A 57,671-nucleotide genomic window follows, 5' to 3' on the forward strand; every position below is an offset into this window, starting at 1 on the left:
TAATTCGAATGAAGGTAAAACTGGACTCCTGCTTTTCCGGAAATTTGCGGATGGTCATCGCCGGACCTTTCAAGGCAACGGGCGGCAGAACAATATTGACGCGGGAACCATCCTTAAGTCTTGCATCCACAATCGGAGAAGAATCATTGACTACCCGGTTCACGCCGGAAACGATGGTCTGGATAATATCCTCCAGTCTGCTACCGGATTCAAAAGCCAGCGGCAGGCGGCGGATAACCCCCTCTTCTTCAATAAAAATATCATTGTGGCTATTGATCATAATCTCCGTAATCGCCGGATTATCAACCAGGGGCTGAAGTACATCCAGACCGCGGAAGGAATCGAACAGCCGCTTTACCAGCTCATGCTTTTCCTACGCCGTTAAGTAGCGAAGACTCTCCCGCTCCAGAATGGTTTGTTCAATATAGGCTGTAAGCTCACGGTTTCCAACAGATGAAGTAACATCCAGTCCAGCCCGGATATCACCGCGCAGTGCCCTGAACATCTCCTCATTCACAACCAGTGTTCCCAGTAAAGACCTCCGGCTAAGAAGGCTCTACGATAACCCGGCACAGTTCCAGAACCGCTTGCTGGAATTGGGGAGAATTGAGATACAGTTCCTCACGGTGGCGCAATGTCCAAGACGGAACATAAGGAAGCACTCCATCCATGCTCAGCCCTTCCGGCAGTCCTCCTACTTCAAGATCGTCTGACCCGAAGTTCATGACGAACCGGCTCTTCTCAAGAATGCCCGGCGGCAGACCGGAATGAGGTGCACTGCAATGCGACAGCCATCTAGTTGTCTTATGTATGCTCAGATCATCATTGCGCATCACCCATAGCAGAATACTGCAACGCTGCAGCACCGCATTGGCCCGCTCCTCTTCTATGCTCCCGGTATCGATAATGACAACATCATAGCTGGAAGTAGCCGTGAGCAGTTCCAGCAAGTCGAGTGTATCCTGTGAAGTCATCTGGAGCATTTCTTTAAGATTGCTCACGGGTCTGAACGCATCGCTCTGCAGCTCCTCATGTCGAATGACATAACGTCTCAGTTCAGGTGTCCCAGCCTCTTCATTGTTCCGGCCAGCCTGTAGATCATAGAGCAGCCTTTCCAGCCCGGGGACATTTCCTTGCGGAGGGCGAAGAATGATACCGCTGCTATCCACACTTTCCAAATTGAGATAAAAGACTGACAAACCCTGTTCGCCCAGCGCTTTCGCCATATTCAGGGCAATCGTCGTTTTTCCGCTGCTGCCACTACAGGAGACTACACCGAGTAGCAAAGTTTCTTCTTTGGCCGACAACGACATGTCTGAACGTCTGACATCGCATAATTGCAGTATTGATTCCAGCAAGGAAGGTAACGACTGGTACTTGGCAATGACTTCCCCGCCAGCCAAACTCTTGTTACTGGTCCCATGGTAGCTGCCAGGTCCTCCATTTTCACTCAGAACCGCCCACCGCACAGTGCTTCGTCCGCTGACCAGCCAGGTTTCTTCATGGGATTACTTCAAAATTTTGGAGGGTTATTTTATGTAAACACTAAACTACATATTACTCAGCAAATATATCTATGAGTGCAATCGTATAATATATTCTAATTATTCTGCATATTAGACAAATAGTTTTATATTTACATTTTAAAGATATAATGATATATTAAACAATGTAATTACATATTATATCTTAGGAGGCAAATTATGAAAAAAGTAGTCGCTTTTTTGATGTCTGCAGTTATGTTGTTTTCTATTTCTTCAGTCAGTTTTGCATCTGAATCAAATGAAAATCTACTTTCCTCAGAGGACAAAGCTAAGATCAGTAGATTTGCGGATGATTTAGGGTTATCAAACGAAGTTAAAGAAACTCTTATTAAAAAAATTGAATCCGGCGAACTTCCGGACTCCGACAATCCAGAGAAAAAAGATACTGGGGTTACATACGAATTTGTCAATTCAGAAAACCTTAAAATAAAAAGAACTGTCTTCCCTGATGGATCTGTTATTCAGTCAGTTCTCGATACTACCGATGCTAATGAACAAATAGTTACTCCAATGATTGTAGATAATAGTACAGGCTGGGTTGAAAGCGGCAGTGGTTACAAGAAATACTACAATGCAACAGTAAAAGAAGAAACTGTTATGGTTAAAGCAAAGTTCTTTGCTGATTATGTCTTGGTTAATGGCGGATATCCCTATATTTCAAAAGTATTTGATGGTTATGTTGAAGCCGCCGGTGGTTACGTAAACAATGAAACGCCACCAACTATTGATAATCAGTCTCAGACAAGCACCGCCCCCGCTAAAGCAACTTATTCCTTTACTTTTGTAAAAATTAACGGCAGTTTCAGTTCCACTTACAAATTACATCTTTATATCTTTAACACTACAGCTAGTTCTCAACTCGATACTTACTAAAAACTGCATAAAAAAAGCCCACTTGCGGGGCTTTTTTTTATGCTCTAATAAAATGAATTAAATTAACCAAAATCAAAATAATAAAAATCAATAAAAGCAACGTTATAATCGTCCATACAATCTTCTTTAGTAATATACTACCATCTTGTCTCTTACGCATAACATCTCCTCCTATAAATAATATTTCCCCGTGTTTTAAAAGCACTTTTCGTTGTATTTTATAGACTTTTTATTCTACCACCATATATTAACATGTTTCCAAATAAAAATATTCTTTTTTTGTATATTATCCCAAAAATGTTTTTGATATCGTTATTATCTATGCTGACTGCGCTACATAATCATTTTCCCAGATAACACTGCGCCAGTACCCAATCCACTAATACCCCCGTTATCTTTACAATATTATATTCAGAATTATCGCATCTCCTTTCTCCCCTACAGACTTACTTTCCGATCTCCGCCGATAGCATCTCATAGATTGGTGAAATTGATACCAATCTTTCTAACGTCATCGTTATGTCCATTAATGTTTCACAAAGATGAAATTTCCAATGATGCAAAGCAAAAAATATCCAGTACAATATAATGCAAAAAATAAAAAAGCGCTAACCACTTGTAGATGTAATAATGATCCATTTAATATTTCGAAAATGACTATATATTTAATAGATTAAGTTTAGCACAATTAGATTTTATCTTTGCAGCGCTATTCTCAGAATAATTTTTCGACATTACCATTTCATATTCAGGGATCACAAAAAAATATCAAGAATTCCTTTAACTTCATTATACGCCAGTTCAAATGTTCCCTTTGCTGATAGACCGGCCAAACCTCCAGTCCACAACCTAAGCGTTAGATCGAACTCTGTAATTTTGTATGGCACAACACCAATCACTAATCCGAATACCAAACCAATTAAAAGTAATAAGTTTTTAGGCGCATTCTGTCGCTTTTACTAGCTGTACTTTTGCCAAAACAAATACGGCGATCAATGAGACGAATGACAAAACACTAGCTAGGTTTTGATTGTCTATTAATTATTTATCCTCCTTCGCAAATAGCCCCATATTGTACCACATTTGAATCAAACATCTCCTCATTCATAATCGGTGTTTCCAGTAAAGACCTGCGGCAGAGAAGGCTCTACGATCCCCCGGCACAGTTCCAGAACCGCTTGCTGGAATTGGGGAGAATTGAGATACAGTTCCTCACGGTGGCGCAATGTCCAAGACGGAACATAAGGAAGCACTCCATCCATGCTCAGCCCTTCCGGCAGTCCTCGTACTTCTAGATCGTCTGACCCGAAGTTCATGACAAACCGGCTCTTCTCAAGAATACCCGGCGGCAGACCGGAATGAGGTGCACTGCAATGCGATAGCCATCTAGCTGTCTTATGCATACTCAGATCATCATTTCGCATCACCCATAGCAGAATACTGCAACGCTGCAGCACCGCATTGGCCCGCTCCTCTTCTATGCTCCCGGTATCGATGATGACAACATCATAGCTGGAAGTAGCCGTGAGCAGTTCCAGCAAGTCGAGTGTATCCTGTGAAGTCATCTGAAGCATTTCTTTGAGATTACCCACGGGTCTGAACGCATCGCTCTGCAGCTCCTCATGCCGAATGACATAACGTCTCAGTTCAGGTGTCCCAGCCTCATCATTGTTCCTACCAGCCTGAAGATCATAGAGCAGCCTTTCGAGCCCTGGGACATTCCCATGCGACGGGCGAAGAATGATACCGCTGCTATCTACACTTTCCAGATTGAGATAAAAGACCGACAAGCCCTGATCGCCCAAAGCTTTCGCCGTATTCAGGGCAATCGTTGTCTTGCCGCTGCTACCGCTGCAGGAGACCACGCCGAGCAGCAAAGTTTCTTGTTTGGCTGATAACGGTATGCCTGAACGCCTGACATCGCATAATTGCAGTATTGATTCCAGTAAGGAAGGTAACGACTGGTATTTGGCAATGACTTCCCCGCCAGCTAAACTCTTATTACTGGTTCCATGATAGCTTCCAGGGCCTCCATCTTCACTCAGAACCGCCCACCGCACAGTGCTTCGTCCGCTGACCAGCCAGGCTTCAATGAAGGCCGCGTCCCCGACAACAGCATCTGGCACCTCATCGCCCTGTATAAATTCTGCAAAAGCCTCAATCCGGCTGAACGCCGTAATCCGCAGCAGCTCGCTATACCGGCTATGATGAAGATAATGCAGCAACGGTTCGATGTATTGACTCTCCCGCACGGCCAGCACAATCCTTGCCGCCATGCCATCACTCTCTTTTCTCTAAAAAAAGACAGCAAAAAAGCACCGCCAAAAACCGTGAAATACGGTTAATGAACGGTGCTTCCGTTACTATCCTTTAATTTACAGCTATATCATCCTTCAGAGCTTTATCTCCCCCCGAATGGCTACAACGAATTGCTTGCGTGTATCCGGCCAGTCCGTCAGACGCCCTAATTCAGAGGAGGTTCCATCGATATTAGCTATGCCGTAAGTGACCAGACCACCCCAGATACTGGTGTAAAAATAAACATACTCCTCGGATTGTGCAGGCCGCTTGCCATATTCCTTGTAGATCGGATGTCCAAACACAGATGTAATATCCTTGTTCGTCGCCTCTTTGGTATTGTCCAGACTGGCTTCCCAGACCGCTTGGCGAATACTATCCTTAATCTCGAAATAAGTCACGAAATGCCCGTTCAGCAAGTAGTAGCCGTCTGATTTCCCCTTAGCAAAGTAATAACTTTCCGAGAAAACTTCAGCATCACCTGCAGTACTCTCTTCTATTAACCGGGAAGGCGTGCTCCCATCCACTGGAATATGCAGTGCTGCTATCCGTGAAGCCGCCAAATCGCTGTTGTTATAATTCTTCAGAATCGCCGCGCTGGCCCGCTCCTGAACCCAGACCGTATTGCTAACAGCATCTACAGTGATCCTGGCGCCCAGTGCCTCAGCAATAAATCTCAGCGGGACCGTAACTCTTCCGTCCACAATCTTGGCAGCAACCTCCAGCTGTACCGGATTAGCGTTGATATAAGCAGTTCTATCACCGACAGTAAGCTGAATAACCGTAGAATCGCGTTTAATCGTTGCTTTCTTTGTCTGAGCCTCCCACTGCATGGAGAGATTGCCAAAGCGTTCAAAAGCCTTCAGCGGAACCATCGTATGCCCGGATTCGGTTACAACTCCCGCCACGCTTGAATTATTCACCTCAACCTGAAGCTTGGGGGCCGCAGACACCGTACCCGTTATCCATAAAGAAACTAACATGAAGACCAGCATTTGAATCCCCGCTTTTCGAGCCATCGCTCCATCCCACCCTGTAATTTATAGATAACAGATCAATATAATAAAATGATACAATTTGCAAAAGCATTAGCCAAGCGCATGAAGCACACTTTTTGCCCCTACAGAAATCTCTTTCGAATCTCCGGCGTCGGGAGCAGACACTGCTCATCACGTCCGAACCAGCGGTAGCGATTGCGTGCCACATAACGATAAAGGATATCGCGCAGAGGTCTCGGCACCAGGGTGAACACGTAGGCTAGCGGCCATGGAAAACGAAGCCCACGAGCAATCCGTAGCGCCGCAGCTGACTCTGTATAGTACCTCCCGTTCTCCACGAGCACGACAGTATCCAATTGCTTCGGATCAAGGCCTCCATCATGGAGCAGCTGAGCAGCGATTTCACTTTGCAGGGGAGCGAATACAAATCTCGATTTCGGATCACGAGGAATAATAAAGCGGACCAGTCCCTGGCAGAGATGGCATACACCATCCATAAGTACCACCGATTTATCGTTCAGCCTTGCATCAGTCAACTTTGTCGCAGGCCGACCTACAGAATTCTCTTGCTCACCCATAATCCACGCACCTCTCCCCCATTTTTTCCAATAAATTCTGTTAAAAAGCAAACAAAAACGCGGAAAAAAGCTTCCGCGCCATCTAAGTTCCGTTCATTTAATTATTCAGCAATGGCCTTCTCAATCCACTGATTATCGCCAATCATTTGCTCTTCGAAATCAGCAGTAAATGCATCCATACATTTGCAGATGAAATCTTTGCGACAAATTGGACATGGCGTTTTCAACAGGCGGCTGATGTTCGTCATTTTCCATTCCGGAAACCGATGATAAAACGCGCGGCACTCCGTTCCGTCAGCAAGCTTGATAATGAACTCGTACAATCCTTCCTTATCATTGCTGCTGGCCTTGGTCACATTCGTAATATTCGGTCTGTAAGACATCTTCATCACCCATTATTTAAATTTTTGTTGGTTATTTGCACACGCGACATATTCAGATACTTAGACATATTAAAGAATTTTAAGGGGGATGTCAACCAAAGTACGCACCGCTGGATCTCTTTCACTGTCCATAATCCCTATTTAGATAGGATTGCCATAAAAATCGCCCTTCACCCTCATCTTTTAAAATAGTAAAAAAGACCCGCTGTACAAGCCGGGCCTTACCTGTACATAAGCTATAATCATGACGCTGCGCTCTATGTTTTATACCACATTTAGCTCCACTTCAATATTGCCTCTGGTAGCTTTGGAGTACGGACAGAAGTCATGAGCTTTCTTCGCCAGATCCTCCGCCTGAGCCTTATCAATCCCGGGGATTTTCACATCCAGACGTACAGCCAGTTTGAAGCCGCCGTCACTATCATCCTTGCCAATCATTACATTGGAGGTCACTTCCACCTCTTGGAGCTTGACGCCTTCCTTCCGGGCGATATTCGCCAACGCACTTTCGTAACAGGCGCCGTAGCCTGCCGCGAATAATTGCTCCGGATTGGTGCCCGAGCCGCCGGGACCACCTAATTCTTTTGGCATACTCAAATTGTGTTTCAGCGCGCCGTCAGAGGATTCGAACGAGCCTTCCCGGCCACCATGTACTGTTGCTGTTGCTGTATACAATGCTTTCATCACTCATCTTCTCCTTTAACCGCTGTATTTGTTGCAACCTTACACCCTAACTTTAAACCATGGGCATAATTTGAAACCAATTGTCACAGATCGCTTACCATCAACATTTGACTCTGAATATAAATAGTGTACAATTAAATTGACATAAATATTTATAGGTTTAAAATTAGGAGGCGTTATCCATGAGCATTTATGATTTTGAAGCCCAAACCCTGCGCGGAGAAGAAGAATCTCTCTCCAAGTACAAAGGCAAGGTACTGCTCGTCGTGAATACAGCCAGCAAGTGCGGATTTACCCCCCAGTTTAAAGGTCTCCAGGAAGTGTATGAAAAATACAAGGATCATGGATTTGAGATACTCGGTTTCCCAAGCAACCAGTTTGCAGGTCAAGAGCCGGGCGAGAGTGATGAAATTGCAGAGTTCTGTGAAATCAATTATGGTGTGACCTTCCCGATGTATGAGAAAGTGGATGTAAAGGGCGATGAAGCCCATCCGTTGTTCAAATATTTGTCCGCAGAAGCACCGGGAGTGCTCGGCTCGAAGAGCATTAAGTGGAATTTCACCAAGTTTCTTGTTGACCAGGATGGCCGCGTCCTGAAACGGTTTGCCCCGAAGACAACACCGGACCAGATCGAAGCAGAAATCAAGCAATTGCTCAAATAATACTTTTTCCAGATAGCAAAAAAGGATACTCACCCCACTGCAGCTTTACACTGCGATGGAGGAGTATCCTTTTTTAGATGAAGCCCATTCTCTAAATCTAAATTACCACTGGAACAGAACAGCTATGATCCCGAGCAATGCCGGCAATGCCTGCACGTACAGAATCGTTTTCTTGGCTGTAAGGCTGCCGACAATCCCGGCAATTAACACACACGCCAGGAAGAACAATTGAATATGACGTCCTACCTCATCCCCTGGATACAACAGACCCCAGATCAAACCGGCGGCTAGAAACCCGTTGTAGAAGCCCTGGTTGAACGCCAGAGATTTCGTAGCTTTGGCATCCTGCTCTGTCAGGCCGAAAGTCTTCATCCCCTTGGGCGTAGCCCACAGGAAACATTCCAGATACAAAATATAAATATGTATAACCGCAACCAGACCCACCAGAATCGTACTTATGATCACAACTTTCCACCTCCAAATTTATGCTACCTGATATTAACAAAAAAAAGCCTTGCTGCGCAAGGCTTTCTTCATCTTACAATATATGCGGTAGAGAGGACTCGAACCTCCACGGGTATACACCCACTACCCCCTCAAGATAGCGTGTCTGCCATTCCACCACTACCGCGCGGTGTGTACAACGTAATGCATTGTTCTGAGGTCAACATTCAATATTATAATCTCTTTATCCTCAAATGTAAAGATGTTCACTCAAGAATTTTCTTCCGCTGCTTTGCGTCTCCGATATTCGGTAAAAGCAAGGTATTCCTTGATGAATATTTTCTCATCCGGCAGCAATTCAGTGTGGCAATTCAATTGCCGTATTTGCTCAAAAAAATAATCCTCGCTGCTCTCACGCACCATTTCCGGTGCAGCTTTGCCAAGAATCAGCCAATCCAGACTTACTTGAAAGTATGCCCCAATCTCGATAAGTTTATGAGTGCCAGGGGTAGACTTGCCGCGCTTCCAGTCGCCCATATTCCCAGTGCTGATCCCCAGTTCCTCGCAAAACGACTTCTTCGTCATCCCTTTTTGTTTGATCAAGTACTCAATACGCTCGTATATGGACTGCATTTGCTGACCGCCTTCCACCTTGATAAATAATCACTTATTTAAGTTATTTTTATTGAAAATGACGTAAAAAAGTATATAATTAACTATTATTATGTCTTATTCCATTATATCATACAGCTGGAATATCGATAAAGAGGTGAGATAGATGAACAACAAGCATCCCATAACGCCTTATGGGTGGACGATCAAGCAGCGTCTGACGGAACTCAGACTTGATCAGAAGGACTTCTGTCGAATCAATGACATCCCTCCCTACCGCCTATCCAATTTGATCCACGGAACACGCAGGGCCGAGCGGTACCGGCGCCAGATTGAGAAGCTGCTGGACCTGCCGCCATCCTAGCAACGGACCCATTTGGGATCACAAGGAGCGAAAACCTTTGTCACAAAGCCTATCCCCTTCAGCTACACAATCCATCGACACTGTCCCCCACAATGCGCTGGTCATTGACCGGCATGGCACCATCCTGTCACTCAATAACCGCTGGCGCGCCTGCTGCAAGGAATACAGTCTCCCTTCACAGCTTGCAAAGGTGGGAAGCAATTATTTGGAGCTGCTACCAGAATGGGTTGTGGAGCCGACTCTTTTGCATAGCGTCTTAAAATCCACACTAGACAGCGAACGTCTTGTAGCCAGTTCCGATTGTACTATACTATGTATCCCCAAAGGCAGACGGGTGTTCCGGTTTGAGGCGTTCCCCCTCCTGCCAGCTCCTTCTCCCGAGAAAGCAATGTGGGTCGTCGCTAACCAGGATGCCGGGCCGGTTGTCGAAGGACGCCATATCCAGCCTTTGACCGCTCACCTTTCTACAATGAAGCAAACCTTCAAGTTCATCCCCATCTGCGCGTCCTGCAAGTCCATTCGCAATAATCAGGAGGAGTGGCTAACCATAGAACGTTTTTTGCAGATGCAGCTCCATGTACAATTCACACACGATATCTGCCCAGAGTGCATTAGGCAGCTGTATCCCCAATACGCCGGTGCTTTTAAAGAAACCTCAGGACAACCATAAATTCAAAAAAGGTAAGAATTTCTCTGCGAAAGCAAAGAAGTTCTTACCTTTTATCTATGCGGTAGAGAGGACTCGAACCTCCACGGGTATACACCCACTACCCCCTCAAGATAGCGTGTCTGCCATTCCACCACTACCGCATATTGGTGACCCGTAGGGGATTCGAACCCCTGTTACCTCCGTGAAAGGGAGGTGTCTTAACCCCTTGACCAACGGGCCATGCTGTTCAGTTATGTTCTTTTCACAACAAAAATGAGTATATCAGACTCTAGCGATTTTGACAAGCTATTTTTCAAAAAAAGTGTAAGAGACGTTTTGCGACCGCCAAAAGAGCTCTCCTCTAATGCCTTTCCTCGCGGAAAATACAGTCAAGTATCCTCTTTCTTCCTCTGCAGAGACATACAATCAAGCATCCGATTGATCAACTCAACCTTCGCCTTCAGTACAAAAAAGAAGAGTCCCGAAGGACTCCTCTATATGTTCATTATGTATGTTCGCTTCGTGAGCCACAATATGTGGCGGAGAGAGAGGGATTCGAACCCTCGCACCGCTTACGCAGTCTAACCCCTTAGCAGAGGGTCCCCTTATAGCCACTTGGGTATCTCTCCATGAAAATGGCTCCCCGAACAGGACTCGAACCTGTGACAACTCGATTAACAGTCGAGTGCTCTACCAACTGAGCTATCAGGGAACATTAAAAGGTGTGAACAAGATATAATTTATCATGATTTTAAGGTTCAGTCAAGCGTTGATTTAAATTTTTTGTGATCGGTTTCATGTGAGGCGAAGACAGTGGTTTCTTTGCTTAGGCGCTACTGGTTCGGGGGGTGTTATGATCAATAAAGCTGCTAGCGACTGGATGTCCTAGAACAAGCCGCTACGAATTCGGAGGGTTCTTGCGATCGCTGTTAAAAACCGATTTTTTTAGTGTAGAAAGAGTTAGAGGTTGAACTCGGTCTTTTAAGGCGAACACTATCGTTTTTCCAGAATCCTCCTTCCTTTTCGCTCTACTGCTGCGCAAGAAAACACTGGTTTTAATATTCTTTTATATAGAACACATTAAAATAACAAATAAAATCCGGAATTCGTTTCCAAAGTGTAATTAACGGCATTTTTGTACCTTAAATATTCTGCAGCTAAGAATAGATGGCAATTAAGTGCAATATTGTACGTTAATTTTTCCAAAATAGGCTTTTCAACGCACTTTCCCCGAAAATAAGATACAAAAATGACGTTATTTCCCTCTTTTTTCTCTTTTCGATAAATTTAAGGTACAAAAATGCTGTTAATTGGGGGCAGAGCCGTTTTTCATAGTTAAAAAGACTGGTACAGGGGATAGGAAGTTTGTAACTTAGTGACTTGAAGCCCTAACTTGACCAGAACAACGTCTGCTCTTTTGTTTGGATCTTAATTTACTTAAAATAGATTGATAGATTGGATATTAAATGCCGCTCTCGTATAGTGGAGCGACTAGTAACACGTTTGAACCATCCTGCTCCACATTCCAGATTTCAATCCATGCTCCCACGTGGGAGCAACTGCGACCGCTATAAAAAGGACTCGCTGAGTGCAAATTTCAATCCTTGCTCCCACACAAGGAGCGACCAAATGCAATGCGGCGATCGAGGAGGGGATCGCTTATTTCAATCCATGCTCCCGCATAGGGAGCGACTTTTATGTCTTCTACAGTCAGCTGCTTTACAGGATTTCAATCCACACTTCCTTCGCAGGGGAGCGACACAATATTAAAGTCCAAATCCTCGACAGCATCAAATTTCAATCCACGCTCCCACGTAGGAGCGACAGCTACGCCACAGAGCCCTTGTTGCACAAGGTCTCTGTGGCGTGAAAGTGCGAACCTTCTTCTTCTCTCTCCATTCGAAAACTTCGACAATTGGGATCAATAAGCGGAAAAAGCCTATGGCAGCAAGGGGTGTGGATCTCCCCGCGATTTCATGTGAGCTCGGAGTTAGCATCTTTAGCACTTTTTGCAACTATTGAGCTTTTAGCGCCTATTAAGCCTTTTGAGCCTTTTGCACCCATTGCCCCTTTCGCCATATGGCGAGGATCTAGGAATTACTGCCCGAACCATTCTCCGTCCTGCGGAATCGCCACTCTATTAAGCAGTCCCTCTTCCTCCAATCTGGCTTGCAGCTTCTCACGGGTAACCAAACAGTGATTGATCGCATCCATGTGTACGGCAACAACCGAAGTCTGTGGTGCATACGCACATAGATCGACTACATCCTGATCATCCATTGTGATATGGCCACCGTTCAGGAAGCGAGCGCCCCCAGCATTGACAACGGTCCAGTCAGGCGTATACGTATCAAGGGCTTGGCGGACATCATCACACCAGATGGTATCTCCAGCGATGTACAGCGTCGGCTCCCCTTCTGCCTGAAAAATAAAACCGGACACCCTCCCCATCAACTCCCCAATATCTCCGGTGCCGTGCTGGCCGCTGGTACGGGTAAGGGTTACACCTCGAAACGTAAGGGAAGGCTCGATTACTGTCACCTGTTCAAAACCTTGTGCAGATATGGTATCCTGATTTCCATCCTGACATAATACATGTATACTATGCGGGAGCAGCGACACCGCAGCCTCATCCCAATGATCGGGGTGAAGATGCGTTACAAGAATAGCATCTGGCTGAAGCCACTGCTGAACGTTACCCGGCAACGGCACGAGCGGGTTTTTGCGGTCATTTTCCGTGTTGAAGATCGGAGGATTCACGCCTTGTTCACTAAGCATCGGGTCGACCAGAAAGGTCACGCCGCCGTATTCAATCCATAGAGTCGCATTGCGGATTAGTTGTATTTTCATCCAAAACACCTCTTCTTTACGATATCTTTTGCTACAATTTAATTATAAATAAACACCCTAAAAGAATACATTTGATGCAGAAAGAGATTGCCCCGATCTACTTTCATGCTGAAAGGATTACACAATAATGTCGCAACATTTGATAGATGACGTAGATTACCGCATTCTCCAGCAATTAATCCAAGACTCCACACTCAGCCATAAAGAGATCGGACAACAGGTCCATATGACCGGGCAAGCCGTTGGCGCACGTATCCGCCGAATGCGTGAGCTGGAGATTATTGAAGGCTATACCGTACGCTGGAATCCGGGGAAAATCGGACAGAACGTCCATGCGTTTGTGACGGTTTTTCTGGCTTCCAATGCGGCACATCCGGTGTTCCTGGCCTTTGCTAAAGAGGACCGCCGGGTCGAAGAGATTCATAAAGTTACCGGTGAGGGCTGCTACTGGATGCGTGTGCGTGCGACCAGTCAGGAGGAACTAAGTACCTTTCTGGATGAACTGTTGGGGTATGGCAACTATAAGATCAGTCTGGTACTTTCACAGATTAAATAGACCGTTTATATAAAATAAAGCCGCCGAGAAGGAAGAGTACCCTCCTTTTCGGCGGCTTTTGCTTTAAAAGACTCAGTTATTCAGCAGTCCAGCCGCTCCCAGCACACGTGTCAGGATAACCGCTGCTTCAGCACGGCTCGTATTTCTGCCAGGTGCAAAGCTGTCTGCGGTTTGCCCCTTCATAATGCCGGTAGCAGTGAGAAGATCTACCGCTTCTGTAGCCCAGGAGGAGATACTATCTGCATCCTTAAAGGAAGCAGCACCCTTGCCTGTACCCTCAGCTACATTCAGCAGCTTAAGGGCTCTTGCGGCCATCACAGCCATTTGCTCCCGCGTAATGGAAGCATTCGGACGGAAGCTGCCGTCCTCATAGCCTTGAACAATTCCAAGCTGCGCCGCAATGTTAGCAGACTCTGCGTACCAGGCTGCAGCCGGCACGTCGCTGAACGAGGCTCCTGCTGCTTTACCCGGCTGGAGATCCAGCGAGCGAACCAGCATAGCCGCGAACTCAGCACGACTAACAGACCCGTTTGGCACAAATTGTCCAGCAGACTGTCCGTTGACGATCAGTCTACTAGCCAAGCGCTCAATCTCAGCCTTTGCCCAGTGTCCTGTCACATCCGTGAAGGTAACCGGGTGCAGGGCAATTGCGATAATTCCGTTCGCACTGCTGCTCTTCACGGTAACCTTCGTGACTCCATTCTCTACAGTGAATACCGCCGGTACATAACTGAAGTTACCTTTCACAGGATCGTAGAGCAAGGCTACGGCTGTCTGTGGATTAAGCACCTCTTTGACGATGAGCGTGCGGTCCACATGAGTTGTACCGAATCCAGACACCGGCACAGAAGTTTTGCCATCCGATACACTAAGACCAAAGTTTGCCGGAGTGCCCTTCACGGTAAAGCCTTGTTGCTTCGCTTTGGCGAGTAATTGTTCAAGTGTGGTACCGCTTTGCGGCTCCAGCTTGAACTCCAGTGTGCCGTCCGGATGTCCGGCACCCTTCAGCACATCTGCCACCAGGCTGAGCGGGAGGCGATATTCCAAGCCGCTGTTCTGCATCACAAGCACGGCATTAGGACTTGCCGTCGCTGCATTACGCAGGGCTTCTGCGCTGAAGCGGGCTGTGCCGTCAGCATTGGCTGGAATCTCGATCACTGCCAGCCCTGCAGCCGTCTTGGCTTTGAGCTGCGCATCATTATTGGCAGCAGTTGGAGTCACAACCGGAACCGATGGGTTGCTTGAACCCGGGTTCGTTCCTGGGTTGGTGCCAGGAGTGGTACCCCCATCCGGATCAATATAGCTGTTATCCATACCATCATCGCCATCAGAAGAACCGTCATCCGGTTTGCCTCCAACAGGCTTAACAATAACTGAATACTCTCTTTGCACATTTCCTGCTGCCACGGTGAAGAGAGCTGTTCCTTCACTAAGAGCTTTCAGCTTATGACCGTCAAAGGAAGCCACTTTATTGTCTGCTTTGACGAAGGTTAGAGTTGCTGAATCTGTCAGATCACTTCCGTCTTTGCCTTTGACCGTAAGTTCGGCGGAATCACCGACAGTCAGTACCACAGGTCCGTTCTGTCCATCTGCAAGTGAAATTGCGAACGGCTTGATCGCAGTGGCTACGCCCTGATTCAGCTCATTGATGATAAAGCCAGAGGTCGGATTCGATACCAATGTCATCCGCTCCCCGCGGATAATCACATTGTCTGCCAGGAGTGAACCTTGCAGATCCGGCGTCACATCAATGCCGTTCGTTCCAGCACCGTCAATGACATGATTGATAATGCTGACACCGTTCATTTTCATGCTACCGTGAACGATTAACCCGGAATACGTGCTGTCCAGTGCAATATTGTTCTCAATCTTAATATCCCCTTTAATATCACTCTCCCCGGCATATAGCCACAAGGCTCCCAGGTTCACGCCGTAACCAGAATCATAACTGCCGGTACGGATCATGGTGTTGCGCTCTACAACAGTTGTGCCTTCAAAAGGCTCTGCCGAGAAACGAGTGGATACCGCAATACCGGCACCGTTAGTAACGGTGTCCTTAACGACGTTATCCTGAATTTTGTTATCCTTGCCGCCGAACACTACAATGTTGTCCGCCAGCCAAGGCAGTGTTACCGTATTGAAGCGTGCGGTGTTGTTCACGCTTGGTGTCCGCTCTGCCCCGTTCACATCCTTGAGCTTCTCATCTGTGAACGACCACATCGCGATACCGTCATCGCCTGGATAGCGAATGTCGGTCTGCTCCATCATGCTGTTTCCGGTGCCAACAGCGAAGTTGATACCGTCTGCCATCAGATTGCGGATGCGCAGGCCAACCATGTGCAGGCCGTTTGTGCGTGCTTTTTCACCGGATACCTGTGTCAGCCACAGCCCAGCCTTCGTATGCTCAATCCATACATTCTGGATGACCGAGCCTTGCCCGAAAGCACCATGGAATGCATTGGTTATGGCTTCATCATCCCGCTCATTGATGCCGCCCTCGATCAACAGATCATAGACGCCGATCTTGCCGCCATGACCCACGAATTTAGCACCATTCAGCGTTGTATACCACATGCCGGCACCGCGGATTTGTATGGAATCCAAATCCAACAGTCCATCGCCGACCTCAAATTCGCCGGCCGGGAACCAGACGCCCACGCCTTTGCTCTTGGCTGCTGCAAGTGCTGCCTTGAACGCAGCGGTGTCGTCCTTGCCGTCATTTGGCACAGCTCCATACTCCGTTACCGACAGGAATCCGGCCGGCTGACGGAGAGCCGGGGCTACCTGCTCCATATCCGCAAGGTCGATGATATAAGAAGATGCGCGATCGTCCTTGTCTTTTTTCAGCGTAATCTTCGCTCCAGCCGGAAGGTCTCCCGTCAGTGCATGAATCTCGTCAAAGAAGCGGTGTGCGCTGCCTTGAGCGGGATCGTTAGACCACGGATAGCTTCCGTACTCCCAAGCATACTTGGAAGTCAGCTTCAACTGCTGTTTGAAAGTACCGTTCACATACATGGACAAGGTCTCTTCGGCTCCCTTGCCGTCTGGACTGTCCGGAATAGAGTAGCGCAGCACAATAGAATTAGCTGGCTTCGCTAATGTGAACTCAACATAATCACCGGTGTTATTCAGACTTACCGCCTCACGTCCGGAGGCTTCCGAAGCAACATTACGGTACTTACGGGAAGGCCCGATAAGCGTACCGTTCGTCACACCATCTTCCGCTTCGTAAGTAATGTATGGCAGCGTTGCTCCGCGATAGGTTTTGTTCACACTGTTATGAACAGTTAGACTGTCCACTTCAATACCGCCCCAGGATGTGCTGTCACTACTTAGAGCAACGGTATTAATGCCCGCGCGCAGCTTCATCTTCACCTGCACCTTCCGCCATGTGGAAGAAGCATTGAAGGACGGAGAACCTTGCTTAATCCCATTCACATCCAGCTGCGTGGCAACTGCATTGTCACTATTGTTCTTGTAGCGAAGTGTAGCAATATATTCGCCTGCTGTAGCCGCATTAACAGCAAAACGAATCACTTGATCGCCATGGAAGGCATCTTTGCCCGAGTACACAACATCAGAAGATACGGGAGTAAAGCTCCATTGCGCCGCATCATCTTTTGCCGCCCCAAGAATGACTTCACTCGAACTATGCGCAAGCACTTTGCCATTTTTGGAATTAACCAGCAAGTTATAGCCCAGCTTCTCCTCAAGGGTCCATTGGGCGGACACTGAAGCAACATTAGCCGTTAATATAATCTGATCATTGTCATCGATGGAAAGGTACTTCTTCGACGCTTGATTCAAGACCAGCTTCCGCCCGTTGAAATCCTGTACTAGCCATTTCGAGTGTGCTGCTGAATCTGCAGGTTCTGCGTATACGACTGCCCCGTCTTTTTCTGCGAGTACCTTGCCATTCACTCCCTTAGGAGCAATTGTAATCGTGTTGGTATCGCTTAGAATCGGTGTAGCCGTATCTTGATTACGCGGTTCGCCCGCAGGGGTGTTGAACTCAGCTGTTGCTGTTTCCAGTGCCCAATGTACAGATTCGGAGGATTCCAGCAAAAGTCCGCGTTCTGCGTAGCCCGTTCGATTCTCCACATTAACGAACTCATCGTCATGCTCTCCGAACAAACTCCGGATGGTATAGTTAACCCCATCGGAAGAGAGCTTCACAGCCCAACCGGAGGCTCCACCGGAGGCTGGTTCCACACCCGTGCTCTCCAGGAACGAATATTCTTCGCTCAGAGTCAAATAGTGTCCGGTTGCCCGGTTCACAATGTACTGCTTGCCATCTTTGGCTGAGATGATCCAGTGTGAATAACCGTTATCCGCTGCCGGCTGCCCATACAGTACTACGCCGTGTTCATTCTCATAGAGATAATCCCCGCTACCCGCATTCTTAAAGCGAACCGGATAAGACGGAACTGGCGGTTCAGGGATGATTACCGGTTCAGCAGTGAATTGCGAGTTATCCCGTGTCGCTGCATCTGCGGCTTTGCTGATTTTGATTACCGCATGCCCATCCTGATCAGACGCACCGTAAAGGTAATGACCTGCCCAAGCACTCTTGATAGTGGCTGCTCCGGAGGACTTGATATCGACCACCCACTTAATGCTGGCCCATACGTCATAAACCGTCTTTAACGTCTGAACCGCCTCGGCCGGTTCATCTTGCTCAATAACACCGCCTAAATGCTCGAGGGAAAGATAGCGGCCAGTGCCTCTGTTCTTGATTTTTACCGCACCATTGGCGCCAGGAATTTCTTGCAGCTGCCAGATAAATGAATCATCGCCAGATACAAGCGTACCGTAGGTAGCCTGACCAACCGTCATATCGTCTGCAAGTGCCGTAGCCGATTTCGCGGAAGGTGATGGCTCTGGAGCATCCTTCACATCATTCTCAGGGGTAACTGCATTGTCGCTTTCCGGATCATAAGTGGTCTCTGTAACAGTCGCTTTCACCGCTGCCAGATCCAGTGCGGGTTCAGGCAATGGCCCGTCTTGCAAATACTGATCTTCTCCGTTCACATTGTTCAGTTTGAAGCGGAACACATCATGCTTCTTCTCTGTCACAGGAACAAAACGCCATTGCGGGCTGCCCCAAGTCGGGTTAATGACACCATATTCGGCATATTTGGTCAGGTTCTGAAGCGAAATATATTTGGTTGGACGCTCATTTGGATGCTTGTCAGCAACATTGGAGACAACGTAGATGTTATCGCCTGTATTTTTCCCAGTCCATATAAAACCAGGATCAACATTGGCTTTATCGGCCAAAGCAGAGACCCGGATATGTCCTTCCGGCATGCTTGCAATATTGATGTAATGGCCGGTCTTGCGGTTCTTGAACAGCTTGCGACCATTGTATTTCTCCACCAGCCATTGATCGGACTGATCCTCCTGCATATTGCCGTATTTCAGCAGCCCGTCGCTGCTCTCATACCAGTAGAAGGATTTCCAGCCGTTCTGGATGCGGATATAATGCTCCGACCCATCAATCGGCGCCGCCGGATCCAGCAGCTGCCACTGGGCTTGCAAGGAAGCCGGATCTGAGGAAGAGCCAGCGTTGCCTCCATTCTCTATTGCTAAGAACACATTGGTATTGCTCACATTCCCAATCGTCTGATAATCATCCACATCATCGGATTCCTTGAAAATCCATTGGTCAGACAGCCCGCTCTCCGCGATCTGTACAGCCCTAACCGTACCGTCACCATACATCAGATAGTGATTCGTTGCGGCATTACGAATTCGCTTGTTACCGTTAAAATCCTCAACATACCACAAATAATCCGCTCCACCGCTCGCCGCGTCCGGAGCAATGGTTCCATGCTTAAGCTGGCCGTCAGCTGCTTCATACAAGAAGTCAGTTGCAGCCTGAGCGTCTGTGTACGTTGCCAGTCGGATCGGCTGCAGCTCAGAGACAGGAACTATTCTCCACTGGGCGCTATGTGTCGCCGCGCTTCCCGGCCAGTTGTTAGAACGAACGTCATTGTCGCCGGGGAACTGCGAGTTCAGCCATTGCGGAGCGCCGTTATCAGTCATCCCGAAGTTGCGGAGGGTTATGTAGCCTGCTCCATCTCCTGAAGGTGCATCCTCCTGTACCCATTGGCTTAATTTCACATTGTCCGGGTCAATGTCCGCCGAAAATACGCCCAACCAAAACTCTACATTTTGTTTGATATAGTGTCCGGTTGCACGGTTACGAAGCATTAGTATACCGCCTTCACTCCCCGGCTCCAGATACCACTGCGCTGTTTCATCCTTGGCATCTTTCTCACCGTGCAGCACCTTACCGTCACTCTCATACATGACATGGCCTGGATGTTCCCGGCTTTCCAGCCGGACAGGTGCAGAGTTCAGATCGACAAAAGCCCACTGCGGACTCTCGAATGTAACATTGATATCTGCACTAACCTGAGCATAGCCAAGCTGATTCTCCTGGTGGATGACCAGTTTGGCATCCGGTGCGGTCGCACTGCGAATGACCATATAACCGGCACGGTTCGAAGTATCGATCAGCCATTTGTCTGCTGTCGTTCCTCCGCCGGAGATGTTACCTGTCTTGAGCGAATCCTCCTTCCCGGCGTTACCTGCAAGTGTAATATAGTGACCGGTCTTCACATTCTTGATCTGTGAGAGACCGTTCTCCGTCACGACCAGCCAATGCGATGATGTATCTGCCGGATTGGTCATTCCGTAACGAACGATGCCGTTTGCGGTCTCGTACAAAAAATTGTTCTTCCATTTGTTCTTGATCAGTACCGGACCTGCTGGAATTTGTGATGCCCCGGTCCCTCCGGTCCCGGTGGAACCACCATCGGCCGCGTAAGCAGGGAAGCTGGAGAGAATCAGCAGCATTGCCAGCAGACCTGCCATAGCGGACCTGAATCGCTTCATATCGTGTACCCCCTCTAACAAAAATGGACTTCCTCTCCATCTTAGGTTGGTAACGCTTACAAAACGATGTGCGATTTTATCCATAAAAAGGTGTATTTGTACGCATCTCCCGGACCTGCCCCACCTGTCCTTAAAAACAGAAGGTACCTCCTAAAATATTGTTCACCCGTTAGACAAAAACCGTCTGGCGTTATATAACCACGACAGACGGTACGGTTCTAAAGAAAATTATCCCTGACATTGTTGAGGATGTCCTGAAGTTGTAGAATGGCCTGCGCCCGCGCAACAGCCCCAAGCTTGTAGTACAAATTGCTAATATAATCGCGGGATGCATCTGATAACATCCATTGTTACTCCAGAGCGAACAGCTTAAGCTTACCCGCACATTTTCCACAGCGGTAACGCTTGGGATCTGCCTTTCGTTTACGCGGATATTCCGTGGCACAGGCGGTGCAGACCAGCTTGTATCGATAAGGAAGCGGCTTGCGGGCCTTCGTGCCCGGCAAGGTCTGACAAAAGCGACTGCCACCCACTTGCTTTAAGAGCGCTTTGAAATCCGCGTCACGGTGCATGTATCCCCTTTTGGCCAGATGCAGATGGTAGTGGCACAGTTCATGCTTGATAATTCGCTCCGTCTCTTCGCGCCCGAAGGTCTCCAGCTGACGGGGATTAATCTCTATATTATGGCTTTTGATAAAATATCGTCCGCCCGTAGATGATAACCTACTATTAAAAGAAGCTTTGTGCCGGAACGGTAGTCCAAAACTTTCCCGCGACACCTGCTCGATCCACTGCTGCAGCTCTTCATTGCTCATACTTTCCATAGTGTTCTCTCCCAAGTCCTTTCCACGGGGATTAATATCTCTACTTGAATTGTAACTTGTGCATAGGCTAAACTGTCAAGAAGGAAGACAAGTACGGAGGGAGAATGATTATGCCGAAAATGCGGTATGTAATTTTGCAGCAACATCAAGAGCTTCAATTCGTGGAAATGCCAGAGGAATATGCATATCAGCTCAGTGCGCTGAATTTGCGTCTCAACAAGGAGATCGACAAGCTGACTGCCGACAATGTGCCGGACCTGCCGAAGGCGATTGCGGAATGCGATTCCCTGGAACTGCTGCGCGAGGATTACTCGCTGCAATCCGGGCTTGATTATATCAATGTACTGGAAAGCGCTTTTGCTTCGGTTCAGGAGAAGAAAGATTACCCGCTGATCTCCCTGCTGACCGAGATTCGGGCGCTGCAAGCGCAATTGGAGCAGTGGTACGAAGAGGAAGAAGAAGGCGTACATTAAGGGGATTCTTTTGTAAAAAAACGACATCATTTGGCTTATAACGGTCACCTTTGGGCCCTTTCCCCCATATGCTAACCTACGAAGCATGCCAGGGGAGGGATTACCGTGCCGCAGTGGCTCTGTCATCAGATGATGAAAGCTTTTTACAAAAAAGACCGCCGTCAGATCAAACTGCTGAACGAATGCTGGTTCTTTTACCGCAACGCCGATGAATTTCCGGGTGAAGCCCGTTACTAGCTATTGTTCTACTATTCAATGAAGCCTGTAGGTGCTGATATCACCAAAAAAGCGGTCGCCCGATATCCTTACGGATTATCGGGGGCCGCTTTTTTGCATGCAGACAGATTAACCTTGCTGTATTAGCTGACGAGTGATATCAAATGTATTAATGATAGAGATTCAACTCCCTGATCGACCACCAGTTCGAAGCCGTACCCGTCTGTACCACCTTAATGTAGCGTGCCGTCTGGGCCGCCGCGAAGTTCACGGTAATCACCGGACCGCTACCGGTACCGCTGGCAACGGAACTGCCCCAGCTTGCGCCGTCAGCCGACACGTACACTTCATAGCCGCGGGCATAGTCGTCGTTACTGCCTGTAGAATCCATGACTAACTTACTGAAGATCCTAGGCGACTTCATGTCCACGGTCAGGAACTGGCCTGGTACCATCGCCGTACCGGCACTCCAGCGTGTAGCCATGCTGTCATCCAGCAGGTTGGCAGCAATGTCTCCGCTGGAAGGTTCAGAGCTCGCCGTCCAGCCGGTCCGGTCCAGCGCCGCGCCGGTTTCTCCGCCACTGCCGCTGCCTGAGAATTCCGATACGGTCTGCCGCATCGCTTCTGCTGGGGAGTTGGCATAGACTGTACCCCCAGTGTTATTCACCACATGGGTAATTTCACTTCCAGGTACACCAGCCAGCCAAATGGAAGTGGCGTGGTGGATTTTTACACCCTGTACATCAGGAACTTCAATGCTGCTGTTCAGCTTCACTGCCGCATCCCTGAAGAAAGAATACACCCCAAGACCCCAAGCTTCGTGATTGGTCACCGAGTCTGCTACCTTGTACGAAGCGAATCCGTTGATTGCGCCGCCAGAGCTCATCCACTCGGATTGGCTAGGAACATCATAAGGAATCTCGGATTGATAGAAATAAGTACGGCCATTATTGCCATTCCACAGTGTCTGATATTCATTGTGATGCTCGTTAAACAAGCCATACAGTGTGACATCATTACCGTTCACAATGAGTCCATTCTTCGAAACATTCGTGTTCCAATCAGCACCCGCCCCGTGGTCTGCACGCCAGATCCAGAAGTGGTCGCCAATGACATGGTTGCTATTAATCTTCATGCTGACATCGTTGCTGCCGACCGTTGCCCCACCCGTACGGATGGTGATGTCATGCAGCGAGGTCGGGTTGGCGGCATGGTTCGCCGTGCTGCCCCCAGGCCCAATCTCCATGAGCATCGGCGAATTCACCGGACCAGCATCAATGGTGAGCCCTGCGATTTTCACACCGTCTACATCAGCAACCGAAATCGCTGCTTTTCCCGTATCCGGTACCAGCGTAGGAATACCAATACCCAGAACCACCGTGTTCGCATTGGCAATATGAATCGTGTCGTTCAAGTGATAGATCCCAGGGGTAAAGATCAGATGCTTACCTTGAGTCAAAGCCTCATTAATGCTAGCTGCTGTCGAAGTCTCGGGACGTGCGATGTAGAATTGATCAATGGAGATGGATTGACCCGGTGTAGAACCGTTCAGCCAGCTAGCTCCCTGGGTATTGGTCTGTAGAGCAGGCACGAAAACCTGGTACTGTCCGGCCCCGTTAATATAGAGATAAGGCTTCTCGCGGATGACCGGTGTCTTCTCCACAACTGTATAAGGCGGTTCCGGGAATTCACCAACAGGCGGATTGTTAGTCCCGACAAAAACCATGTTCCATACACCGTTAGTCCAGTTGGACCACTGACTATTCCGGGAGAACCACTGCTGCTGCGATGCGGGAACAACCTGGCTATCCACTACTGAATCTGCGAGGAACCCGCCACTTGCCCAACCGGCATTCCAGCTACTATCAAAATCAAACAGACTGAGCTGTCCCTTCACGTGCAGCCGTCTAAGCGGTGCAGCCTGGGAGACAGCAATCTTCGTCTCACCGCTCGAAGGAGCAATTGTCAAATTCTCAATCGTACGCCAAAAATTCAGCGTCGCATTGCCGTTATGCCAAGCCGCATCCACATTAAGTCCCCCATTGATGCTCACATCACCGGGATTCTGCCCGAGCCCCGCCACATGCGTATAGAAACCTACTTGGAAATTAACATTATATGAACCTGGTTTGAAAAGAAAAGCGTCTCTTTCGCTGCCAAATTGATTACTTTCCTGACGGCTGAATACGGAGGAAGTAATGCCTTGAATATCGGAGGTCGACATGGTTGGGTCAAACACGTAGACATTCGGACCAAAGATCGTATTATTCGCCTCACTGATCGGTGCCGCCGCTGTAACGCCGGGATTAACTGTACATAGACCTGCGACAATAGCCACCATGGAAATCGCGGATATCATTCGTTTTAACATTATTGTCCCTCCCTTGATTGGACAGCATGGATCTCCCCTTGAACGCTCTCACTCATCTTGGGTGAATGTACAAGCCTATCCTCTCCTACTTGCGTTGTGTTCCTCTTTGTATGATGGACAATGTTGAATGAATTTGATTACGTTTTGTTTGGCTGTATTCCGTTTTTTGTAAGCGTTTTCTCTTTTCTCTAGCGACTCCTTTCCTTCGTGATGGGTCTGTACCCGAACAAATTTGATTCGATATAAGGGAAGTTATACCAAAGTTGTGATTTTAATGTATTATATTTCTTGCTCGATTGTACTGTAGCAAAGTTGAGATAAAGCGTGGTATTTTTTAGAATGGTGTAAAAAAGGTGTACCCTATGTTCTATCATACAAAGAGGAGCTACTACTGAACTACTCGAAATCTCCGCGAAGCCATATTCCTCCAAAAGAAAAAGACGTACCAAACTGAGGTCAGTTCGTACGCCTTTTGTGGTTCGTTGTAATTTCACCTGTATAATTTAGAAGGCTTATTCCAAATACAAAATTGCTTTCTAATTCTACAATGATTAAAAACTGCGCTGTGCGGGCCAAGAACCCTGAAGCTTACGAAGCAACACAATCTGCCCGGTATGATACGCATCATGCAGAATGAGGCTCATCACCTCTTCGCCGGGAGCATGCCCCGAGCCGCCCCAATCATAAGCACCCTCTTCCAGCGCTTCAATCACTTCGCGTAGCTGGGCATGTACGCTTTTCAACTGCTCCACAGCCTTCTGCCAAGCCTCTTCCCCCGACTCCGTAACCGTGAAGGTATCATCGTTGCTCTCCAGCTCAGGCTGTTTCGGCAGCCCTTTCAGCTTGCGCAGCAAGCGATCCTTATAATACGTCAAATGGTTGACCGTCTCCCAGATCGAATTCCCCGCTGCACCTTGCGGTTTCCAGCTCGCTTGCGTGCTGTTGACCCCATCCAGCGCATCGCTGAGCGGCGGAGACCAGTCTTCCACATCCATGGCATAATCCCAATTTTGCAGCAAAACATCACTGATTTTATTCTGCATGTTCTACCTCCAAATCGTAATATGTAACGACTTAAATCATAAAATAAAAGTTACTGAAAAACTTTAGCATATTCCTATATTCTATTCAAGTAACTAGTAAAAGCGATTTTTAATTGTTACAATATGAACAATGCTATGAACGGAAAAGAGGAATGAATCGTGTTATGGGAGGATCTCATCAATAGCTACTGGCGGGATTGGCGGACCGGAGACCGCAGCAAGGATCGGGACATGCTGGAGGATTCGGAATGGGTCTCAGCATGGGTGCAGCAACATCGTCTAGAGACCGATACTCTGCCAGACCAAGCCGAGACGGAACAATTAAAGCAGCTTCGCTCCCACCTCTGGGCCGCTGTGCAAAATATTGTGCAAGAACAACCACGAGACCCAGCGCTACTGGAGCAGTTGAACTACTACATGGCGCCCGGGCCTGTAACCAGAGAAGTTGCTTGGAGTGCAGAACATCAACGTTATGAGATGAACTTATTGCCACGTTACAACCACTGGGATCAGGTGATGGCGGAGATTGCAGCTTCTTTTGCCACGGCGTTATTCGAAAAAGAAACCTCCCGCTTCCGTATCTGCGAGAACGATGACTGCCTCTGGGTCTACTATGATGATACCCGCAACCGCTCCAAACGATACTGCGACGACAAAGCCTGCGGCAACCTTATGAAAGTGCGCCGCTTTCGTGCGCGGAAGAAGGCGGAGATGGAGGGGCAGGGTTCTGAGTAGGATTCTAAGTAGGGTGTAGTAGGATAATGCTTAAGAGAAAGTGCAAGGTTGGAGAAAGCTAGAACAGCGTCGACTAACTAGGGCTGTTACTAGTATCAAAGGACTATTTGCTTAGCCGGGCAACCGTCACAACATAGCCTACTTTTGAATTTATAAGCGGTCTGTTGGAGTAAAGTAACTATCTTCAGAAATTAACGGGATTTTCTCCAGTTATTTGTACGGATTTATTATCATTCGCAAAAATAAAGGGATTTTCTCCTGTTAAAATTCTGTTGCAGGCTGTTCAAAGGCAAAATTCTCAGAAATAACGGGTTTTTTTTCAGTTATTTCTGAGAATCAGCACTTTTGAGGATATTTAACAGGCGTTTCTTCCTTTATTTTTCTAGTGGTCTCATAGAATTTTGATTCACGCTCCCGCGTAGGGAGCGACATAATCCGGATTCATTTTGTACTTATTTTCAGTATATTTCAATCCACGCTCCCGCGTAGGGAGCGACGAAACACTTTTGGCCCGGTGCCAGACCTTGTTGAACATTTCAATCCACGCTCCCGCGTAGGGAGCGACCACGAAAGCAATTGGCCCGTGAAGTGAGCCGGATTATTTCAATCCACGCTCCCGCGTAGGGAGCGACGACCTCTTGTCACTACATAGGTTCTCGACAAATTCAATTTCAATCCACGCTCCCGCGTAGGGAGCGACGATCGGCGAGGATGTTGCTACGCTTACGGACATTGTTTCAATCCACGCTCCCGCGTAGGGAGCGACAAAGGCCAATTCTTTACACCGTACTCTGTGTGTATTTCAATCCACGCTCCCGCGTAGGGAGCGACGAGGTTATGCCGTAGCTTTTCGAGATAACGCTATGATTTCAATCCACGCTCCCGCGTAGGGAGCGACAATCTAAGCCGAAGGAGATTGAATGAGATATGAATTTCAATCCACGCTCCCGCGTAGGGAGCGACGCCGCTGCCAGAGGGTTGTCAGGTCATCGTCTATTTCAATCCACGCTCCCGCGTAGGGAGCGACCGTTTTATGGGGCCAAATTGATGCGATTTTTTTTGATTTCAATCCACGCTCCCGCGTAGGGAGCGACGCCTAGAAAGCGATTACCAGAGCACTTAAAACGAATTTCAATCCACGCTCCCGCGTAGGGAGCGACTAAATAGCACAGTTGCAAATCCAAAAAGCGCAATATTTCAATCCACACTCCCGCGTAGGGAGCGACCATGTCCTTCACCAGCAAAGCCAATATTTAATGAATTTCAATCCACGCTCCCGCGTAGGGAGCGACGGCTGCCGTTGTTTTGTTAACAAAAAACATTCCTATTTCAATCCACGCTCCCGCGTAGGGAGCGACGTGCCACTGTTCCAGCCTATAATACTTCTGGAAATTTCAATCCACGCTCCCGCGTAGGGAGCGACGATTTCCTCTACATGGTCAGGAGCGTCTTTGCTATTTCAATCCACGCTCCCGCGTAGGGAGCGACGCATTATTGGAAGCAACTCGGAAAGCATTGCGAATTTCAATCCACGCTCCCGCGTAGGGAGCGACGTTCAAAACCTTCAGGGGATGGTTGCTTCATCGATTTCAATCCACGCTCCCGCGTAGGGAGCGACAACGGAGACCGGAGCTATGCATGTGATCCGATAAATTTCAATCCACGCTCCCGCGTAGGGAGCGACGATTAGCATCGCCTTGCGCCCGCCCTGGATGGATTTCAATCCACGCTCCCGCGTAGGGAGCGACTCAATACACCTTTCAATTGCTCTGCATCCTCACTAATTTCAATCCACGCTCCCGCGTAGGGAGCGACAGCGATTTTTAACCATAAAAAGGATAAAAAAACTTTTTACACATCTTTACGCACCTAAATCGCACCTAATCACTTCAATAAACACTCTCATACCAGCATCTCAGTAAGTCATTATACAAATATTGTAAAAATATTGGTGCGAAGGACCCGGGCTTTTCATGGGAGCTATACATTCGCACTCAGATTTTCCCCACTGGATAACAGGAATTATTTCCTTAATACTATTTCTTTTTCCATCTATAGTTTTCCTCTTCCTACCTAAAAAGTAAAATTGCGCTTCCCCAGAACAACGCCCAACGCAAAAACAGCCCCCCACTCTCGTGGGGGGCTGCCTTCATCACATCACTTGCTCCTAACTCGCAAGCTATTTATTTCACCGATCCCGTCATGCCCGCTACGAAATGCTTCTGCATCACGAAGAATACGATGGCTGTTGGCAAGGTGGCGATGACGATTGCCACCATGATCAGGCCGTAGTCCGGCGCATAGCCTGATCCCAGAGTGGAGATCAGCAGCGGAATGGTCTTTTGGTTCGGTGATTGCAAGACAATCAACGGCCACAGGTAGCTGTTCCAGCTCGACATGAAGGTGATAATACCTGCTGCTGCATAGGTTGTTTTCATGGTAGGCATGAAGATTTTGAAGAAGATACCCAGCTCCGTCAGACCATCAATACGTCCGGCCTCCAGCATGTCCTTAGGGAACATCTTGGAGTTCTGGCGGAAGAAGAAGATCAGGAATGCCGTCGTAATGGTCGGGAGCATCACAGACGCCACAGTATCGATACCAATCCCGGGGATGGTATTAGAGATGCCCGCGAACATCTGATACAGTGGAATCATCAGGGCGGCAAATGGAATCATCATCGACAGCAGCAAGATGTTAAATACAACATCCTTCGCTTTACTACGGAACATCTCGAAGCCGTAACCTGCAAGTGAGGCGATGATAATCGACAGGACTGTAGTCAGGACAGAGATTCTAGCCGAGTTCCAGAGCGCTGTCCATAGATCGGTCGTTTCGATCAGCTTCGTTAAGTTCTCGAATAGATAGTTGCCCGGCAGAAGTCTGCCTTTGGTCACATCTACGGATTTATTCGTTGCACTGATTATCATCCACAGGAACGGAAATACCGAAATGAAGGTAGCAATGCTCAGGAACACATAGGTGAATATACGTTTTGGATTTCTCATTTCTTATCACCTGCCACTTTAAATTGAAGGAACGACAGCAGAACAATAAGAATGACGATCACATAGGATACTGTCGCCGCATATCCAAAGTCAGCCGTGTATTTAAACGACAGGTTATAGATATAGTTCGAGATGGACATTGTGGAGTTCCCCGGTCCGCCTTTAGTAATATTCACGATCTCATCGAAAATTTGCAGTGTACCAATCGTGGATGTAACAGAAGTGAACAGGATCACCGGTTTGAGAAGCGGCACTGTAATTTGGGTGAATTGTTTAAAGGCAGAAGCACCGTCAATACGTGCAGCTTCATAAATGGAGCCATCGATATTTTGCAGGGCAGACAAATAGAAAATCATGTTATATCCGGTCCAGCGCCATGTAATGGCGATAATAATCGTAATTTTGGCCCAGAACGGGTCAGTAATCCACTCCACGGGAGCAGAAATAATCGACAGCTTCAACAGCATCGCATTAATCAGGCCATCGGATCCAAACAAATATTTGAACACAACAGAGTAAGCGACGAGAGAAGTTACAGCAGGCAAGAAGATCGCCGTACGGAAGAACCCGCGGAATTTAAGCTTGGAGTCATTCAACAGCACGGAGATGAACATTGCCAACAGAATCATTAATGGCACCTGAACAATTAGATAGATAAAGGTGTTAAATAGCGCTGTTCTGAAGGTCGTATCCGAGAACAAGCGCGTATAGTTAGATAACCCTGTATAAGTGAGGTTGGTGCCTGTTCCTGTTTTAAATGACAAGAAAAGCGCCTGAATCATTGGATAAAAATAGAATGAGCCAATCATAACTACAGAAATCAGGACAAAGCCCCATCCTGTCAAATTATACTTAGCGGTCATGCTTAGCCCACGTTTCTTAGCATTCATCGTAGCAAGGTCTCCTCTCTGGCTGCAAAATAACCCGCCGGACGCTTTGGATCTCACGATGCCGCAGCGCCCAAGGGTTACATAATGCTCATATGCTCAATTACTTACGTGATTTACTTGATTTGCGTCTCTGCCTGAGCCTGAGCATCTTTCATGACTTGATCCAGGTTCTTGCCATTAAGATAGTTGTTCATTTCAACTACCAGAATATCTTCGATGGCATAGGTAGACACACCGTAGTTCACGTTAGGAATTTGCGCTGTCCATTCGGAGAAGTCTTTTACAATTTGCTGACCGCCAAAGAACTCATCGGTTTTCTTGTAAGCTTCACTTTCAGCTGCCGCTTTCAACGTACCAATAGCCCCGATTTTGTTGAGCAGTTCTTCGTACATTCCTACATCAGAACCAAACGTTTCTGCCAGGAAATCTTCCGCTAATTCAGCACCAGGAACATTCATGACATACCACGAGCTTCCGCCCAGGTTGGAGGCATGTGTTGCATTCGGTGTGTTAGGCAATTTTGGCAAAGGAAGTACGGCCCATTTACCAGATTGAGAAACTTCAGCTTTCACGGATGGAGTCAACCAGTTCCCCGAAGGTACAGTGACCACATCGTCATTGTTGATGAAGGAGATGAATTGACTCCAGTCGGCATTGATCTTCACGATCTTGGAATCCAGCATTTCTTTGTACAGAGAGAAGGCTTCTTTCAATGTACTGTTATCGGCCAAATCAGGCGTTTTGCCATCCTCTTTCATATACCAGGAATGTCCGGATTGAATCATGACACGCACGAAGCCCAGATCACTTGGAGAGAAGGTAATCATGTCTTTGCCTGTTTTTTCTTTGACCACTTTACCGATTTCAATGTATCTGTTCCAATCGATGTCTTTCAGATCGTCAATCGTGAATCCAGCTTGCTCGATAATATCTTTACGGACATACAGGCCGGTTACACCGGAGTCAAAAGGAACACCGTATTGCTTACCGTCCACGCTGGTCGGTCCGACTTTGTAGTCTGCGTAATCGGTTGGTTTGATCTTGTTGCTCAAATCATAGAAGGACTCTGGATACGATTGCAGGAAACCTTTGGAACGATAGTCTTCGATCAATACGATGTTGGGAAGACCTTTCGTAGTGCCGGAGTTAAGTCCTGTATTCATTTTCTGAATAATGTCGCCTTGGGCGTATTCAACAATGTTAATTTTGACATCAGGATGTTTCTTATTGTAAGTCTCTTTGGCAATGTTCAATGCTGCGATGTTAAAGGCAGGGTCCCATGCCCAGATTGTAAGTTCTTTCTGACCATCCCCGGATGCAGCTTCTTTATTAGATCCACCGGAAGAGCAACCCACCAGCAATACCATACAGGCTAATACCAAGAGTAGTGCTTTTTTCATTTGTTCCGCCCCTTTGACTGTTTATTGTGTAAGATTCGCTTTAAAGCGATTTCATGAAAATTACTGAAAACGCTTACTAGGCATGAATTAATGATATCACCGGGCAACAATACAACGTTAGAACATCCTTTATATAGATTTGTTCTTTTGTTGCCCGAATGCACATTACACTTAATACCGGCATGTATTATTTTTGGATTATAGTAATTTCATTAGATTTTGTACCGCTTACATCACTCATTTTCCGTCTTTTCGATTAAAGGAAGCGTTATCTTCACTCTGGTCCCTTCACCAACCGTGCTTGTAATGTTCACTTGGAACTCTTCACCATACAGCAGCCGGATCCGATCATTCACATTGGCAACCCCGATACCTGAGAACAGCTTACTGGAATGCTTAGGCACCTTGTTCGGAGCTGAGTTCATGGGCATACCCTCCTCCCCACTCGTCAGTTCCATGCCATCTCCGTTATCAATCACCTCGCAGACGAGCCTTTGCCCCTCTCTGGCAATCAAGACATGGATAACGCCTTCTGTTTTGCGGTTAAAAGCATGGAAAAATGCATTTTCGATGAATGGCTGAATAATCAGCTTGGGAACCTGATACTGCACGCAATCCGGCGCAACAAAGAAATGAACCCGAATCCGTTCCCCGTAACGGATATGATTGATGAACACATAACTTCTCAGATTCACAAGCTCCTGCTCTACGGACACCGTCTCGTACACATTACTGATCGTATTTTGCAAAAGTGAAATTAACGCATGAATGGTCTGTTCAGCCTTATCCTTACTACCCTGCTGCACAAGGAATTTGACCGAAGCCAATGTGTTGTATAGAAAATGGGGATTAATCTGCTGCTGAAGAGCCGCGAGTTCCGCCTTTCGCTGGCCTTTTTGCGTCTCCACCAGCCTGTCCACATAATCATTGATCTCATCCAGCATATAGTTGTATGCCCGCCCCAGCTCCCGAATCTCATAACCCCCGGAGACCTTGACATAGTTATGAAAATTGCGGCGCGTCACTTTAGACATCTGACGGGCCAGCAGCGTAATCGACCGGGTCATTTTCCGCGAGATCAGGAAGACAACAACCAGAGCTATAAGCACAATAAAGAGACAGATAAGTACCACACTGCGTGTGTTTACCATCTGTCCGAGCACCTTTTGCTGGTCAATCATATTCACCAGATAAAAGTCATACGAAGGCAAATATTGCACGAGCATCAGCTTATCACGATCCATGATATGGATCTTCTTGGCTTGTTGTCCTTGCTCCTGAACCAACTTGGCCTGATGCAGCAATTCATCATTCTTCTGTCCCTCAAGGTCAGACAGGTTGCTTGTTACCACCGTTCCGTTGGTATCAAGCACAATGAAGTCGTTGCCTTCACTGGAGAAATTATTATAGAACGGCTTGAAGCTGCTCTCATCAATAGCGATATACAACATGCCGTATTGCTGTTCTGTCGTACGCTCCCGCAGCACTTTTGTAGCGACAATGGCATGTTTTCCCTGCTCATCCTGATAATATTGATACATCATTCTGCCAGGCTGTGCTGCCGCATTGGTCGTTATAGCACTGCTGTTCAGCTCCCGCGCCGTCGGCTTATCATAATTCACTACGCCCGTATAATCCCGGCCATTCTTACCGATGACCGACAGACCCACCGAATAGCTAGTGATCCCGGATTGAATTCGGTTCATTTGCTGGGTCATGTTGTAATAGGAATTCATCACACGGTACAACTCGTCCGATTCTTTCTCTGTCAGATAGCTCTTTAGCGTCACACTCTGCTGGGCTTGATTGGCTGCGAGTACAACCGAGTAGTGAAAGGACTCGAAGTTATTATGAATCTGATCCAGCACTTTAGAGTTCGTAATGCTGAAGGTTTTCAGAAATAGCTGCTGCGTCATACGCAGATTGGTCCATACCACGGATACCGCAATTGCAATGATACATCCCACCATGACCAGAAATATTTTAATAAACAGTCCCTGAAATCGTAATCGTTCAAGTCGCTCCTTCATCCCTGCTCCTTCTCCACTCGTGTATAATATTGTCGTCTGTATTGGCTCGGAGAAATGCCTGTATTCTTCTTAAAGACTTTGCAGAAATAACTATGATCCGCATAGCCCACCATGCTGCCGATCTCGGAGATCGAGTGGTCACTGCCCCGTAATAAATCAGCAGCCTTATCGATGCGAACCCGATTCAAATGCTCCTTGAAGCCCTCGTGATGATGGGCAGCAAAGAAACTGGATAAATACGAAGGATTGAAATGAAATTGCTTAGCCATCTCTGTTAAAGTGATCGGCTCTGTATAATTTTTGTCAATGTAATCAAGCAGCAGCTTCATATTGGGATTGCCATCATGGAAAGAAGACGTAGCTTCATGAATGCTGCGATCGATTTGTGTCCGGAACTGCTCCAGCAGCGTGATGATATCTGTTACATGCCCGGCTTCTTCTATGGCTTTGAAATAGCTATATTTAGCCTCATTCAGCGCGTCTGAGCTCATGTTCATCGTGCCAAGCAATTGAATGACATTGAAGATCAGATTACCAATTAAGGATTTGAATTCAAATACATCCGTATTATACGACTCAGATTGCTGTGCAATGAATTGGTAGAGCACCCCGAAGCCTTCCTCCAGCTGTAATCTACGAATATGCTCCATTAAGGCGTGCAGCGCGGTGTCATTTAAGGATGCTGAGGCTCTGATAACCTTTTCAAAGTGCGGCAGCTCAGAGGGTGCAAGTACCATCGGCACTGGCAGGAAAAAGCGATAGGATAGCAATGGCAAGAAGCTGCGATGAAAGGTGCCTCCCAGTTGATCCAGTGAATGAAAAGGTCCGCTAAGCGCCCAAACGAAGTCTCCACTATCTGTAACCGAAGAAGGGTACAATAGCTTCAGCTTGGACAAAAGAATGTTCTCTGCCTCAGCATTTTGTCCGATATTCACAACATAAGTCCTCAGTTCCGGGTGTCTTGGGATAGAATTCACTGGCAATGGATAGAGGGTCATCTCGGAAATAAGCGCTTGCAAAGATTCCAACAGTTGCTCTCCCTCATCCACCGCAGTGCCCATTATGTAGTACTTCTGATAAGGGAACCATTCTGCCAACATGGTCTGGTCTATTTCCACCTCATAACGATCAATGAGCTTCTCCAGTACCTGGTTCAATGTGATCGTGTAGTCGGCTTGTGGTTTCCTTTGTAGACCGACCGGAAGTCTTTCTACCGTTTTTTCAAGCACACTCAGCAGCATCTTCGTCTCCAAGTGTGGCTTGAGAATATAATCAGACACACCACTTTGGAAGGTGGAACGGACATAATCAAATTCACTGAAGCTGCTAAGCACGATCACTTCAATATCCGGCCAGCTATGCTTTATCAGACGAGTCAACTCTTCGCCGTCCATCACCGGCATGACGACATCGGTAAGCACGATATGTGGAGATAGCTCCGCAATCATTTCCAAAGCTTCTTTGCCATTGGAAGCCTCGCCCACGATACAGAAGCCATGCTGTTCCCAATTCAGTATATGTTTGACGCCTTGTCTAACCAACAGTTCATCATCAACAACCAACACTCTGTATAGCTCACTCATGCTGTTCACCCCTTATTGAAAACCCATGCTCACTAATGACGAATACTATACTAAATTATCTTATAACCTTTTAAAAGACAACTAACTCCATCCCACAACAAAAAAAGCAAGCTGATCCCGGTACCCCAAGATCCTCCTGCTTTCGGCCTGCTTCATATGTTATCGTGCAAAAAACGGCTTCTCATAATTGGCATCCATTTGGTACACCAAAATATAGTTCACGTCGCTATCGCTACTAACGGAAGGTCCCTTGACGACTCTGCCCGACTCATTACTCAGGGCTATTGTTCTTAGCCTGTCCCGATTCTTACGGGAGATGGATGAGACTTTATAGGCTTGCCCCGCTTTCTCAAGGCTGCCCTCATTACCGCGCGGTTTGCTCATTTCAAATCCCCTCCGAACAAATAGTTGAGTACGTTCATAAATTCCTTGTTATCCTCGGAGATCTGCTCGAAGTGCTTCGCTGTCAGTTCCAGAGGGCCAATCAAATGGATCGTAATTACCAATTCCTTACCTAGAGGATAACACACAATATATTCAGCGGCAACATGCACCCGGTACAGAAAAAATTGAACCGTCCCCTGCAAAAAAGCATCCAGCACCAGAATCCGGTCCTTACCATTACGGCCGTCGTTGTCCTCGAATGCATAGAAGCGGTCTTTGCCGACATTGCCGGCCACCTGCCTGATCCCGTCATTACCTTCAGCACGCCAAATGGCCGCTCCCCGGATCCGGAACTGTTCCAGTGACGAGATGTCATAGCTGGTTCTGACAGCCTCATATAATTTATCATATTCTCCACCAGCCGAGAGGTTCGAGGGCCGGACATAATTGATGAAGAACATCAGCAGCATATCCTTCATCCGAATTTCGCGCTCCAGGTTCTGAATCTTAACATAGGGATCGGCAAAATGCTGCTTCTCCTCGATTTGCCGGGTAATCTTCGCACAAGCCACACTTACAGCAGCCGTATAATTATTATCATCACGCAGTTCGTAATACAGCAATGTAAGTCCCAGCAGATCGGAAGGCAAACGGAATCCATCGATCCCTTGTCCAGCTACTTCTTGCGGCACCGAGCGCGGCAATATGAAAAAGACCCGTTCACGCTTTAATTTGCCCCAGAACATTCCCAGTTCGAAAATAGTGTTGTCCCGTGGTGCGAGATACACTTTCCCGCGTAGCGTGACAATATCATCTGGGGCCAGCACAAAGACAGCAAAGCTGCTCTGCGTGAGCTGCTCGTCCAGATCTTCCATCGTGTAACGGTTTTCATTAAAAACGCCAGCGGTCCACGGCGTCACCGTAGCCACATAGCTTAAATTTTCGTTAATCGCATCCACGTAATGCTTCGCCTCAAGCGATGATCCTATAAATACTTTGGGTTTGTTCACGACAATGACCCTCTCTTTGTTATTTTTTGAAGATAACAAAAGATTGCTGGCCTTTAGGTACTTGGAATTTATCTTAATATGACAAATAACTAGAATTATATCACGCTTATATTTACATATATATACTTTTAATAAAGAAAGATTCCATATCCAATATAAATTTTAAGCGTTATCAATATAAATGGTGATAAATGTAATACATATAGATTTAAAGATTTAAGCATGGATATTTATCTATTCTTTAATTGCTTCATAAAACTGCTTCATTAGGCCATTCGAAGAACCCTATATGGGGGGTATCCCAGTATCACTGGATGCTAAGACTAAAGAATTATTTAACAGGAAAATATACCGTTAATCCTGGCTTTTTAGGCCTCATCTCCAGAATAACGGGAAATCCTCCCGTTAATTCCTCCATTCATACGAAATTGAAGCTAATCAGTGAAATTAACAGGAGTTTTTCCAGTTATTTTAGAGAGAAGCCGCAATTCCGCCTAATTAACGCCCATTTTTCCAGTTATTCAACCGGACAGTTACTATGCTCACACCTAAAACTGAACATACAACTACAACTTACGCTTACATCTACGCCTACACTTACATTCACACTTACTCTTACTTCCACACTTACTCTTACTTCCACACTTACTCTTACATCCACACCTGCACTTACATTCACACTACCTTGCATTCACAACTACTTTTGCAAGCTATATCTGCTCACTCACCAAGCTTGAATCCAGAAAATACTCCCCTACCCCTGCAGCGCCTTGCGCACGCTGAGAATATACTTCGACTGATCGAGCGGGTTCACTCCACGACGGGTGCGCTCGGCGGTAACGTCGGGCGGGCATTCTTCATATCCGGCAAAAAAAGAAGTGAACGTGCTGCGCCCCTTCGTGAAGGAGCTTAGCGTGACCGGATAATCGAGCGACGTTGCCAGCGGCAGACGGCCTTCGATGACCATCCGGTCACCCAGCAGCACCGGTGGCTCGAAGGTACCGCGCATTTGCACAAGATCGTTCATGACGCGCCCTCCGTTCTCCTCGGGCACTACAATCCGCACCTGAAGCACCGGCTCCAGCAGCTTGGTGCCAACACGGGCTAGCCCGTCCATAATGCCCATTGGCGTCGCCACGGCAAAATCCAGCGGATGGGTATGCCACACATGGTGCTGCCCCTCCACCAATGTCACCTTCAGGTCGGTGACCTCCCAACCGTACAATCCCTGCTGCAAGGCCTCCGGCACCCTCCGGGCCGTCTCATTCTGGTATTGCGGCAGCAGGTCGGAACTGCGCACGACCGAGTCGTAGACCAGGCCACTGCCCAGCGGCCCCGGTTCAATCTGGAACCGCAGGATTGCCCAGCATGGCTTAGGCATCGTATAGGCGATGAAGCCTTCCCCTGCATGGGCAGGCGTCTCTTTATAGATCACGGACGGCTGGCCGAAGGTGACCGCCAGGCCGTACCTGCTCTCCATCACGCTGCCGAGAATCTCCAGCTGGATCGGGCCCATCACCTTGATGTGCAGCTCCCGCTCTTCCGGGAGCCACTGCGCATCCAGCAGCGGATCTTCGTCGGCGAGCTCCTGCATGGCGGCAATCACTTTGTGATCGTCCGCTGCTTCTGCCCAGTGCACCCGCACCGTCAGCAGTGGCACCGCGAGCTTGGCTTCCTGCGGAATGGCATCCGGCCGGCCTAGTACATCGCCGATCCGTACCCCTGACAGGCCGTACACCACGCCAATATCTCCGGCCTCCAGAGCGCCGACATCCTCGGTACGTCCACCCTCAACCTTGCGGACTTGGGTAATCTTGCCCTGGATATCTTGCGAGTAGTTCTGAACAGCATCACGATTGCGAATCGTCCCTTCGTACAAACGGACAAACGCCATTCGCCCCATACTCTTATCCCGCTGAATGTTATATACAATGCCGGATACGGGAAGCTCTGCATCTCCGCCCGCTCTTGGGAAATACTGAATCATAGCGTCCAGCAGGGCAGGAATTCCCATTCCCTTGGCAGCGGCGCCATAGACCAGCGGGAAGAGCTCCGCAGCAGCTGCACGACTCACAAGGTGGCTCCGCCATACTGCAAGATCAAGTGAATCGCCAGCCATATAGGTCTCCAGCAAAGCCTCATCCCGCTCGGCCAAGGCTTCCAGCAGTTCAATCTGTGCAGCGGAATCCGCGCCCTGCTCCCAAAGATCGGCAGTACCAGCATAATCCTGCTCCCTGCCAAGAGGCTGCTGAACCGGGATAATATCCCCGGACAGATAAGTATGAGCCTGAGCCAGCACCGCTTCCGGGTCCGCGCCGGTCCGGTCCATTTTATTCATAAAGATAATTGTGGGAATCTTCAGCTTACGCAGTGCGCTCCAAATCATCTCGCTTTGTGCTTGCACGCCCTCGACTGCAGAGAGAATCAGCACCGCGCAGTCCATCACGCGAAGCGAGCGTTCTACCTCTGAGAGAAAATCAACGTGGCCGGGGGTATCCACCAGATTCACCTGTACCCCTTTCCAGGCAAAGGAAGCCAGCGCCGCCCGTACCGAAATGCCCCGCTGACGTTCCACATCGAGCGAATCGGTCAGCGCCGTGCCAGTATCTACGCTGCCCAGCGAACGGATGCGACCGCTCTCATATAAAATATGCTCCGTTGTTGTCGTCTTTCCGGCATCAACATGGGCAAAAATTCCGACATTAATCCGTTCCATCCTCTGCTGCCCCATATCTATTGATCTCCTGTCAATCACTTAAAAGTTTTAAGTTTATTATAAGTTCCTGCAACATTTTGAGACAATCCCCCATCTAAGAAGATAAGAGGTGAGGCACAATGAAGACAACATCATTCATGAACAGCGCTAAAAAAATAACAATAGCGTGTAGCATTCTGGCAGCAAGTGTATCCTTCGGGGCATCGGCATTTGCATTCTCCGATCTGAAGGGCGATCCAGCGGAGACCAAAATCAATGCCCTGCATAAGGATGGCATTATTAACGGTGTTACGAGTGACAAGTTCGCGCCGAAGAGCAGTGTAACCTTTGCACAAGGCATTCAATTCATCGTCAGTGGTCTGAAGCTGTCGCCGAAGCCCGATGCCGGTAGCACGGGCACTGTGAGCAGTCATTTTACTCATGTAAACGATAAAGCCTGGTATGCCTCTGCTTTCCTGACCGCAAAGCAGAACGGACTTCCACTCGACAAGAATGTGGACCCTAACGCAGCGATGTCACGCGCACAGTTCGCACACCTGCTCGCTGAAGCGCTCAAGACAAAAGGTAATTTCCCAGTGACGATGATGTTTTTTAATATTACAGACGGGGACAAACTCTCCAAAGATGTTATGAATAACCTGCAAATTCTGCTCAACACACATCTCGTACAGCTAGACAAGAACGGGAAATTCCGGCCAAATGATTCTGTAACCCGTTCAGAAGCCGCTGCCTGGATCTACGATGCGGCCCAATTCGCAAAGAACATTGAAGCACCAGATGATAGCGCCAATGCACCAGGCTACAACTACGAGACAGATATCAACGTGACCAAAGCTGCAGAAGGCGTTAATAAAGTGACATTGACCGTGAACAACCTGCCCAACCCGGGGTATGGACTGGTTATTGAGAAGATCGAGTTCGGCAAAGACAAGACAGCTACGATCTATTTCAATGTAACAGACCCTGAGCCTGGAAAAATGTATCCGCAGGTCATTACCAAAGGTTCAGCAGTTACGTTCCTACCGGAAGGCTACACAGCCGTAGCAAAGTCCGTGAAAGGTACCAGTTCTCCAGCTCCAGGTATCAAGTAATACACGTGGAAGACAAATAACCACTAGCAAACAATACAAGCAGGCCATGATCTCCCGCGGGAAGCATGGCCTGCTTTTTTTTCAACTTTCGCAAAGCATCGATTATATGAGTCCGTATTTCCTCAGCGCGTAGTCAATTCCGCCCTCGCTGGATGATCTCGTCACAAAGTCTGCGGATTGCTTAAGTCTGTCCCCGGCATTGCCCATGGCAATGCCAAGGCCAGCCATCTCCAGCATATCGATATCGTTCCCTCCATCTCCGAAGGCTACAATCTCGGATGCCTCTATCCCCAGATGCTGAAGCACTTTCAGTATGGCAACTGACTTAGAGACCTCCTCTTGCAGTACACTGAGCACATAAGGATGCCAGCGTCTGAAGCTCAGGTGTGGGAACTTCTCTATATATGTACTGACCATATCATCCGTTCCATACAGACACATTAAGTAAACTTCCTCATTATAGATTAGCGGATTTACCGCAGGGTATTCACTAAGGAACAGCGTCTCCTTCAAGGCCCGCAGTATCTCCGCATCCTGCACTCCGTTCATACAGAAATCCTCCGTGTAAAAGGACAAGCCATGATTCTGCATACTTGCGAACTCAACAACTTCCCTGAGATAATCCGGCTTCATCGGCAGCTTATGAATCACTTCATCCTTATGCTTCGCATACCCGCCGTTCGCGGTAATCACAGTTTCGATGCCAAGCTGCTTAAGTTCCCGGCACATGGATAGCGGTCGTCCGGTGGCTGCCCCCACCTTGATACCGTTCCTCTGCAAGGCCCGAATCGCTGCCCGGGTATCCTCTGGAATCCTGCCATCCTCATGGCTCGTAAGCGTTCCGTCTACGTCGAAGAAAACCATTTTACAATCCATATGTATCCTCCCGAACATGTCATAGACTACACCTGATATTGTACTTAATTCCAATAATGAACAACAGTAGACAAAGTAATGAAAATTAAATAATAGCTGAACTATCCCTGTTCTCTATTTTGAAATGATTGCAGATAATCATGGATCTCTTCCCTGGGCATCTCCAGCAGACTAGAGAGCAAGGTCTGGATGGACCGGAGCGTAGCGATCCTCTCGTCGATTTCCTGAATTTTATCACGTACCCGTTCCTTCAATATCTCCTCACCAGACTCCAGCGAATATTTCCCTATACCCTGGTTGAGATCATGGAGAATTTCCTTGATTTGCTTCAGAGAATACCCCAGAGATTGAGCATCCTTAATGAACCGGATCTTCACCACATAATCCTCGGAGTATATCCGATAGCCATTGGCAATCCGTGCCGGAAGGGGCAGGATACCAGAATCCTCATAGTAACGGATCGTCGCCATGCTGACCCCTGTCCGCTTCGCCAGCTCCCCGCGCGTCATTCCTTCCATGCCAGTGACCCCCTGTCTGTGTCTCATGCCCAGATTACATTCTTTTCTTCGTGTACAGGTCGTCGAACTTCACTTCCGGATAATCGGCAGAAGGTCCGTTCAGCAATTGCTGTTCTTGTCCTTTTAAGTATTGGTCGAAGAATGCTCTGACGTAGGATCTGGTAATATCTACATTATGGACCGGGTCTATCTCTTTCGCAAAAAGGGACGGGGCTAGCAGGGCAATATCTGTGAAGCTCTGGTGAAAGAAAGGCTCCACCGTCAAATAATAGGTATCGCTGGTGCTGTGCGTCATCGCCGACTCCAGATCGCGAACGAACTCCTCATAGAACACTTTGTCCTTGTTCGTTATCGAGGGGTCAAGCATCTTCGCCGTGCCGCCGGTCATCATATACATGAAAGGCTGCTTCATACCGGTATGGGCAACATCGCCCCAGAACCCGCCCTCCAGACTGACCCCTGCCTTGAACCGGTCATCCTGCGCAAGTGCCTCTGCAGTCGTTGCCCCGCCGTAGGAATGCCCGAAGATGCCGATATGATCCAAATCCAGCTTGCCTTGCAACAACCCATCTGGGTCCTGCACATTCCACGCTTCAAGGGTATCCAGAACAAAGCGACTATCCTCCACACGAACTCCAACGCCTTTGATATTCTGCTGGTACACCTCTGCCGGGGTTGGGAATTCTGGATCAGGTTTATAAAATGTAGCATGACCATCCGGGAACGTGACTTTGGCTGAGGTGTAAGGATGATCCATGCCCACCACAACATATCCGTTGCTTACGAGCTCCTCAATAGCGGTCAGACTCTGAAAGCGGGTGGAGCGAACCCCCGGCGAGAATAACGCCACCGGATAATGCTCTTGGTCCGATGAAACTGTCGCTCCTTCTACTACATGTGTTGGCACCAGACCTACATAGTCGAACAGCTGCTTCGGAAGGCCGAAAACCAGACTGATAGCTTCTCCCAAATCCCCAGGATAATGCTCCTTCGTCTTCCCCTTGGCTTGATCCGGGTCTACCGGATACCAGACATTCACCATCAGTTCGCGCTTGCCGCCAGGCTGGACTCCCAAAGTCTCTATACGGGATTCATCCGTCAGCTGACGGGATACCGTGCCAATCGCATATTTTCCAGTAGGCTCAGGCATGGTGAATACAGGCAGCAGTACACTCAGATATACGGCCGCGCCCGATAGTACCAGAACCAGAACAGACAGCAGGCTCTTGCTCCACCAGGACCGGATACGTGCTTGGCCGATAGACTTGGTCTGTCTAACCAACAACACGATAATCAGTACCAGTGCTACAGCATAGGCGGGAACCATCTGTAACCGGACTTTATCTATAATGGCGTGCAACAGCACAATGAGTCCTAAGAACAACAACATCGCGGTGTTCCAGCGCCGCTCTCTTTTTCCAAAGAGCATTCCACCCGTAACGGCCAGAACCACCAGCACAAAAACAACTTCCAGTAATCTCATGAGCAATACCCCCAACATCTCTGATATACCTAAATCATAAACGTTGAAGTATACTGCAAGGTCAAGCTTCTGTGATTAAATTTAGTTAATAATTAGAAAAATAACGATAAATCTTGTTCAGCTTCGCCTTATGCCGTCCACGCGGACTCTCCATGCTGCCAAACTCGAAGAATTTCACCTTCTTGATACCGACATAATTGAATAATGCTTTGCGCATTAAAGCCTTGTGCGCGTTGTTCAGCAATAAAAGCATATAGTTCGCAGGCCCTTTCATAACCGAAATGCAGACGACCGATTTACCCTTCAACAACCCCTCCGGCAGCATCTTGCCTGTATCCTTATAAGCAAATCCCGAGGCGAACATTTGGTCAATATAGCCCATAAGCATCGCCGGTGGCCGCCCCCACCAGATCGGATACACGAATACAATTTTGTCTGCCCATAGAAGCTGTTCCCGGTACTCGGCAAGCGCGGGTTCTTTGTACATATCCCGTCTGCGCTTGTGCTCATTAAACACCAGAACGGGATCAAAACCTTCTTCGTAAAGATCCAGCACCTTGATTTCCTCAATCCTGTCGTTCTCGTTGCCTCCCTTAATAACTTCCTGTAAGAAGGCGTAGCTCAAGCTTCGATGGTTAGGATGCGTATAGATGACGAGCATTTTCATAATTTGAACCCCTTTACTTATCATTTGATAACAAAATGGTAGCACGGTCATTATTTAGTTGTCAATTGATAATTTTCATTTGATAATTGTTTTTTGATAATTAATTTGCTATGTTGTCAAGGGAGGGGATTCTGTGGACAAGAGTGCTATTTTTCAAAAATTTTTGACTTTTACAGCTGCTGTGCATCAAATCTCGAATGATTTCACTAAAGACGTCAGACCGGGTGATATTACCACCGTTCAATATAAGATCCTGGAATACATTGCTGTCAGTCAGCCTTCTACACTCAGCAGTATCAGTGAATGTATGCATATGTCCATGCCGAATACGAGCCGGGAAATCAAGAAGCTAAGCGAGAAGCAGTTCTGTGAGAAGGTTACTGATCTGGAGGACCGGCGCAAACAATACATCCGGCTGTCGGCCAAAGGGGAAGCGTTGATGAATGAAGTATTCGGCCGAATTGAAGCCCAGTTCGATGAGCGCTTACTGAACATCTCTGAAGACGAGCTGAAGGAGTTAGAGCAGGCTATAGATCTGCTGCATACGAAAGTGTTTTATTGATTCATTGCCAGCTGACCCGATTTTTCAGTAGTTTGCACGGGTAAGCATGAACAACATTGCTGCCGGTATTCTCAATAGTTCGTTCAAAACAAAAAATGACCCTCTTTCGGGGTCATTTTTTCCATCAAGGGGAACAACGTACTGTCACTTACATGTCAGTCGGCCCCATTGTATTTATTCTTCGTAATGACTAATGTCCCCATGTAACACAATTTCCGGGACACCATCCGTAATATCAATACGGCAAAGGCTTGTCGGATGAATCTCGGGCAGCCCCCAAAGCTCCTTCATTGCCTTCCCTTCGAAATAAGCCATTAGCAGCTTAATCGTTATCGTATGCGTGACAATAAGCACAGATTGCCCTTCATGTTTCTCCAGAATTTCCTGCAATTTATGAAGTGCCCTTGCCTGCACCTGTCCATAAGTCTCACTTCCCTCAAGCTCGAACTTCTCGGGGTCCTTCCAGAAGTTGTCCCACTGTTCAGGATAGCGGGGTGCTACCTCAGAATGCAGGCTTCCTTCCCATAAACCAAAGCTCATCTCCATGAAATCTTCCGAGGTCTCCAGCGGGATGCTGCGTTCTCCGCGTACAAGCTCCGCAGTCCGCACCGCCCGGGGGCTGGGGCTTGAGTAGATGGCATCCAGCGGTACGGTGTGCATTCCCTTTCTAAGCCACTCCGCCTGTTGTAGCCCCCTTGGGGTCAGGGGAGAGTCCTCAGATCCTTGCATCCGATGTACGAGATTCCACTCTGTCTCTCCATGCCGTGTCAAATATATTTTCGTACTTCCCATGACAAGATCCAGCTCCCATTCCTCTAGAATGAGCCAATATTAACATACTTACTATTCCTTGTCTGTTCATTCCTGCCTTTAGCCACGCAACATAATCTTCCCGGTGTTCCTCCCGGGAGAACTCGCCGCATAAACGGCCTCCCTAATCTCTGTCAGCGGGTAACACGCCGCGGGAGGCATCAACGATAAGTGCCCCTCCATGATCATGGAAATGATGGTGTTAAAGGTTGCCTGCCACGTCTGCACAGAGACCTGCTGATTCCAGTGTCGCAGGTGGAACAGCTTCACATCGATGCCCCTACGGCTCAGTTCCGTCCCGTTCAGCGGAATGCCTGACAGCAGTCCTAGCGTTACGAACTTCTCGCCACGGCGAAGACACATGGACAACTCCATACCTGAGGGTCCACCGATCGAATCAATTCCAGCTGTAACGCCGTCCCCCTCCGTCAGTTCCATGACCGTATCATACAATGATGAGGTTGCCGTATCAATCACTTGAGACGCACCTAGTCGGAGCAGCTCGTCTGTATAGTAATTACTGCGAGTAACGGCGATCAGACGGAATCCGAGCATTTTAGAGAATTGGGCCAAGATACGTCCAAGCGCAGAACCAGCGGCGTTGACCACCAGCTTGTCTCCCGGACCCAGCTTCAATGTTTCCGTACAAATGACCCAGGCTGTGACCGGGTTTATGTAAAGTTGTGCGGCCGTATAATCATCCATCTCGTCAGGAACAGGAACCGCCCATTCTGCGGGAGACGTCACATATTCCTGCCAGGTCCCTTCCCCGCGCAGGGGCAACACACGCTTGCCCATAAGTGCCGGGGAAACATCTCGTCCCACTGCTATCACTATCCCTACACCTTCGTACCCGGGAATGGCAGGAAGTGAGGTGCGGTGAGCGTAAGCCCCGGTAATCGGAATCAGATCAGAAGGATTGACTGGAGAAGCCAGCATCCGCACAAGAATCTTACCGGCACCCGGGAATCCAATCGGTTTAAGTTCATATTGTACACTATCCCTTGGGCGTCCAAATTCGTAGAATCTTACACATCCGGCTTCCATGGTAATCACTCCTATACTTCATTTATCCAGAAATAGATACTCCGGTGTACTCAGACGCTGCTGAGACCTCGGCGTCTCTCCTCCCCGGTCAGCCTCACTGTCTGGCTTGCGGCGAGCAGGCCCAGAGAACATTTTATACAGCATATAACCTACTAACCCGCCCAATGTATTCAGGAGCAGATCATCCACATCGAACGTTCCGATGGCCAGCACAAGCTGGGTGGACTCGAAACACAGGCTAAGCAGCAGCGAACACATCAACACTTTGGCCACTGACCATTGAACGTTTCGGAAGACGACCGGCAAGAACAGACCAAGCGGGATGAACGCCAGTACGTTGCCAGTCAGATTGATATTCAGAAAAGGGTTCGATAGCGACAGGTGGTGCAGATCTCTCTTAATCTCATTAAAGGGTACCAGATTGTAGGGGCGAAGAAAAATCCTCCCCGGGTCCTGCAACGTACGCTGGAATTGCTGTAGTAGAATATGTACGTCCACATGCCCACCTTTGAACAGGATCACCTTGACCAATAGATACAGATATGCGGTGAATGATATGAGTGTTAGCACACCGGGTGATTTGGAATTCTTCATGTTGTCCTCGCCTCTCTCATCTCAGGTTGTCTTCACTTCTCGCTCGTCACGATGACGCCATCGACGTTATTGCCTGATATTTCATAACGCTGATTCACTGGAATTCTGATCATCACATTGTCCGTGACCGGATAATAGGTTACTTCGTAAGTCCTGCCCTCAGCTTCAGCAGTAAGGCTTTTTTTCTCCCGAAGATAGTCCAGATACTGCTCCAGCACCATATCCTTCTCCTGCATTATTGCACTGTGCGGCAAGCCAACATAACGAAAATGCCAGGGCTCGTACTGAATTCCGGTAATCGCCGTCTTGTCCTCCGGGTAGCGAAGTACAAAACCGTACTTCCAGGCATTTTTCTTCAACCATTTCCCTTCCGGCGCCCTTTTCATCTCTGCTTGGGAAGATCCGACGTCCAGCGACAAGCCCAGATTATGTTCACTACGACCCGGCGGAAGCGCAACCTGCGATCCTTTTTCCCGGTATAGCGCCTCCTGTTCTGCAAAGTCACGGTAACCACTACTGATCAGAAAACGACTGACCCCATCCTGCTCCGCAGCCTGAACCATCTTCACAAAGGCCTGAGCTACCGACCTCGACAGACGGAGCTTCGTGTCCATCAGTGCATATCCCTGCGTAAGCTCCGAATGCTCCGACAGCTTCACGATATCGGATTTGATGCTTGCCTCATGCAACGGATTATCCTTGTTAACAAGCAGCAGCTCCCCCTGATAAATCTGGGATGCCGCGACCATCTGGAACGCATTACTGCCCGGCTGGGGATCAATGGCCTCGCCCTCTTCGGTAAGACCCTTCGAAACATATTTAATGGCTATCCCACCCAGCATAAGTACAACAACTACAAAAAAGCCCCACTTTTTCATATACAGTTAACCTCCCTGATTCCTCTTATCTTCAGAATAGAGACCACTGTTTAAAAAAAAGCGGGGCTAAATATAAAGTTTTCCTTAAATTAGAAGGGTGAACCTCTCCATAGTTCTTAAACTTGATGACTCTCCTGCGGCAGTCTCACTTCAAAGCAGGTACGGACCACACTGCTCTCTACAGTGATGGTGCCCTGATGCTGCTCGACGATATTTTTGGCAATAAACAGACCCAGACCTGTTCCGCCTTCCTGTTGACTGCGCGACTCATCGCTGGTGTAATACATCTCGAAGATATGCGGCAATTTCTCTGGTGTGATATATCCGCCGTAATTCAACACCTGTATAACAACCTCGTTGCCTTCCGAGAAGCTGTTGATATCAACGAATTGACCATCCTTCCCGTACCTGGCGGCATTGCTGAGCAGATTCTCAAACACACGGGCTAATAGCTCTCCATCACCCTGAATCTGCAGCTTGGGCACGATGTTCAGCCTTGCGCTGAGATGATTTTTTTCGAAGACCGGATACATTTCCTCACTTAACTGCATCAACAGACCACTGAGATCCAGTTGGTTCTTCTGGAGGGGCAGCATGCCATAATTCATCCGGGTAATCTCGAACAGTTCATCAATAAGCTTCTCCAGGCGCTGGGATTTGGTATAAGCAATCTCGGTAAAATGTCTGGTCTGCTCCTCTGTCAGTTTGTCCCCCTTCAGAATCCAGTCCAGGTAGCCCAGGACCGAGGTAAGCGGTGTGCGCAGATCATGGGCCAAATTCACAATCAGCTGATCTTTGCTGCTCTCTGCAAACGCCCCCCGTTCCACCGCCTCCTGCAGCTTCTCGCTGGCAAGATTCAGCTCTTTGGCAATCGCCCGAAACTCATCCTTGGAGGAGATATCGACCCGGTGCTTGAAATCGCCGCTCGCCAGATGGTGAATGCCTTTGGTGATTTCATTAAAGTAGGAAGCATACGGCTTCGTGAAAAGGTAGAAGAAGAAGATCGCGAGCGGGATAAAGATCAGCAGGAAAAAGTAAATATCCCCAATGTTGGACATAATGTGGCGGTAATGAGCCAAAGGATCTTCACGTTTCACTCCGGAATAATACATCTGAAGAAGCCTGTAAATGACATAAGTAATACTGCCGGACAGAAGCATGCTGAGTCCCAGGAATGTGATCATTCTCGTCCGAAAACTGAGCAGCCCTCTATCCATTGAACGTGTACCCCACGCCCCAGATCGTTTTAATAAATTTGGTCTTGTTCATGTCCTCGCCTAACTTCTTACGCAGGGTACGGATATGCACCATCACGGTGTTGGCGCCTTCGTAGTACGCTTCGCCCCATACCTGCTGGAAAATATTTTCCGAGCTGAAGACCTGCTTCGGATGGCTGGCCAGCAAATACAGAATATCGAACTCCTTCGGCGTCAGATCGATGGCTTGTCCGTACAGCATCACCGTATGCTGCTCGGAATTAATGCTGAGTCCCCCCGCTTCCAGAACAGCGCTGGCCGCAGCCGCTGGCTGGCTAAACTGCATGGACCGACGTAGCTGTGAATTCACTCGCGCTACCAGTTCCATTGGATTGAACGGTTTTGTCATGTAGTCATCCGCCCCGATGACTAGTCCTGTGATTTTATCGAGATCAGAGGTCTTGGCACTCAGAAAAATAATCGGCATATGGTGCTTCTCGCGGATCTGCCGGGTAACCTCGTATCCGTCCAGCTCCGGCATCATAATATCGAGAATTGCCAAATCCACGGTCTGAGTCTGTACAGCTTGAACCGCCTCTTTGCCGTTAAAAGCCTTGATAATATGGTATCCCTCTTTGGTCAGGTGCAGCTCGACCAGATCGGCAATTTCTGCTTCATCATCTGCTATCAGAATCGTTATTCGTTTCACTGTATTCACTCCCACCCGTGTTCACTGCTCCTGGCTGTTGTTGCTCTATAGATGAATTCAAGAGTCAAACGTATTGCTTGGTCGTCACTACGGTGAATGTTTGGACTTCCGGTCGCTGTTGTCCCCAGATTTCTTCAATTAAACCGCTTCTAGCGGTTGAAATCCGGGAACAGTCTGTGCTTCCGATGCGAGCTTTCCTGTGGAAAGCTTTCAGGCGAGCGCTAACGCTCCTACAGTTCCAAACCTTCCCCTTCGTTCCTTCTCGCTTTTTGTTACTTTCTTTCATTCATCTTATATGTCAGGAACCGTCTCTGATTGTATACCCTCATTATACAAAAAAGCTACCTGCATATTGTAACCATGCAGGTAGCTTTACTAAATTCAGTATGCCGTTGCCTAATTTTCTGTACGCGGCGGGCGCATCGTGAGGCTGACCCGGCCTTTCTTAAGGTCCACACCCATGACCCAGACCGTCACGTTATCCCCGACGGAGACCACGTCCATAGGATGCTTCACGAAGCTGCCGCTGAGCTGGGAGATATGGACCAGCCCATCGTTCTTGATCCCGATGTCGACGAACGCGCCGAAGTCGATCACGTTGCGGACGGTGCCCTGCATCTCCATGCCGGGCACCAGGTCCTCGATCTTCAGCACATCGGTGCGGAAGATCGGCAGTGGCAGCTCCTCGCGCGGGTCACGGCCCGGACGCTGGAGACTCTCCAGGATGTCACGCAGGGTCGGCACGCCGACATCCAGCCGGGCAGCCAGCTCCTCCGGCTTCTGTGCCGCCAGCTCAGAAGCCACTTCCTTACTGCCCAGACTGGATACATCCAGTCCGAGCGTCTTGAACAACCGGTCCACCACGGTGTAGGACTCGGGGTGGATTGGTGTCCGGTCGAGGGTGTTGTCGCCTCCCGGAATCCGCAGGAATCCGATGCACTGCTCATAGGATTTCGCACCGAGGCGCGGCACCTTCTGCAGCTGCTTCCGCGCGGTGAATTTGCCGTTCTCCTCACGGTATTTGACGATGTTCTTCGCAATCGTCGCATTCACGCCGGAGACGTACGACAACAGCGACGGCGACGCTGTATTCACGTCGACGCCGACATGGTTAACGGCCGATTCCACGACGGCCTTGAGGCTCTCTTCCAGATGCTTCTGCGAGACGTCATGCTGGTATTGCCCGACCCCGATCGCCTTGGGGTCGATCTTGACCAGCTCCGCGAGCGGGTCCTGCACGCGGCGGGCAATCGATGCGGCGCTGCGCTCCGCCACATCAAGGTCCGGGAACTCCTCCTGCGCCAGCTTGGAGGCGGAGTAGACACTGGCTCCCGCTTCATTGACGATCAGGTAGGCCAGGTCGGGATTGCCGATCTCGGCAATCACCTCGGCCGTGAACTGCTCCGTCTCGCGGGAGCCGGTCCCGTTGCCGATCACGATGAGCTGGATGCCATACTTGGCGATCAGCTCCTTGAACTTGGCAGCGGCTTCGCGCTTTTTGTTATTCGGCGGTGTCGGATAGGTCACCGCCACCTCCAGCAGCTTGCCGGTATCGTCTACGACGGCCAGCTTGCAGCCTGTGCGGTAGGCAGGGTCCACGCCGAGGACGCAGCGGCCTTTGACCGGCGGCTGCAGCAGCAGGCTCCGCAGATTGCCGGAGAAGATCGAGATCGCCTGATTCTCGCCCTTCTCCGTCATTTCCCCGCGCACCTCACGCTCCACAGACGGAGCAATCAGACGCTTATAGGCATCTTCGATGACACTTTCCAGCAGGTCTTTAACCGGAGAAGGCCCCTTGATGACCTTGCGTCCGATGAAGGTATGAATCTTATCTGCCACAATCTCAATGCCCACCTTGAGCACACTCTCCCGCTCCCCGCGGTTGATCGCAAGAATACGGTGCGGCGGCATTTTATGTACCGGCTCACGATAGCTGTAATAGTTCTCATATACCGATTCCTGCTCGGCATCCTTGGCCTCCGAGACCAGAATTCCCTGGCTGGCCGTATACTGGCGCACCCAGGAACGGATGGCCGGATCATCGGCGATATTCTCGGCGATAATGTCCATCGCGCCTTGCAGCGCTGCCTCCGCCGTCTCTACGCCCTTCTCGGCATCGATGTAACGGGCTGCCTCCGCCTCGGGGCTGCCTTGTCTCGGCTGCCCGATGATCCACTCTGCCAGCGGCTCCAGCCCCTTCTCCTTGGCTACGCTGGCCCGGGTCTTCCGCTTCTGGCGGAAGGGGCGGTACAGATCCTCCACCTCTTGCAGCTTAACCGCCTTGGCGATTTGCTCCTGCAGCTCAGGAGTCAGCTTTCCTTGCTCCTCAATACTGCGGAGAACATCTTTCTTCCTATCGCTCAGATTACGCAGATAACCGAGACGCTCTTCGATATCGCGCAGCGCGTTCTCGTCCAGTTCCCCCGTCATTTCCTTCCGGTATCTCGCAATAAAGGGAATCGTGTTACCCTCATCCAATAATCCTACTGTGGTCCGCACTTGCTTGGGCGCAATGCTTAGTTCTTTGGCAATCGCCAGAATAATCGTTTCCTGCTCGCGCTGGGCAGCCGCTTCATCGGCCACGGCTCCAGCATTCATGTTCTCTGCAGTCAATACAATCCCTCTTTCCGCCTCGCAATTCTGTACAACCTTCATGCTAAAATAGTATCACAGATTCGGTCCGGTACCAAAATGCCCACGCCGGACACCGCTCCGGAGTACACGGAGAAGTGCCAGCGTGGGCATTTTCATAAGGAAATCCTATGACGTCTGCTGGCCTCTCATGCTCCGTTTACTGGAGCTGAGTGACAGGATAAAGGATACGGCAAGGACCAGCGCCGCTACCGCATACGGGAAATTAATGTTGATATCAAATAGATATCCGGCAACGATCGGTCCGGCAATGTTGCCGAGGCTCGTATATGCCGAGTTCATACCGGCGACAAACCCCTGTGAATCCCCGGCCATTTTGGACAATTGCGTGCTCACCGCAGGTCGCAGGATATCCATAGCCAAGAATACGATAAAGGTAACTGTAATGATCGCCCAGTAGCTGCTCACAAATACCGTCAACAGAATAAACACGGCCGAGGCCAAGAGACAAATGGCGATCACTCTGTTCTCTCCGAAGCGATTCAGAATCCAGCCAAAAGCCGATACCTGAACCACTGCACCGGCAATGGAACCAAACGTAATGACGAAGGCAATATCCTTCGGCGTAAATCCGAATTTATGATCCACGAACAATCCGAATACCGTCTCGTAATTGGCGAGGCCGAAAGCGAGTACGAATACAATAACCAGACTGAAGAAATAAGGCTGGCGGTAAGATTGCACAAGCTGTAACAACAGGCTTTCCTGGTTCTTTCCAGAGGTTTTAGCTTCTTTACGCTGCTCCGCAGTAAGAGATTCCGGCAGAACCGCGAATGTCACCACAGCAATAAGACCTGCCGCGATGGCTGCCACGAAGAACGGCGCGCGGATGCCGAACTCAGCAAGATAACCGCCAATCCCGGGTCCAATAATAAAACCAGTCGAGATGGCTGCATTGATCAGCCCCATTCCTCTGGCCCGTTCCTCCAAGGAGGTCGTATCTGCAACGTAGGCCATAACTGCGGGCATAATCAGGGCCGCTCCCGCTCCGCCCAGCATTCTGGAGATGAACAGCATCCAAGACATATTCGCCAAGCCGAACACTAACTCTGACACGGCGAAAACAACTAACCCGACGACAATTATATTCTTCCGTCCCATTGTATCGGACAACCTGCCCGCGATCGGAGACAAGAGCAGCTGACTAAGTGAGAACGCCGCCACCAGTAAACCAACCGTACTTCCGCTAATATTTAGCTCATTCATAAAAGTAGGCATAATGGGTACAACAAGACCGATTCCGGTAAAAGTCAGAAAAATCGTCAACATGACAAGCAGTATAGCTCCCCGGTTTCTAAGCAGTAATGACATGATTAACCTCCGTGTGCTCCCTGCACAGTTTCGAATAATATTTTTAGGCATTCAGTCAAGCCTAATTTTCTCTGTTCTAAATATCTGCTGGTACGAGCAATCCCATACCATAAAAATAAACAACCGACCAATAGAGACCGACCACCCGGTCTAATTTAAGACATGAGAAAGCTTGCGCTTCTCACTACGTACGTATTCCCTGCAGCAACAGTCTGAGCGATTTCCGATAATATTCTTTAATTTCCTCTATCCCCATCGGCGAGCGCGAAATCTCCGACACCTTTCCGACACCTTCCAGCAACCCACTGAGAATAACGACAATATCCTCAGGCTCATCTGCCTTGAGATAATGGGTATTTATCCCTTCCTTTACCAGATCACGGCAAGCCCGCAATGAATCATCATACATATGCCACAGCCGTTCCTCGATTTCAGCGGTATGATCCTTGATTCTTGCATACTCCTCCAGCGCCCGGATCAGCGGATTCTGGAAATCATTGGCACAGTGCTCGGCATAGGCATAGAAGCGTTCTTCAAGATCTGCGATCCCGGCCCGCTTGATATCCCAATTCTGGAGCCATAACTCGGTATCCTCTTCCACCACGTACAAGAACAATTCATCCTTGCTGGGAAAATGGTGATACAGGCTGCCCTTGCTGACACCTGCCGCCACACATACCTCATTCATGGTTACCGCGCCGTAGCCCTTCTGGACAAACAACTTGGCCGCGTTCTGTACAATCCGTTTCTTCGTTTCTTCTCCATCTGAACGTCCTTTGATTACAAATCCCTCCTAAACCGACTGTCCGGTCTAATTATAGCAGAGTTAAAATTTAAAGAGAACCCCGCTGCAGCAAATATCATTTTCTCCTGCAGGGAAAGGTCCCATTCACCCGTTGCCGCCAAAACAAAAAGGCACCCAGGAGAGATCCCGGGCGCCTTTGTTCAAGTACAGTTTATATCCTTGCCCTGCTTAGAAATCAATCAGGCCAAGGCTGATTTGCAGCGAATCATCCACCTTTTTCATTGTATCATCATCCAGGTGGGTGATCTTATCCGTTAAGCGCTGTTTGTCAATCGTCCGAACCTGCTCCAGCAGAATGACCGAATCGCGGTCAAATCCGTGAGCAGACGCATCAATCTCCACATGCGTCGGCAGTTTCGCCTTCTGAATCTGTGCTGTGATCGCCGCCACAATTACTGTGGGGCTAAAGCGATTGCCAATATCGTTCTGAATGATCAAAACCGGCCGAACTCCGCCTTGTTCGGAACCTACTACAGGCGAAAGATCGGCAAAAAAAACGTCGCCGCGTTTCACGATCAATGTCTACACCCCGCTTACTAAGCGGCCAAGAGTGCTGTCTGCATCTTCCTCCGCGAGGAACGCCTCGCATGCCATGGTCAAGTTAATCTTGGCCATTTCCATGTAGCCACGCTGCATGGACTCCCGGATGGCACGTTTCCTCCGTTCACTCAGGTACAGTTTCATGGCCTGCCTGATCAATTCACTCCGGTTGGAATTCTCCAGTTGAGCGATTCCATCCACTTCCTGCAAGAGATGATCGGGCAAGCTGATCATGATTCTTTTGGTGTTCTGCAAATTGGCCACCTTCTCTTCCACCCCCACAAACCTTCTGCCCTTGTCTTTCAGTTTAGCAATATACAAGGAATTTTATACAAGGAATATATGCTGTCAGTATATCAAGTATGCTGCATCCCATTATAAACTAGAAATGGTGGTTCGTATAGACTATACAAGACATAGTTGTTTACGATTTAATCCATTCCCAGAAATTACCTGTATATTATTAACTTTCAGGGCATTACGGCTGCAGCAAAGCATTCACCAGGTATGGAGTGCAACCTTCGCGTATATACACGCGTGGTACACGGTGTGCCAGCATGCAAACAACTTCATAGTGAATGGTTCCCAGGTGGAGCGCCAACTCGTCTGCCGTGATCGACACGCCAGCCTGCCGGCCGATGAGTACAACTTCCTCGCCTGCTTTGATTTGTTCCGCTTCTTCAGCGAAAGATTTCAGTGATACCATACACTGGTCCATGCAGATTGTTCCGACGACGGGGACCCGGCGGCCGCGTATTAGCACCTCCGCTTTGCCGCTAAGCATGCGGGAATATCCATCTGCGTACCCCACAGGCAGAGTTGCGATAATCTCTTCGCTGTCTGTGACGTAACGGGTGCCGTAGCTGATGCCCCAGTGGGGCGGCAGGCTCTTGACATAAACTACCTGCGTCTTCAGCGTCATAATCGGGTGCAGATCGATCAGCTGCCGGTTCACCTCGGTTGAGGGATAGAAGCCGTACAAGCTGATGCCTACACGCACCATGCCCGTGGATAAATAAGGTGTATCAATGGCCGTAGCACTGTTGCCCGTATGTATGATCGGGATATCAATCTCTTGTTCCCGAAGCGTTTCCGCCACGTCCGCGAATCGTCGGTACTGCTCCATTGTATAGCTTTTGTCTTCTTCATCCGCTTTGGCAAAATGGGTAAACATGCCTTCCAGCTCCGCTTGCGCCACAAGCTGTACTTCTGCGATAAAAGCAGGTACATCCGGCGGCAACAGTCCCAGCCTGCCCATCCCGCTATCCATCTTGATGTGTACTTTCAGCCGATGTTCCGGATCTACAGGAAGCTGCCCTATAGCCTCCAGTACTTCTTTCGTGAACAGCGTCACGGTTATGTTATTCTCCCAGGCAGCAGCGATTCCATCCGGAGATGTATAGCCTAGCACCAGAATGGGGAGCTTGATCCCTGCTTGACGCAGCTGAAGCGCCTCATCCAAGAAGGCCACACTGACATAATCCGCACCCAGTGTCTCGAGCTCCCGGGTAATTTCCACTGCTCCATGGCCGTACGCATTCGCTTTGACGCACCCCATAAACTTGGTCTCCGCGGGCAAAGCCGTACGGAAAGCTTCGTAATTGGCGCGCAAAGCGTCCAGATTGATCTCGGCTGCTGTCGGTCGATAGCTTGCTTGCACTTCAAAGTCACCTTCTTACGTTGTAGTAAAACGTTATCTGTTAGTAATGTCTTACTGGTAATGGTAATGCTAACGGAAGGTGACTGTCAATGTAACACAAGCGTGTTTGGCGGCCTAAAAATAATATACCCAAATTAACCAGCGAATAAAGAAAAAACGGATACTACGCTGTAGAGGAATGATTCCCACAATACGCAGTATCCGCCTACTCCTATTACTTACCCGATTGTTCCTGCATAGAAGCGGCAACTTTCACCATTTCATCAACTGGCAGATTTGCGCTTGTAATCCGGTACTCGATCCCTTCATTCGTCCAGGTCAGCGTCTGCAAATCGTCACCACTCAGGACCCCGAAGGTGAAGCCCATATCCCACAATTTGCCAGGAGTGAGGGACACTGCACGGTCCAGCGGACGGGCCTCCATGATCGTATATTGATAAATTCCGTCGTAGCGGAGCAGCACCGCCTGATCCTTGCTGCCTTCGATTTTATTGGAATCCTTCAGGCTCACACCCTCAGGAACGTAGTTCGGCTCCACAATACCGAAGTCGCCAAGCTCTGCAGCCACCGGCGGCTGGGCATTCTCTCCATCTTCCGGTGCCGACACCGGATTGCCGTTCTCATCTACCTCGGCCACCGTACTCTTGGATGGCGTTCCGGTGGACATATTCTTTTGCATATCGAAGGAATCCTTCGTGAAGTCCGTATCAAAGGTAAAGCTGTCGAACTTCACATTCACAACAACCTTGGCTTCTGAATCGGACACCTGCACCTGCTTCGGCGCATATGACTTCTTATCCAGCCAGATCTTCTGGCGTACCAACGCACTGCTTTGATAATTCGCCGCCACCTCAAACACGAAGTTATCTCCGTCGGCTACGAACTGGCGGTTGTTATCGGAGACAATACCTTGCACCAGCGTCTGGTACAGGTAGACCTGCCCCTGATGATCCGGCCAATCACTCTGGAAGCGGAAGCTCTTATTCAGACTCGGCGTCAGTACGAATACGCCCTCATCATTGCGCAGCACAATCTGCGTGATATCCTTCTGTACATTAGACAAGCTGATCCGGTAATAGGAAGGATTCTTGTACCATACCTCCACCTTGTATTCCTGCGGCTGTTCGCCGGTATACAGGGTCATCGTGCCCGAGCCTTGATATGTTCCCTGCTTGCTCTCCAACCTGTCAG

Annotated in this window: 48 protein-coding genes, 5 tRNA genes, 1 pseudogene and 1 CRISPR repeat array (1 of these 55 running past the window's edge); of the genes and pseudogenes, 10 read left to right on the forward strand and 44 right to left on the reverse strand. The window is 48.6% G+C overall.

Features of this window, described 5'->3' with window-relative positions:
* Position 1: 1 nt before the first annotated feature.
* Both ACFRAM_RS08240 and ACFRAM_RS08245 read right to left on the reverse strand, forming a co-directional pair.
* Positions 2 to 517, reverse strand: a pseudogene (locus ACFRAM_RS08240) (ATPase, T2SS/T4P/T4SS family); the annotation flags it as partial.
* A gap of 28 nt (positions 518 to 545) precedes the next feature.
* On the reverse strand, positions 546 to 1,469 hold the full coding sequence (locus ACFRAM_RS08245) for a P-loop NTPase family protein (RefSeq protein WP_379465476.1): 924 nt from the start codon (positions 1,467 to 1,469) through the stop codon (positions 546 to 548).
* Positions 1,470 to 1,703: 234 nt separating this feature from the next.
* Between ACFRAM_RS08245 and ACFRAM_RS08250 the strand changes: the two genes are divergently transcribed.
* Entirely contained in the window at positions 1,704 to 2,417 is a 714-nt protein-coding gene (locus tag ACFRAM_RS08250) for a hypothetical protein (RefSeq protein ID WP_379465477.1), read from the forward strand.
* Between the two features lie 1,100 nt (positions 2,418 to 3,517).
* On the opposite strand, the gene ACFRAM_RS08255 is transcribed toward ACFRAM_RS08250, so the two are convergent.
* The 5 genes from ACFRAM_RS08255 to ACFRAM_RS08275 all read right to left on the reverse strand — a co-directional run bounded on the left by ACFRAM_RS08255 (position 3,518) and on the right by ACFRAM_RS08275 (position 7,358).
* Entirely contained in the window at positions 3,518 to 4,693 is a 1,176-nt protein-coding gene (locus ACFRAM_RS08255) for a P-loop NTPase family protein (protein ID WP_379465478.1), read from the reverse strand.
* A 117-nt stretch (positions 4,694 to 4,810) separates the two neighbouring features.
* Positions 4,811 to 5,734, reverse strand: coding sequence for a copper amine oxidase N-terminal domain-containing protein (locus tag ACFRAM_RS08260; protein ID WP_379465479.1), 924 nt, complete (start codon positions 5,732 to 5,734; stop codon positions 4,811 to 4,813).
* A 101-nt stretch (positions 5,735 to 5,835) separates the two neighbouring features.
* Positions 5,836 to 6,210, reverse strand: a complete 375-nt coding sequence (locus tag ACFRAM_RS08265; RefSeq protein WP_379465541.1) for a thiol-disulfide oxidoreductase DCC family protein — start codon at positions 6,208 to 6,210, stop codon at positions 5,836 to 5,838.
* 182 nt (positions 6,211 to 6,392) lie between these two features.
* Complete coding sequence (locus ACFRAM_RS08270) at positions 6,393 to 6,674, reverse strand: hypothetical protein (RefSeq protein ID WP_066373018.1); 282 nt, start codon at positions 6,672 to 6,674, stop codon at positions 6,393 to 6,395.
* A gap of 264 nt (positions 6,675 to 6,938) precedes the next feature.
* Positions 6,939 to 7,358, reverse strand: coding sequence for an organic hydroperoxide resistance protein (locus ACFRAM_RS08275; protein ID WP_175370614.1), 420 nt, complete (start codon positions 7,356 to 7,358; stop codon positions 6,939 to 6,941).
* Positions 7,359 to 7,540: 182 nt separating this feature from the next.
* Here ACFRAM_RS08275 and ACFRAM_RS08280 point away from each other — a divergent pair, with 182 nt between their 5' ends.
* The gene (locus ACFRAM_RS08280) at positions 7,541 to 8,020 is read left to right on the forward strand and encodes a glutathione peroxidase (protein ID WP_175370613.1); all 480 of its coding nucleotides are present in this window, start codon (positions 7,541 to 7,543) and stop codon (positions 8,018 to 8,020) included.
* 102 nt (positions 8,021 to 8,122) lie between these two features.
* Here ACFRAM_RS08280 and ACFRAM_RS08285 read toward each other — a convergent pair whose 3' ends face one another.
* The 3 genes from ACFRAM_RS08285 to ACFRAM_RS08295 all read right to left on the reverse strand — a co-directional run bounded on the left by ACFRAM_RS08285 (position 8,123) and on the right by ACFRAM_RS08295 (position 9,097).
* Complete coding sequence (locus tag ACFRAM_RS08285; protein ID WP_312876308.1) at positions 8,123 to 8,482, reverse strand: DUF1304 domain-containing protein; 360 nt, start codon at positions 8,480 to 8,482, stop codon at positions 8,123 to 8,125.
* A gap of 86 nt (positions 8,483 to 8,568) precedes the next feature.
* Positions 8,569 to 8,651 (reverse strand) — tRNA-Leu (locus ACFRAM_RS08290).
* A gap of 83 nt (positions 8,652 to 8,734) precedes the next feature.
* Positions 8,735 to 9,097: a helix-turn-helix domain-containing protein gene (locus tag ACFRAM_RS08295; protein ID WP_379465480.1), complete on the reverse strand. Its 363-nt coding sequence runs from the start codon at positions 9,095 to 9,097 to the stop codon at positions 8,735 to 8,737.
* Positions 9,098 to 9,242: 145 nt separating this feature from the next.
* Between ACFRAM_RS08295 and ACFRAM_RS08300 the strand changes: the two genes are divergently transcribed.
* Together ACFRAM_RS08300 and ACFRAM_RS08305 are read left to right on the forward strand one after the other, a co-directional pair.
* A complete protein-coding gene (locus tag ACFRAM_RS08300; RefSeq protein WP_379465481.1) occupies positions 9,243 to 9,440 on the forward strand; it encodes an XRE family transcriptional regulator in 198 nt (65 codons plus the stop codon).
* A gap of 37 nt (positions 9,441 to 9,477) precedes the next feature.
* Positions 9,478 to 10,110, forward strand: a complete 633-nt coding sequence (locus ACFRAM_RS08305) for a hypothetical protein (protein ID WP_379465482.1) — start codon at positions 9,478 to 9,480, stop codon at positions 10,108 to 10,110.
* Positions 10,111 to 10,167: 57 nt separating this feature from the next.
* On the opposite strand, the gene ACFRAM_RS08310 is transcribed toward ACFRAM_RS08305, so the two are convergent.
* From ACFRAM_RS08310 to ACFRAM_RS08330, 5 genes are all read right to left on the reverse strand, one after another.
* Positions 10,168 to 10,250 (reverse strand) — tRNA-Leu (locus ACFRAM_RS08310).
* A 4-nt stretch (positions 10,251 to 10,254) separates the two neighbouring features.
* A tRNA-Glu gene (locus ACFRAM_RS08315) sits at positions 10,255 to 10,329 on the reverse strand.
* Between the two features lie 297 nt (positions 10,330 to 10,626).
* A tRNA-Ser gene (locus ACFRAM_RS08320) sits at positions 10,627 to 10,718 on the reverse strand.
* A gap of 7 nt (positions 10,719 to 10,725) precedes the next feature.
* Positions 10,726 to 10,801, reverse strand: a tRNA-Asn gene (locus ACFRAM_RS08325).
* 1,385 nt (positions 10,802 to 12,186) lie between these two features.
* Positions 12,187 to 12,939 carry an MBL fold metallo-hydrolase gene (locus tag ACFRAM_RS08330; protein ID WP_379465483.1) on the reverse strand — a complete coding sequence of 251 codons (753 nt, stop codon included), beginning with the start codon at positions 12,937 to 12,939 and terminating at the stop codon, positions 12,187 to 12,189.
* Positions 12,940 to 13,066: 127 nt separating this feature from the next.
* On the opposite strand from ACFRAM_RS08330, the gene ACFRAM_RS08335 reads away from it, so the two are divergent.
* Positions 13,067 to 13,495, forward strand: coding sequence for an Lrp/AsnC family transcriptional regulator (locus ACFRAM_RS08335; RefSeq protein ID WP_379465484.1), 429 nt, complete (start codon positions 13,067 to 13,069; stop codon positions 13,493 to 13,495).
* 72 nt (positions 13,496 to 13,567) lie between these two features.
* Here the strand turns inward: ACFRAM_RS08335 and ACFRAM_RS08340 are convergent, their stop codons facing one another.
* Positions 13,568 to 20,398: an S-layer homology domain-containing protein gene (locus ACFRAM_RS08340; protein WP_379465485.1), complete on the reverse strand. Its 6,831-nt coding sequence runs from the start codon at positions 20,396 to 20,398 to the stop codon at positions 13,568 to 13,570.
* Positions 20,399 to 20,748: 350 nt separating this feature from the next.
* Positions 20,749 to 21,213, reverse strand: coding sequence for a SprT family protein (locus tag ACFRAM_RS08345; RefSeq protein ID WP_379465542.1), 465 nt, complete (start codon positions 21,211 to 21,213; stop codon positions 20,749 to 20,751).
* 119 nt (positions 21,214 to 21,332) lie between these two features.
* On the opposite strand from ACFRAM_RS08345, the gene ACFRAM_RS08350 reads away from it, so the two are divergent.
* Positions 21,333 to 21,695, forward strand: coding sequence for a hydrolase/acyltransferase (locus tag ACFRAM_RS08350; RefSeq protein WP_066367416.1), 363 nt, complete (start codon positions 21,333 to 21,335; stop codon positions 21,693 to 21,695).
* A 105-nt stretch (positions 21,696 to 21,800) separates the two neighbouring features.
* Positions 21,801 to 21,932: a cortex morphogenetic protein CmpA gene (gene cmpA, locus ACFRAM_RS08355; RefSeq protein ID WP_139084739.1), complete on the forward strand. Its 132-nt coding sequence runs from the start codon at positions 21,801 to 21,803 to the stop codon at positions 21,930 to 21,932.
* Positions 21,933 to 22,080: 148 nt separating this feature from the next.
* Here cmpA and ACFRAM_RS08360 read toward each other — a convergent pair whose 3' ends face one another.
* Both ACFRAM_RS08360 and ACFRAM_RS08365 read right to left on the reverse strand, forming a co-directional pair.
* Positions 22,081 to 24,282 (reverse strand): discoidin domain-containing protein, encoded by a 2,202-nt coding sequence (locus tag ACFRAM_RS08360; protein WP_379465486.1) that lies wholly within the window; start codon positions 24,280 to 24,282, stop codon positions 22,081 to 22,083.
* A gap of 551 nt (positions 24,283 to 24,833) precedes the next feature.
* Positions 24,834 to 25,325: a DinB family protein gene (locus ACFRAM_RS08365; protein ID WP_379465487.1), complete on the reverse strand. Its 492-nt coding sequence runs from the start codon at positions 25,323 to 25,325 to the stop codon at positions 24,834 to 24,836.
* A 159-nt stretch (positions 25,326 to 25,484) separates the two neighbouring features.
* On the opposite strand from ACFRAM_RS08365, the gene ACFRAM_RS08370 reads away from it, so the two are divergent.
* The gene (locus ACFRAM_RS08370; RefSeq protein ID WP_379465488.1) at positions 25,485 to 26,060 is read left to right on the forward strand and encodes a CGNR zinc finger domain-containing protein; all 576 of its coding nucleotides are present in this window, start codon (positions 25,485 to 25,487) and stop codon (positions 26,058 to 26,060) included.
* 398 nt (positions 26,061 to 26,458) lie between these two features.
* Positions 26,459 to 27,875: a CRISPR direct-repeat array (repeat unit 32 nt; unit sequence ATTTCAATCCACGCTCCCGCGTAGGGAGCGAC).
* Between the two features lie 368 nt (positions 27,876 to 28,243).
* Here the strand turns inward: ACFRAM_RS08370 and ACFRAM_RS08375 are convergent.
* From ACFRAM_RS08375 to ACFRAM_RS08410, 8 genes are all read right to left on the reverse strand, one after another.
* Complete coding sequence (locus ACFRAM_RS08375; protein WP_379465489.1) at positions 28,244 to 29,068, reverse strand: carbohydrate ABC transporter permease; 825 nt, start codon at positions 29,066 to 29,068, stop codon at positions 28,244 to 28,246.
* A complete protein-coding gene (locus tag ACFRAM_RS08380; protein ID WP_379465490.1) occupies positions 29,065 to 29,958 on the reverse strand; it encodes a carbohydrate ABC transporter permease in 894 nt (297 codons plus the stop codon). Before ACFRAM_RS08380 ends, ACFRAM_RS08375 begins: the two co-directional genes overlap by 4 nt.
* A gap of 113 nt (positions 29,959 to 30,071) precedes the next feature.
* Positions 30,072 to 31,358 carry an ABC transporter substrate-binding protein gene (locus tag ACFRAM_RS08385; protein ID WP_379465491.1) on the reverse strand — a complete coding sequence of 429 codons (1,287 nt, stop codon included), beginning with the start codon at positions 31,356 to 31,358 and terminating at the stop codon, positions 30,072 to 30,074.
* 233 nt (positions 31,359 to 31,591) lie between these two features.
* Positions 31,592 to 33,388 (reverse strand): cache domain-containing sensor histidine kinase, encoded by a 1,797-nt coding sequence (locus ACFRAM_RS08390; RefSeq protein ID WP_379465492.1) that lies wholly within the window; start codon positions 33,386 to 33,388, stop codon positions 31,592 to 31,594.
* Positions 33,385 to 34,971: a response regulator gene (locus ACFRAM_RS08395; protein ID WP_379465493.1), complete on the reverse strand. Its 1,587-nt coding sequence runs from the start codon at positions 34,969 to 34,971 to the stop codon at positions 33,385 to 33,387. The genes ACFRAM_RS08390 and ACFRAM_RS08395 overlap by 4 nt, the downstream gene beginning before the upstream one ends.
* 159 nt (positions 34,972 to 35,130) lie before the next feature.
* Positions 35,131 to 35,355 (reverse strand): hypothetical protein, encoded by a 225-nt coding sequence (locus ACFRAM_RS08400; protein ID WP_175370085.1) that lies wholly within the window; start codon positions 35,353 to 35,355, stop codon positions 35,131 to 35,133.
* Complete coding sequence (locus ACFRAM_RS08405) at positions 35,352 to 36,365, reverse strand: TIR domain-containing protein (protein ID WP_379465494.1); 1,014 nt, start codon at positions 36,363 to 36,365, stop codon at positions 35,352 to 35,354. The genes ACFRAM_RS08400 and ACFRAM_RS08405 overlap by 4 nt, the downstream gene beginning before the upstream one ends.
* A 754-nt stretch (positions 36,366 to 37,119) precedes the next feature.
* Positions 37,120 to 39,096 (reverse strand): GTP-binding protein, encoded by a 1,977-nt coding sequence (locus tag ACFRAM_RS08410; RefSeq protein WP_379465495.1) that lies wholly within the window; start codon positions 39,094 to 39,096, stop codon positions 37,120 to 37,122.
* A 104-nt stretch (positions 39,097 to 39,200) separates the two neighbouring features.
* Here ACFRAM_RS08410 and ACFRAM_RS08415 point away from each other — a divergent pair, with 104 nt between their 5' ends.
* Positions 39,201 to 40,172, forward strand: a complete 972-nt coding sequence (locus ACFRAM_RS08415; RefSeq protein WP_379465496.1) for an S-layer homology domain-containing protein — start codon at positions 39,201 to 39,203, stop codon at positions 40,170 to 40,172.
* Positions 40,173 to 40,274: 102 nt separating this feature from the next.
* Here ACFRAM_RS08415 and ACFRAM_RS08420 read toward each other — a convergent pair whose 3' ends face one another.
* From ACFRAM_RS08420 to ACFRAM_RS08435, 4 genes are all read right to left on the reverse strand, one after another.
* Positions 40,275 to 41,048: a Cof-type HAD-IIB family hydrolase gene (locus ACFRAM_RS08420; RefSeq protein WP_175370081.1), complete on the reverse strand. Its 774-nt coding sequence runs from the start codon at positions 41,046 to 41,048 to the stop codon at positions 40,275 to 40,277.
* A 101-nt stretch (positions 41,049 to 41,149) separates the two neighbouring features.
* Positions 41,150 to 41,566: a MerR family transcriptional regulator gene (locus tag ACFRAM_RS08425; protein WP_379465497.1), complete on the reverse strand. Its 417-nt coding sequence runs from the start codon at positions 41,564 to 41,566 to the stop codon at positions 41,150 to 41,152.
* 34 nt (positions 41,567 to 41,600) lie between these two features.
* On the reverse strand, positions 41,601 to 43,049 hold the full coding sequence (locus ACFRAM_RS08430) for an alpha/beta hydrolase family protein (RefSeq protein ID WP_379465498.1): 1,449 nt from the start codon (positions 43,047 to 43,049) through the stop codon (positions 41,601 to 41,603).
* Positions 43,050 to 43,134: 85 nt separating this feature from the next.
* On the reverse strand, positions 43,135 to 43,716 hold the full coding sequence (locus ACFRAM_RS08435) for an NAD(P)H-dependent oxidoreductase (RefSeq protein ID WP_379465499.1): 582 nt from the start codon (positions 43,714 to 43,716) through the stop codon (positions 43,135 to 43,137).
* Positions 43,717 to 43,849: 133 nt separating this feature from the next.
* On the opposite strand from ACFRAM_RS08435, the gene ACFRAM_RS08440 reads away from it, so the two are divergent.
* Complete coding sequence (locus ACFRAM_RS08440) at positions 43,850 to 44,278, forward strand: MarR family winged helix-turn-helix transcriptional regulator (protein WP_379465500.1); 429 nt, start codon at positions 43,850 to 43,852, stop codon at positions 44,276 to 44,278.
* A gap of 174 nt (positions 44,279 to 44,452) precedes the next feature.
* On the opposite strand, the gene ACFRAM_RS08445 is transcribed toward ACFRAM_RS08440, so the two are convergent.
* The 13 genes from ACFRAM_RS08445 to ACFRAM_RS08505 all read right to left on the reverse strand — a co-directional run.
* A complete protein-coding gene (locus ACFRAM_RS08445) occupies positions 44,453 to 45,070 on the reverse strand; it encodes a histidine phosphatase family protein (RefSeq protein ID WP_379465501.1) in 618 nt (205 codons plus the stop codon).
* Positions 45,071 to 45,148: 78 nt separating this feature from the next.
* Entirely contained in the window at positions 45,149 to 46,135 is a 987-nt protein-coding gene (locus ACFRAM_RS08450; protein ID WP_379465502.1) for a zinc-dependent alcohol dehydrogenase family protein, read from the reverse strand.
* An 18-nt stretch (positions 46,136 to 46,153) separates the two neighbouring features.
* The gene (locus ACFRAM_RS08455) at positions 46,154 to 46,729 is read right to left on the reverse strand and encodes a VanZ family protein (protein WP_379465503.1); all 576 of its coding nucleotides are present in this window, start codon (positions 46,727 to 46,729) and stop codon (positions 46,154 to 46,156) included.
* 32 nt (positions 46,730 to 46,761) lie between these two features.
* Positions 46,762 to 47,607, reverse strand: a complete 846-nt coding sequence (locus tag ACFRAM_RS08460) for a M15 family metallopeptidase (RefSeq protein WP_379465504.1) — start codon at positions 47,605 to 47,607, stop codon at positions 46,762 to 46,764.
* A gap of 116 nt (positions 47,608 to 47,723) precedes the next feature.
* Complete coding sequence (locus tag ACFRAM_RS08465; protein ID WP_379465505.1) at positions 47,724 to 48,824, reverse strand: sensor histidine kinase; 1,101 nt, start codon at positions 48,822 to 48,824, stop codon at positions 47,724 to 47,726.
* Entirely contained in the window at positions 48,817 to 49,512 is a 696-nt protein-coding gene (locus ACFRAM_RS08470; RefSeq protein ID WP_379465506.1) for a response regulator transcription factor, read from the reverse strand. The genes ACFRAM_RS08465 and ACFRAM_RS08470 overlap by 8 nt, the downstream gene beginning before the upstream one ends.
* Before the next feature lie 396 nt (positions 49,513 to 49,908).
* The gene (locus ACFRAM_RS08475; protein WP_379465543.1) at positions 49,909 to 52,110 is read right to left on the reverse strand and encodes a Tex family protein; all 2,202 of its coding nucleotides are present in this window, start codon (positions 52,108 to 52,110) and stop codon (positions 49,909 to 49,911) included.
* Positions 52,111 to 52,272: 162 nt separating this feature from the next.
* Positions 52,273 to 53,475: an MFS transporter gene (locus tag ACFRAM_RS08480; protein ID WP_379465507.1), complete on the reverse strand. Its 1,203-nt coding sequence runs from the start codon at positions 53,473 to 53,475 to the stop codon at positions 52,273 to 52,275.
* 184 nt (positions 53,476 to 53,659) lie between these two features.
* Positions 53,660 to 54,256 (reverse strand): TetR/AcrR family transcriptional regulator, encoded by a 597-nt coding sequence (locus ACFRAM_RS08485; protein WP_379465544.1) that lies wholly within the window; start codon positions 54,254 to 54,256, stop codon positions 53,660 to 53,662.
* 192 nt (positions 54,257 to 54,448) lie between these two features.
* A complete protein-coding gene (locus tag ACFRAM_RS08490; protein ID WP_066367250.1) occupies positions 54,449 to 54,799 on the reverse strand; it encodes a type II toxin-antitoxin system PemK/MazF family toxin in 351 nt (116 codons plus the stop codon).
* A gap of 3 nt (positions 54,800 to 54,802) precedes the next feature.
* The gene (locus ACFRAM_RS08495; RefSeq protein WP_066367449.1) at positions 54,803 to 55,084 is read right to left on the reverse strand and encodes a CopG family ribbon-helix-helix protein; all 282 of its coding nucleotides are present in this window, start codon (positions 55,082 to 55,084) and stop codon (positions 54,803 to 54,805) included.
* A gap of 214 nt (positions 55,085 to 55,298) precedes the next feature.
* The gene (alr, locus tag ACFRAM_RS08500; RefSeq protein WP_379465508.1) at positions 55,299 to 56,480 is read right to left on the reverse strand and encodes an alanine racemase; all 1,182 of its coding nucleotides are present in this window, start codon (positions 56,478 to 56,480) and stop codon (positions 55,299 to 55,301) included.
* A gap of 214 nt (positions 56,481 to 56,694) precedes the next feature.
* A protein-coding gene (locus tag ACFRAM_RS08505; protein WP_379465509.1) for an outer membrane lipoprotein-sorting protein crosses the window boundary here: on the reverse strand, positions 56,695 to 57,671 show its 3' portion. Its footprint extends 109 nt past the window's final position; only the last 977 of its 1,086 coding nucleotides appear in the window; the start codon falls outside the window, past its right edge; its stop codon occupies positions 56,695 to 56,697.

Origin of the sequence: Paenibacillus sp. NPDC056722 (assembly GCF_042790635.1) — a bacterium.
Classification (GTDB): Bacteria; Bacillota; Bacilli; order Paenibacillales; family Paenibacillaceae; genus Paenibacillus_AQ; species Paenibacillus_AQ agri.

Excerpts from the sequence above, each read along its gene's own strand:
- ACFRAM_RS08295 (WP_379465480.1), bottom strand. The coding sequence starts at position 9,097 with ATGCAGTCCATATACGAGCGTATTGAGTACTTGATCAAACAAAAAGGG.
- ACFRAM_RS08250 (WP_379465477.1), top strand. The coding sequence starts at position 1,704 with ATGAAAAAAGTAGTCGCTTTTTTGATGTCTGCAGTTATGTTGTTTTCT.
- ACFRAM_RS08255 (WP_379465478.1), bottom strand. The coding sequence starts at position 4,693 with ATGGCGGCAAGGATTGTGCTGGCCGTGCGGGAGAGTCAATACATCGAA.
- ACFRAM_RS08475 (WP_379465543.1), bottom strand. The coding sequence starts at position 52,110 with ATGAATGCTGGAGCCGTGGCCGATGAAGCGGCTGCCCAGCGCGAGCAG.
- ACFRAM_RS08395 (WP_379465493.1), bottom strand. The coding sequence starts at position 34,971 with ATGAGTGAGCTATACAGAGTGTTGGTTGTTGATGATGAACTGTTGGTT.
- ACFRAM_RS08430 (WP_379465498.1), bottom strand. The coding sequence starts at position 43,049 with ATGAGATTACTGGAAGTTGTTTTTGTGCTGGTGGTTCTGGCCGTTACG.
- ACFRAM_RS08385 (WP_379465491.1), bottom strand. The coding sequence starts at position 31,358 with ATGAAAAAAGCACTACTCTTGGTATTAGCCTGTATGGTATTGCTGGTG.
- ACFRAM_RS08300 (WP_379465481.1), top strand. The coding sequence starts at position 9,243 with ATGAACAACAAGCATCCCATAACGCCTTATGGGTGGACGATCAAGCAG.
- ACFRAM_RS08460 (WP_379465504.1), bottom strand. The coding sequence starts at position 47,607 with ATGAAAAAGTGGGGCTTTTTTGTAGTTGTTGTACTTATGCTGGGTGGG.
- ACFRAM_RS08420 (WP_175370081.1), bottom strand. The coding sequence starts at position 41,048 with ATGGATTGTAAAATGGTTTTCTTCGACGTAGACGGAACGCTTACGAGC.
- ACFRAM_RS08480 (WP_379465507.1), bottom strand. The coding sequence starts at position 53,475 with ATGTCATTACTGCTTAGAAACCGGGGAGCTATACTGCTTGTCATGTTG.
- ACFRAM_RS08275 (WP_175370614.1), bottom strand. The coding sequence starts at position 7,358 with ATGAAAGCATTGTATACAGCAACAGCAACAGTACATGGTGGCCGGGAA.
- ACFRAM_RS08400 (WP_175370085.1), bottom strand. The coding sequence starts at position 35,355 with ATGAGCAAACCGCGCGGTAATGAGGGCAGCCTTGAGAAAGCGGGGCAA.
- ACFRAM_RS08335 (WP_379465484.1), top strand. The coding sequence starts at position 13,067 with ATGTCGCAACATTTGATAGATGACGTAGATTACCGCATTCTCCAGCAA.
- ACFRAM_RS08380 (WP_379465490.1), bottom strand. The coding sequence starts at position 29,958 with ATGAATGCTAAGAAACGTGGGCTAAGCATGACCGCTAAGTATAATTTG.
- ACFRAM_RS08425 (WP_379465497.1), bottom strand. The coding sequence starts at position 41,566 with ATGGAAGGAATGACGCGCGGGGAGCTGGCGAAGCGGACAGGGGTCAGC.
- ACFRAM_RS08265 (WP_379465541.1), bottom strand. The coding sequence starts at position 6,210 with ATGGATGGTGTATGCCATCTCTGCCAGGGACTGGTCCGCTTTATTATT.
- ACFRAM_RS08345 (WP_379465542.1), bottom strand. The coding sequence starts at position 21,213 with ATGAGCAATGAAGAGCTGCAGCAGTGGATCGAGCAGGTGTCGCGGGAA.
- ACFRAM_RS08415 (WP_379465496.1), top strand. The coding sequence starts at position 39,201 with ATGAAGACAACATCATTCATGAACAGCGCTAAAAAAATAACAATAGCG.
- ACFRAM_RS08330 (WP_379465483.1), bottom strand. The coding sequence starts at position 12,939 with ATGAAAATACAACTAATCCGCAATGCGACTCTATGGATTGAATACGGC.
- ACFRAM_RS08280 (WP_175370613.1), top strand. The coding sequence starts at position 7,541 with ATGAGCATTTATGATTTTGAAGCCCAAACCCTGCGCGGAGAAGAAGAA.
- ACFRAM_RS08390 (WP_379465492.1), bottom strand. The coding sequence starts at position 33,388 with ATGAAGGAGCGACTTGAACGATTACGATTTCAGGGACTGTTTATTAAA.
- ACFRAM_RS08435 (WP_379465499.1), bottom strand. The coding sequence starts at position 43,716 with ATGAAAATGCTCGTCATCTATACGCATCCTAACCATCGAAGCTTGAGC.
- ACFRAM_RS08270 (WP_066373018.1), bottom strand. The coding sequence starts at position 6,674 with ATGTCTTACAGACCGAATATTACGAATGTGACCAAGGCCAGCAGCAAT.
- ACFRAM_RS08410 (WP_379465495.1), bottom strand. The coding sequence starts at position 39,096 with ATGGGGCAGCAGAGGATGGAACGGATTAATGTCGGAATTTTTGCCCAT.
- ACFRAM_RS08455 (WP_379465503.1), bottom strand. The coding sequence starts at position 46,729 with ATGAAGAATTCCAAATCACCCGGTGTGCTAACACTCATATCATTCACC.
- ACFRAM_RS08465 (WP_379465505.1), bottom strand. The coding sequence starts at position 48,824 with ATGGATAGAGGGCTGCTCAGTTTTCGGACGAGAATGATCACATTCCTG.
- ACFRAM_RS08350 (WP_066367416.1), top strand. The coding sequence starts at position 21,333 with ATGCCGAAAATGCGGTATGTAATTTTGCAGCAACATCAAGAGCTTCAA.
- ACFRAM_RS08445 (WP_379465501.1), bottom strand. The coding sequence starts at position 45,070 with ATGGGAAGTACGAAAATATATTTGACACGGCATGGAGAGACAGAGTGG.
- ACFRAM_RS08450 (WP_379465502.1), bottom strand. The coding sequence starts at position 46,135 with ATGGAAGCCGGATGTGTAAGATTCTACGAATTTGGACGCCCAAGGGAT.
- ACFRAM_RS08375 (WP_379465489.1), bottom strand. The coding sequence starts at position 29,068 with ATGAGAAATCCAAAACGTATATTCACCTATGTGTTCCTGAGCATTGCT.
- ACFRAM_RS08340 (WP_379465485.1), bottom strand. The coding sequence starts at position 20,398 with ATGAAGCGATTCAGGTCCGCTATGGCAGGTCTGCTGGCAATGCTGCTG.
- ACFRAM_RS08260 (WP_379465479.1), bottom strand. The coding sequence starts at position 5,734 with ATGGCTCGAAAAGCGGGGATTCAAATGCTGGTCTTCATGTTAGTTTCT.
- ACFRAM_RS08360 (WP_379465486.1), bottom strand. The coding sequence starts at position 24,282 with ATGTTAAAACGAATGATATCCGCGATTTCCATGGTGGCTATTGTCGCA.
- ACFRAM_RS08365 (WP_379465487.1), bottom strand. The coding sequence starts at position 25,325 with ATGCAGAATAAAATCAGTGATGTTTTGCTGCAAAATTGGGATTATGCC.